At 70.6% G+C, this 56,029-nt stretch carries 55 protein-coding genes (2 of these 55 running past the window's edge); 28 read left to right on the forward strand and 27 right to left on the reverse strand.

Features of this window, described 5'->3' with window-relative positions; genetic code table 11:
• From HGK68_RS06325 to HGK68_RS06345, 5 genes are all read left to right on the forward strand, one after another.
• On the forward strand, nt 1-294 hold the final stretch of the coding sequence (locus tag HGK68_RS06325; RefSeq protein ID WP_169165203.1) for a hypothetical protein. Its footprint begins 903 nt before the window's first position; the window shows 294 of its 1,197 coding nt (coding positions 904-1,197); its start codon lies off the left edge, out of view; the stop codon is at nt 292-294.
• Nucleotides 295-326: 32 nt separating this feature from the next.
• The gene (locus tag HGK68_RS06330) at nt 327-1,007 is read left to right on the forward strand and encodes a TetR/AcrR family transcriptional regulator (RefSeq protein ID WP_169165204.1); all 681 of its coding nucleotides are present in this window, start codon (nt 327-329) and stop codon (nt 1,005-1,007) included.
• Entirely contained in the window at nt 1,004-1,732 is a 729-nt protein-coding gene (locus tag HGK68_RS06335) for an SDR family oxidoreductase (RefSeq protein ID WP_169165205.1), read from the forward strand. Before HGK68_RS06330 ends, HGK68_RS06335 begins: the two co-directional genes overlap by 4 nt.
• Nucleotides 1,733-1,881: 149 nt before the next feature.
• Nucleotides 1,882-2,901, forward strand: coding sequence for a glycoside hydrolase family 43 protein (locus HGK68_RS06340; RefSeq protein WP_169165206.1), 1,020 nt, complete (start codon nt 1,882-1,884; stop codon nt 2,899-2,901).
• Entirely contained in the window at nt 2,898-4,193 is a 1,296-nt protein-coding gene (locus tag HGK68_RS06345; protein WP_169165207.1) for an oligosaccharide MFS transporter, read from the forward strand. The genes HGK68_RS06340 and HGK68_RS06345 overlap by 4 nt, the downstream gene beginning before the upstream one ends.
• 54 nt (nt 4,194-4,247) lie before the next feature.
• On the opposite strand, the gene HGK68_RS06350 is transcribed toward HGK68_RS06345, so the two are convergent.
• A complete protein-coding gene (locus HGK68_RS06350; protein ID WP_169165208.1) occupies nt 4,248-4,667 on the reverse strand; it encodes a pyridoxamine 5'-phosphate oxidase family protein in 420 nt (139 codons plus the stop codon).
• Between the two features lie 514 nt (nt 4,668-5,181).
• Here HGK68_RS06350 and HGK68_RS06355 point away from each other — a divergent pair.
• The 3 genes from HGK68_RS06355 to HGK68_RS06365 all read left to right on the forward strand — a co-directional run bounded on the left by HGK68_RS06355 (nt 5,182) and on the right by HGK68_RS06365 (nt 8,855).
• The gene (locus HGK68_RS06355; RefSeq protein WP_169165209.1) at nt 5,182-7,509 is read left to right on the forward strand and encodes an AAA family ATPase; all 2,328 of its coding nucleotides are present in this window, start codon (nt 5,182-5,184) and stop codon (nt 7,507-7,509) included.
• A 155-nt stretch (nt 7,510-7,664) separates the two neighbouring features.
• On the forward strand, nt 7,665-8,060 hold the full coding sequence (locus HGK68_RS06360; RefSeq protein WP_206155815.1) for a hypothetical protein: 396 nt from the start codon (nt 7,665-7,667) through the stop codon (nt 8,058-8,060).
• Nucleotides 8,061-8,708: 648 nt separating this feature from the next.
• Nucleotides 8,709-8,855 carry a hypothetical protein gene (locus HGK68_RS06365; RefSeq protein WP_425483667.1) on the forward strand — a complete coding sequence of 49 codons (147 nt, stop codon included), beginning with the start codon at nt 8,709-8,711 and terminating at the stop codon, nt 8,853-8,855.
• Between the two features lie 91 nt (nt 8,856-8,946).
• Here HGK68_RS06365 and HGK68_RS06370 read toward each other — a convergent pair whose 3' ends face one another.
• Nucleotides 8,947-9,615, reverse strand: coding sequence for a hypothetical protein (locus HGK68_RS06370; RefSeq protein WP_169165211.1), 669 nt, complete (start codon nt 9,613-9,615; stop codon nt 8,947-8,949).
• Nucleotides 9,616-9,806: 191 nt separating this feature from the next.
• Between HGK68_RS06370 and HGK68_RS06375 the strand changes: the two genes are divergently transcribed.
• Complete coding sequence (locus tag HGK68_RS06375) at nt 9,807-10,823, forward strand: abortive infection family protein (protein WP_169165212.1); 1,017 nt, start codon at nt 9,807-9,809, stop codon at nt 10,821-10,823.
• A gap of 253 nt (nt 10,824-11,076) precedes the next feature.
• Nucleotides 11,077-11,499, forward strand: coding sequence for a hypothetical protein (locus HGK68_RS06380; RefSeq protein WP_169165213.1), 423 nt, complete (start codon nt 11,077-11,079; stop codon nt 11,497-11,499).
• Between the two features lie 820 nt (nt 11,500-12,319).
• On the opposite strand, the gene HGK68_RS06385 is transcribed toward HGK68_RS06380, so the two are convergent.
• Both HGK68_RS06385 and glnA read right to left on the reverse strand, forming a co-directional pair.
• Nucleotides 12,320-12,502: a hypothetical protein gene (locus HGK68_RS06385; RefSeq protein WP_169165214.1), complete on the reverse strand. Its 183-nt coding sequence runs from the start codon at nt 12,500-12,502 to the stop codon at nt 12,320-12,322.
• Nucleotides 12,503-12,839: 337 nt separating this feature from the next.
• The gene (gene glnA, locus HGK68_RS06390) at nt 12,840-14,264 is read right to left on the reverse strand and encodes a type I glutamate--ammonia ligase (RefSeq protein ID WP_169165215.1); all 1,425 of its coding nucleotides are present in this window, start codon (nt 14,262-14,264) and stop codon (nt 12,840-12,842) included.
• 229 nt (nt 14,265-14,493) lie between these two features.
• Between glnA and HGK68_RS06395 the strand changes: the two genes are divergently transcribed.
• Nucleotides 14,494-14,982 carry an RDD family protein gene (locus HGK68_RS06395; RefSeq protein WP_169165216.1) on the forward strand — a complete coding sequence of 163 codons (489 nt, stop codon included), beginning with the start codon at nt 14,494-14,496 and terminating at the stop codon, nt 14,980-14,982.
• A 15-nt stretch (nt 14,983-14,997) separates the two neighbouring features.
• Here the strand turns inward: HGK68_RS06395 and HGK68_RS06400 are convergent, their stop codons facing one another.
• Both HGK68_RS06400 and HGK68_RS06405 read right to left on the reverse strand, forming a co-directional pair.
• On the reverse strand, nt 14,998-15,423 hold the full coding sequence (locus HGK68_RS06400; protein WP_169165217.1) for a GNAT family N-acetyltransferase: 426 nt from the start codon (nt 15,421-15,423) through the stop codon (nt 14,998-15,000).
• A 29-nt stretch (nt 15,424-15,452) separates the two neighbouring features.
• Nucleotides 15,453-16,163 carry a DUF4191 domain-containing protein gene (locus tag HGK68_RS06405; protein WP_169165218.1) on the reverse strand — a complete coding sequence of 237 codons (711 nt, stop codon included), beginning with the start codon at nt 16,161-16,163 and terminating at the stop codon, nt 15,453-15,455.
• Between the two features lie 120 nt (nt 16,164-16,283).
• On the opposite strand from HGK68_RS06405, the gene HGK68_RS06410 reads away from it, so the two are divergent.
• Nucleotides 16,284-16,808: a flavodoxin domain-containing protein gene (locus HGK68_RS06410; protein ID WP_169165219.1), complete on the forward strand. Its 525-nt coding sequence runs from the start codon at nt 16,284-16,286 to the stop codon at nt 16,806-16,808.
• On the opposite strand, the gene HGK68_RS06415 is transcribed toward HGK68_RS06410, so the two are convergent.
• Nucleotides 16,768-17,235: a MarR family winged helix-turn-helix transcriptional regulator gene (locus HGK68_RS06415; protein WP_246260630.1), complete on the reverse strand. Its 468-nt coding sequence runs from the start codon at nt 17,233-17,235 to the stop codon at nt 16,768-16,770. The genes HGK68_RS06410 and HGK68_RS06415 overlap by 41 nt on opposite strands.
• A gap of 106 nt (nt 17,236-17,341) precedes the next feature.
• Between HGK68_RS06415 and HGK68_RS06420 the strand changes: the two genes are divergently transcribed.
• Both HGK68_RS06420 and HGK68_RS06425 read left to right on the forward strand, forming a co-directional pair.
• The gene (locus tag HGK68_RS06420; RefSeq protein ID WP_206155816.1) at nt 17,342-19,519 is read left to right on the forward strand and encodes an MMPL family transporter; all 2,178 of its coding nucleotides are present in this window, start codon (nt 17,342-17,344) and stop codon (nt 19,517-19,519) included.
• Nucleotides 19,520-19,535: 16 nt separating this feature from the next.
• Complete coding sequence (locus HGK68_RS06425; RefSeq protein WP_169165221.1) at nt 19,536-20,540, forward strand: Gfo/Idh/MocA family protein; 1,005 nt, start codon at nt 19,536-19,538, stop codon at nt 20,538-20,540.
• A gap of 36 nt (nt 20,541-20,576) precedes the next feature.
• Here the strand turns inward: HGK68_RS06425 and HGK68_RS06430 are convergent, their stop codons facing one another.
• The 3 genes from HGK68_RS06430 to lpdA form a co-directional block, all read right to left on the reverse strand.
• Complete coding sequence (locus tag HGK68_RS06430) at nt 20,577-21,464, reverse strand: TIGR01777 family oxidoreductase (RefSeq protein ID WP_169165222.1); 888 nt, start codon at nt 21,462-21,464, stop codon at nt 20,577-20,579.
• A gap of 366 nt (nt 21,465-21,830) precedes the next feature.
• Nucleotides 21,831-23,603, reverse strand: coding sequence for a 2-oxoglutarate dehydrogenase, E2 component, dihydrolipoamide succinyltransferase (gene sucB, locus HGK68_RS06435; RefSeq protein WP_169165223.1), 1,773 nt, complete (start codon nt 23,601-23,603; stop codon nt 21,831-21,833).
• A 26-nt stretch (nt 23,604-23,629) separates the two neighbouring features.
• Nucleotides 23,630-25,015, reverse strand: coding sequence for a dihydrolipoyl dehydrogenase (gene lpdA, locus HGK68_RS06440; protein WP_246260632.1), 1,386 nt, complete (start codon nt 25,013-25,015; stop codon nt 23,630-23,632).
• 178 nt (nt 25,016-25,193) lie between these two features.
• On the opposite strand from lpdA, the gene HGK68_RS06445 reads away from it, so the two are divergent.
• The gene (locus HGK68_RS06445; protein WP_169165225.1) at nt 25,194-25,574 is read left to right on the forward strand and encodes an oxidoreductase; all 381 of its coding nucleotides are present in this window, start codon (nt 25,194-25,196) and stop codon (nt 25,572-25,574) included.
• A gap of 63 nt (nt 25,575-25,637) precedes the next feature.
• On the opposite strand, the gene HGK68_RS06450 is transcribed toward HGK68_RS06445, so the two are convergent.
• Nucleotides 25,638-27,137, reverse strand: coding sequence for a leucyl aminopeptidase (locus HGK68_RS06450; protein ID WP_169165226.1), 1,500 nt, complete (start codon nt 27,135-27,137; stop codon nt 25,638-25,640).
• Nucleotides 27,138-27,175: 38 nt separating this feature from the next.
• Here HGK68_RS06450 and HGK68_RS06455 point away from each other — a divergent pair, with 38 nt between their 5' ends.
• Genes HGK68_RS06455 through HGK68_RS06470 form a run of 4 tightly spaced genes read left to right on the forward strand, consistent with a single transcriptional unit; the run spans nt 27,176 to nt 29,221 of the window.
• Nucleotides 27,176-27,532 carry a hypothetical protein gene (locus tag HGK68_RS06455; protein WP_169165227.1) on the forward strand — a complete coding sequence of 119 codons (357 nt, stop codon included), beginning with the start codon at nt 27,176-27,178 and terminating at the stop codon, nt 27,530-27,532.
• Nucleotides 27,533-27,949, forward strand: coding sequence for a hypothetical protein (locus HGK68_RS06460; RefSeq protein WP_169165228.1), 417 nt, complete (start codon nt 27,533-27,535; stop codon nt 27,947-27,949).
• Between the two features lie 10 nt (nt 27,950-27,959).
• On the forward strand, nt 27,960-28,982 hold the full coding sequence (locus tag HGK68_RS06465; RefSeq protein ID WP_169165229.1) for a quinone-dependent dihydroorotate dehydrogenase: 1,023 nt from the start codon (nt 27,960-27,962) through the stop codon (nt 28,980-28,982).
• A complete protein-coding gene (locus tag HGK68_RS06470; RefSeq protein WP_169165230.1) occupies nt 28,979-29,221 on the forward strand; it encodes a hypothetical protein in 243 nt (80 codons plus the stop codon). Before HGK68_RS06465 ends, HGK68_RS06470 begins: the two co-directional genes overlap by 4 nt.
• Before the next feature lie 34 nt (nt 29,222-29,255).
• Here HGK68_RS06470 and yczR read toward each other — a convergent pair whose 3' ends face one another.
• The gene (yczR, locus tag HGK68_RS06475; protein WP_169165231.1) at nt 29,256-30,701 is read right to left on the reverse strand and encodes a MocR-like transcription factor YczR; all 1,446 of its coding nucleotides are present in this window, start codon (nt 30,699-30,701) and stop codon (nt 29,256-29,258) included.
• Nucleotides 30,702-30,763: 62 nt separating this feature from the next.
• Between yczR and yczE the strand changes: the two genes are divergently transcribed.
• Nucleotides 30,764-31,429 carry a membrane protein YczE gene (yczE, locus tag HGK68_RS06480; RefSeq protein ID WP_169165232.1) on the forward strand — a complete coding sequence of 222 codons (666 nt, stop codon included), beginning with the start codon at nt 30,764-30,766 and terminating at the stop codon, nt 31,427-31,429.
• Here the strand turns inward: yczE and HGK68_RS06485 are convergent.
• The 5 genes from HGK68_RS06485 to HGK68_RS06505 all read right to left on the reverse strand — a co-directional run bounded on the left by HGK68_RS06485 (nt 31,348) and on the right by HGK68_RS06505 (nt 37,520).
• Nucleotides 31,348-33,630, reverse strand: coding sequence for a hypothetical protein (locus tag HGK68_RS06485; RefSeq protein ID WP_169165233.1), 2,283 nt, complete (start codon nt 33,628-33,630; stop codon nt 31,348-31,350). The genes yczE and HGK68_RS06485 overlap by 82 nt on opposite strands.
• Nucleotides 33,627-34,304 carry a PulJ/GspJ family protein gene (locus HGK68_RS06490; protein WP_169165234.1) on the reverse strand — a complete coding sequence of 226 codons (678 nt, stop codon included), beginning with the start codon at nt 34,302-34,304 and terminating at the stop codon, nt 33,627-33,629. The genes HGK68_RS06485 and HGK68_RS06490 overlap by 4 nt, the downstream gene beginning before the upstream one ends.
• On the reverse strand, nt 34,301-35,641 hold the full coding sequence (locus tag HGK68_RS06495) for a hypothetical protein (RefSeq protein WP_169165235.1): 1,341 nt from the start codon (nt 35,639-35,641) through the stop codon (nt 34,301-34,303). Before HGK68_RS06495 ends, HGK68_RS06490 begins: the two co-directional genes overlap by 4 nt.
• 241 nt (nt 35,642-35,882) lie before the next feature.
• Nucleotides 35,883-36,890 carry an aldo/keto reductase family protein gene (locus HGK68_RS06500; protein ID WP_169165236.1) on the reverse strand — a complete coding sequence of 336 codons (1,008 nt, stop codon included), beginning with the start codon at nt 36,888-36,890 and terminating at the stop codon, nt 35,883-35,885.
• A 33-nt stretch (nt 36,891-36,923) separates the two neighbouring features.
• Entirely contained in the window at nt 36,924-37,520 is a 597-nt protein-coding gene (locus HGK68_RS06505) for a DUF3043 domain-containing protein (RefSeq protein WP_169165237.1), read from the reverse strand.
• A gap of 32 nt (nt 37,521-37,552) precedes the next feature.
• Here HGK68_RS06505 and HGK68_RS06510 point away from each other — a divergent pair, with 32 nt between their 5' ends.
• On the forward strand, nt 37,553-38,932 hold the full coding sequence (locus tag HGK68_RS06510; protein ID WP_169165238.1) for a dipeptidase: 1,380 nt from the start codon (nt 37,553-37,555) through the stop codon (nt 38,930-38,932).
• A gap of 112 nt (nt 38,933-39,044) precedes the next feature.
• On the opposite strand, the gene HGK68_RS06515 is transcribed toward HGK68_RS06510, so the two are convergent.
• Both HGK68_RS06515 and nadA read right to left on the reverse strand, forming a co-directional pair.
• On the reverse strand, nt 39,045-39,644 hold the full coding sequence (locus HGK68_RS06515) for a DJ-1/PfpI family protein (protein ID WP_169165239.1): 600 nt from the start codon (nt 39,642-39,644) through the stop codon (nt 39,045-39,047).
• Between the two features lie 16 nt (nt 39,645-39,660).
• Nucleotides 39,661-40,863, reverse strand: coding sequence for a quinolinate synthase NadA (gene nadA / locus HGK68_RS06520; RefSeq protein ID WP_169165240.1), 1,203 nt, complete (start codon nt 40,861-40,863; stop codon nt 39,661-39,663).
• 41 nt (nt 40,864-40,904) lie between these two features.
• On the opposite strand from nadA, the gene HGK68_RS06525 reads away from it, so the two are divergent.
• Both HGK68_RS06525 and erpA read left to right on the forward strand, forming a co-directional pair.
• Nucleotides 40,905-42,080: a glycerate kinase gene (locus HGK68_RS06525; RefSeq protein ID WP_169165241.1), complete on the forward strand. Its 1,176-nt coding sequence runs from the start codon at nt 40,905-40,907 to the stop codon at nt 42,078-42,080.
• 104 nt (nt 42,081-42,184) lie between these two features.
• Nucleotides 42,185-42,535 carry an iron-sulfur cluster insertion protein ErpA gene (gene erpA / locus HGK68_RS06530; protein WP_169165242.1) on the forward strand — a complete coding sequence of 117 codons (351 nt, stop codon included), beginning with the start codon at nt 42,185-42,187 and terminating at the stop codon, nt 42,533-42,535.
• Nucleotides 42,536-42,583: 48 nt separating this feature from the next.
• On the opposite strand, the gene HGK68_RS06535 is transcribed toward erpA, so the two are convergent.
• Nucleotides 42,584-43,708, reverse strand: a complete 1,125-nt coding sequence (locus HGK68_RS06535) for a cysteine desulfurase family protein (RefSeq protein ID WP_246260634.1) — start codon at nt 43,706-43,708, stop codon at nt 42,584-42,586.
• A 214-nt stretch (nt 43,709-43,922) separates the two neighbouring features.
• On the opposite strand from HGK68_RS06535, the gene ctaC reads away from it, so the two are divergent.
• From ctaC to HGK68_RS06550, 3 genes are all read left to right on the forward strand, one after another.
• Entirely contained in the window at nt 43,923-44,798 is an 876-nt protein-coding gene (gene ctaC, locus HGK68_RS06540) for an aa3-type cytochrome oxidase subunit II (RefSeq protein ID WP_246260636.1), read from the forward strand.
• On the forward strand, nt 44,798-46,615 hold the full coding sequence (gene ctaD / locus HGK68_RS06545) for an aa3-type cytochrome oxidase subunit I (RefSeq protein ID WP_169165243.1): 1,818 nt from the start codon (nt 44,798-44,800) through the stop codon (nt 46,613-46,615). The genes ctaC and ctaD overlap by 1 nt, the downstream gene beginning before the upstream one ends.
• Before the next feature lie 65 nt (nt 46,616-46,680).
• A complete protein-coding gene (locus tag HGK68_RS06550) occupies nt 46,681-47,079 on the forward strand; it encodes a cytochrome c oxidase subunit 4 (protein WP_169166977.1) in 399 nt (132 codons plus the stop codon).
• 367 nt (nt 47,080-47,446) lie between these two features.
• On the opposite strand, the gene HGK68_RS06555 is transcribed toward HGK68_RS06550, so the two are convergent.
• From HGK68_RS06555 to ctaE, 5 genes are all read right to left on the reverse strand, one after another.
• Entirely contained in the window at nt 47,447-48,076 is a 630-nt protein-coding gene (locus HGK68_RS06555) for a superoxide dismutase (RefSeq protein ID WP_169165244.1), read from the reverse strand.
• Between the two features lie 196 nt (nt 48,077-48,272).
• A complete protein-coding gene (gene qcrB / locus HGK68_RS06560; protein ID WP_169165245.1) occupies nt 48,273-49,988 on the reverse strand; it encodes a cytochrome bc1 complex cytochrome b subunit in 1,716 nt (571 codons plus the stop codon).
• A complete protein-coding gene (qcrA, locus tag HGK68_RS06565; protein ID WP_169165246.1) occupies nt 49,985-51,001 on the reverse strand; it encodes a cytochrome bc1 complex Rieske iron-sulfur subunit in 1,017 nt (338 codons plus the stop codon). The genes qcrB and qcrA overlap by 4 nt, the downstream gene beginning before the upstream one ends.
• A complete protein-coding gene (gene qcrC / locus HGK68_RS06570) occupies nt 50,998-51,783 on the reverse strand; it encodes a cytochrome bc1 complex diheme cytochrome c subunit (protein WP_169165247.1) in 786 nt (261 codons plus the stop codon). Before qcrC ends, qcrA begins: the two co-directional genes overlap by 4 nt.
• A 34-nt stretch (nt 51,784-51,817) precedes the next feature.
• The gene (gene ctaE / locus HGK68_RS06575; protein WP_169165248.1) at nt 51,818-52,456 is read right to left on the reverse strand and encodes an aa3-type cytochrome oxidase subunit III; all 639 of its coding nucleotides are present in this window, start codon (nt 52,454-52,456) and stop codon (nt 51,818-51,820) included.
• A gap of 151 nt (nt 52,457-52,607) precedes the next feature.
• Between ctaE and HGK68_RS06580 the strand changes: the two genes are divergently transcribed.
• Both HGK68_RS06580 and trpD read left to right on the forward strand, forming a co-directional pair.
• A complete protein-coding gene (locus HGK68_RS06580) occupies nt 52,608-53,033 on the forward strand; it encodes a response regulator transcription factor (protein ID WP_169165249.1) in 426 nt (141 codons plus the stop codon).
• Nucleotides 53,030-54,064: an anthranilate phosphoribosyltransferase gene (trpD, locus tag HGK68_RS06585; RefSeq protein ID WP_169165250.1), complete on the forward strand. Its 1,035-nt coding sequence runs from the start codon at nt 53,030-53,032 to the stop codon at nt 54,062-54,064. Before HGK68_RS06580 ends, trpD begins: the two co-directional genes overlap by 4 nt.
• 36 nt (nt 54,065-54,100) lie before the next feature.
• On the opposite strand, the gene HGK68_RS06590 is transcribed toward trpD, so the two are convergent.
• Nucleotides 54,101-54,382 carry an Lrp/AsnC family transcriptional regulator gene (locus HGK68_RS06590; RefSeq protein WP_169165251.1) on the reverse strand — a complete coding sequence of 94 codons (282 nt, stop codon included), beginning with the start codon at nt 54,380-54,382 and terminating at the stop codon, nt 54,101-54,103.
• Between the two features lie 7 nt (nt 54,383-54,389).
• On the reverse strand, nt 54,390-56,029 hold the 3' portion of the coding sequence (locus tag HGK68_RS06595) for a DEDD exonuclease domain-containing protein (protein WP_169165252.1). 148 nt of this gene lie beyond the right edge of the window; the window shows 1,640 of its 1,788 coding nt (coding positions 149-1,788); its start codon lies beyond the right edge, outside the window; it ends in the stop codon at nt 54,390-54,392.

Below are 56,029 nucleotides of genomic sequence, written 5' to 3' on the forward strand. Positions count from 1 at the left end.
GGACAGGGGATGACCGCGGATCAGGTGCGGGACGCGGCGCGGATGTGGTGGAAGCTCAACCAGGCGCGGGCGGCACGGGTGCGCCATCTGGTCGCCGTGGCCGAGGGTGAGGTGGTGGGGGTGTACGACGTGGTGGCGGACCCGCGGTCGGAGTCGGTCAACGGCGTGCACCGGATCGCCTTCGAACTCGTCGACGCAGCATCGGATCGGCGGCGGGAGCTGTCTGCGTTGGTGGCGGCACATCCTGCGAAGTCCGGTGCCCGCAATCCGGTCCGCTACCTGTCGCTGGCATAGCGGCGATACGCTCGGCGCGTTATCGTTGATACGTGCCCACCCGCTCCGCCGTCCTCGACCACGCCGCCGCCCTGCTCGCCGCCTCACCCACCGGTGAGATCGCCACGCGAGCCGTCTGCGACGCGGCGGGCATCACCCAGCCGGTCCTCTACCGCCAGTTCGGCGACAAGGACGGCCTGCTGGCCGCCGTGGTCGATCACGTCTGGGAGCAGTACCTGGCCACCAAGCGGGCTGCCCAGCACTCGGCCGACCCGGTGGACGACCTGCGGGTCGGCTGGGCCAACCATGTCGCGTTCGCGCTCGCGCACCCGCATGCCTACCGCCTGCTGTTCGGCACCGAGCTGAGCACGCGGCCGGAGGCGTTCGCCGAGGCGTTGGGGCTGCTGCGCGGCATCCTGGACCGGGTCGCCGCGCAGGGTCGGCTGCGCGTGGCACCCGAGGTGGCCACGCCCCTGGTGATGGCGGCCAACTCCGGACAGTGCCTGGCGATGATCCTGCGGCCCGAGACCTCGCCCCCTGGCACCGACCTGGCCCTGCGCGACCTGCTGTTCGGCGCCCTGATCGCCGACGACGCGGTGCACGACCCGGCGGCGGTCGCCGCCACCACGCTGCGCGCCACCGTGGCCACCGACAGTCGATTCACCCCCGCTGAGGCCGGTCTGCTCGACGACTGGCTCACCCGATTCCAGCACCCCGTCCAGGAGGAACGATGAGCATCCGCACCGCACTCGTGACCGGCGGCTCCGGCGGCATCGGCCGTGCGGTCGCCCGGCGTCTGGCAGCCGACGGCATGGCGGTCGCCGTGCATTACGCCGGGAACCGGGTGGCCGCCGACTCGGTGGTGGCCGAGATCCGCGCCGCCGGGGGACGGGCGCTCGCGGTCGGCGGCGATGTGGCCGACGAGCAGGTGATGTCCGACGCCTTCGACGCCACCGAGCGCGAGTTCGGCGGGATCGACGTCGTGGTGCACACCGCGGGCATCATGCGCCTGGCGCCGATCGCCGAACTCGACCTGGACGAGTTCGACCGGATCAGCCGCACCAACATCCGCGGCACCGTGGTCGTCGCCCAGCAGGCCGCCCGGCGGGTGCGGACCGGGGGAGCGATCATCACCTTCTCCACCAGCGTCACCCGGACCAGCTTCCCGACCTACGGCGCCTACGTCGCCAGCAAGGCGGCGGTCGAGGCGCTCAGCCTGGTGCTCGCCCGCGAACTGCGCGGCCGGGGCATCACCGTGAACACCGTCGCCCCCGGTCCGACCGCCACGCCGTTGTTCCTGGACGGGAAGGATGAGCAGACGGTCGAGAACCTGGCCCGGGCGGTCCCGCTGGAACGGCTGGGCCAGCCGGAGGACATCGCCGAGACGGTCGCGTTCCTGGCCGGCCCGGCGCGCTGGGTGAACGGTCAGACGATCTTCACCAACGGCGGACTGGCCTAGCCCGGGCGCGCCGAGGGGAGCGTGGTGGCCGGGTCGACTACCCGGGTGCCCGCGCTCCCACAGTCGCGTGGGGCCCGATTGGACAACCACCCCCTCGTCATGTGAGCGTTCACATTACAACGATGTAGAACTCTCGACGAGGAGACGAAGTGACGACCAACGTCGGCGTCAATCCGATCGTGCTGCAACGGGCCGACCCCTGTGTGCTGCGCCATGACGGCCAGTACTACTTCACCGGGTCCCACCCCCAGTACGACCGGATCGTGCTGCGCCGTGCCGAGCGCCTGGAGGACCTGCAGGCCGCCGACGAGGTGACCATCTGGACCCGACACGCCGACGGCCCGCAGTCGCACCTGATCTGGGCGCCGGAGATCCATCGCGTGAACGGTGCCTGGTACGTCTACTACGCCGCCGCGCCGAACGACCACGGCACCGCCGACGTCCCCGGCACCCCGGAGACGTTCAACCACCGGATCTTCGTGCTGGAGAACACCGCCGACGACCCGTTCACCGGGGACTGGGTCGAACGCGGCCAGGTCGACACCGGCTGGGAGTCCTTCGCCCTCGACGCCACCAGCACGGTGATCGACGGCCGGCAATACCTGATCTGGGCACAGCAGGCGTTCGACGTGCGCGGCCACTCGAACCTCTACATCGCCCCGATGGCGAACCCGTGGACCCTGGCCGGACCGGCGGTCGAGCTGACCCGCCCGGAGTACGACTGGGAGACCCGCGGCTTCTGGGTCAACGAGGGGCCGTCGGTGCTGGTCCGCGGCGGCACCGTGTACCTGACCTACTCGGGCGCGGCGACCGGGATCGACTATGCCATGGGCCTGCTCACCGCGCAGCTCGGCACCGACCTGCTCGACCCGGCCTCCTGGACCAAGAGCACCGAGCCGGTGTTCGTCTCCGACCCGAGCGCCGGGCAGTACGGCCCGGGCCACAACTCGTTCACCGAACTGCCGGACGGCACGCCGGTGCTGGTCTACCACGCACGCACCTACACCGAGATCGTCGGCGACCCGCTCTGGGACCCGAACCGGCACGCCCGCGCCCAGATCCTGCCCTTCGACGACGAGGGCCACCCGGTCTGGGGCACCCCGGTGCCCGACACCCGGCCCGTCCCCACCTCCACCGACATCCTGAGCCCGAGCGGAGACCCGCAGTGAACGCCACCCCTGTCCGTCCCTGGGAGTCCCTCAAGCGGGGCGTCTTCTGGAACTACGGCGGCCTGTTCTTCTTCTACTTCGCGATCTGGCAGCTCGCCTTCACCTTCCTGCCGCTCTGGCTCGCCCGCGAGGGGATGAACCCCGGCGCGATCGGTGTGGTCAGCACGGTCTCCGCGATCACCGCCCTGGTGCTGCAGCCGATCTACGGCTACCTGCAGGACCGGCTCGGCTTCAAGAAGTACCTGTTCGCCTTCGTGGTGCTGTGCGCGGCATTCATGGGGCCGTTCTTCGTCTTCGTCTTCCAGCCGCTGATCGGCGTCAACGAGTACCTGGCCGCGGTCGTCGGCGGCATCTTCCTCAGCCTGTGCCTGAACTCCGGCGTCGGCGTGGTCGAGGCGTTCTCCGAGCGGGCCAGCCGCGCCAACGGGTACGAATACGGTCACGCCCGGTTGTTCGGCTCCCTGGCCGGTGGCACCGCGGCCCTGGTCGGTGGCTTCATCTGGGCGGCCAACCCGAACAGCATCTGGTGGGCGGGCTCGGTCTCCGCCATCGTGCTCGGCACCCTGCTGTTCATCGCCCGGGTGCCCGCCACCCCGGTCGCCGAGTCGTCGACCGAACCGGCCAGCACCACCAAGGTCACCAAGGCGACCGTCGTCGGACTGCTGAAGGACCGGAACTTCCTCGGCTTCGTCATCCTGATGTTCGGCACCGCCGCGCTCTACGACGTCTTCGACCAGCAGTTCCCGAACTACTTCGCCACCTTCGTCACCACCGGCGACGCCGAGGTGCTGTTCTCCCGGGTCGTCGCCGTGCAGATCTTCGCCGAGGCGGCGTTCATGGTCGCCGCGCCGTTCATCGTCAACAAGATCGGCGCCCGCAAGGGCCTGATGGTCTTCGCCGCGATCCTGCTGGTCCGAGTGCTCGGCTCCGCGTTCTTCACCCACGAGTGGCTGCTGATCGCCTGGCGCCTGCTCGCCGCCATCGAGATGCCGTTCCTGCTGGTCTCGGTGATGAAGTACCTCACCCGGATGTTCGACGTCCGGATCTCCGCGACGGCGTACATGCTCGGCTTCAACTTCGCCAAGCAGATCGGCATCGCCATCTTCGCCGCCGTCTTCGGTGCTTCCTACGAGGCGATCGGCTTCGCCCACTCGTACCTGATCATGGCCGGGGTGATCCTGGCGGTGACCGTGGTGGCGCGTCTGTTCATGGCCGACGACCGGGACCGGCTCGCACCGGGGGAGGGCGACACCGACGCGGTGCCCGAGCCCCCGGCGGTCGCCCGGGCCTGACCGAGCAGCACGAGGGGCCTTCTCCCGGCAGTCGGGAGGATGCCCTTCGTCATGTCAGACCGCGAACCGGCGCACTTGTTCCGGGCGCAGGATCAGCCGCACCTGGTCGTCCGCCTGCATCTGCTCCGCCGCGGCCGCGAGGGCCGGATCGGACAGATCCCAGTACCGCGCCGCCAACCGGGCAGCCAGTTCCTTGGCGCCCTCGGTGGTGATCGTCACCGGTCCGGACACCGCCACCCAGTGCTCGGACTCGCCCGCCGGGGCCGCCACCACCAGCGACGCCCGCGGATCGCGGCGCAGCCGCCGCACCTTCAGCGTCTCCGGCCCGGTGAACAGCTGGATCGTGCCGTCCTCGGCCACCTCGAACCACACCGGGCGCGGCTGCGGTGGGAGAGGCCCGGCGGCGACGGTGAAGAAGCCGTGCAGCGGTCGGCGCAGCAGGTCCAGGTCCGCGGGGGTGAGCGTGTCGTCCATGGCGGTATCAGAGCAGCAACCGACGCCTCCGGCAGCCCGAGCCCCCGTGGACGCGTCGGTCGATGGTCGACGGCCACACACGCCGCGAGGGGCGCCTCCCATCGGGAGACGCCCCTCGCCTGCGCACTGATCGGGAGCAGCCGATCAGACGTCGTAGTAGAGCCTGATGAATGGGCGGCGCCACGGCGTCATCGCTGGTCAGAAGGGCTCTGGCCCGGGTGTTCATCTGGGCGTGTGCGTCTGATGTGCACCATGGATGCGTCATCGCGGCTCCCCCTGTGGCACGTGGAGTGGCAATCGTGCTCGTGTGGGCGCTGCGTTGCAAGGTCCCCGCGCGTGGCCGGATGAGGTGGCGCGCACTGCGAGCGATGAGGCAATCGAGTGCATCTGAGCGAAAGTGCCCCCGGCTCGACTGCGTCCTTCGTTAGCGTTCCTGATCAGACGCTGTCCGAGCGGTTCGTCGGCGACGACGCCCCGGCCGACGGACCACGAGTGCGGCCGAGGAGTCGGAGCGATGATGATCACGCGTATCGAGTGGATCAAGGACACGGGCGTGCTCCGGGACTTCCGGTGGACGAGCGGCACGAAGGACTTCGGCCAGGTCAACGTGGTCTACGGAGGCAACGGTTCCGGAAAGACCTCGGTCGCCGGCTTGTTCCGGCGAGCGGTTGACGACCCGGCCGCACGGGCGCTGGTGTCGCTCCGCGTTAAGTCCAGCGGCAGCGAGCGATCGACCGACGGCGAAAGCGATCCCGTCTTCACCGATGTCTGTGTGTTCGGTCGCGATTTCGTCGAGCAGAACCACGACTTCCGCAGCGCGACGCCGAGCATGCCCGCCGTGCTGACCGTCGGAAGGCGTGCGGTCGAAGCAGAGCGCGAGCTCGAGGACCTGAAGTCGGCGCTGCCTGGCCTCGAGGGGGCCCATAGAGGCGCGAAGGACGTGCTGAAGCGGGCTGAGGAAAGCCGGGAGCGCGCGTTCCGATCTCTGTCGCAGGCCGTGGTGGCTGATCTCGCGAAGGCTGGTGGGATGTGGCAGTCGGCCTCGCGGTATACCCGTCGTGTCGCCGAAGACCGCTTCGAGAGGCATCAGGGGACGTCTGTCGAGCTGAGCACGGCGGAATTGCAGGAGGCAAAGGCGCAGGTAGTGGGGTCCGCGCGTGACCGTGTGAAGTGTCCGTCTTCTGTGCCGGGCCTGCGTGCGGGACTGGGCGCCGAGCTCGAGGTCGCACTCAGTGCGACGCCGGTCACTCTCGTGCTGGACTCTCTGCAGCGCAACCCGGCGGCGACGCAATGGGTCGACACCGGTCGCGCCTTGCACGCGGAGACCGACTCATGCATCTACTGCGGGTCGGCGCTGACGCCCGACCGGCGAGCTGACATCGAGGCGCACTTCTCCGACGAAGTCGCGGCCCTCGATCGCAGGCTCGCTCGACTCGACGTTGAGTTGGCGCGGGTACAGCTCGAAGCCTCGAACCTGGTCCTTCCGCACCGTGCAGAGTTCTACTCCGACCTCCAGGACAAGTACGACATGGTCGCCGGGGAGCTCGTTAAAGAGGGTGAGGCGTTGTCGTCTTACGTGACTGCCCTGCGCGCCGGCGTCGCCGCGAAGCGGGCGAACGTCTTGGCTCCGGTCGTCGTGCGAACCGTGGCCCCGCTGAGCCCTGACGCAGCCGGTGTCCTCGCCCTGATCGAGGAGCACAACGTCAGGGTGGACGATCACGTCGCCGCCGTGGACCGGGCCGCGCTACGGGTGGAGCAGCACCACTTCGCGCGCACCCGCGGTGACATCCTCGATCGCCGCGCCGAGCTCGAGGCTGCGGTGGCCGCTGAGGACCAGTCGAGGACGAAGTTCGATTCTGCTGCCGCTCGGATCGCTGTCCTGTCCGAGGTCGAGGGCGACCCAGCGCCGTCTGCGTCTGTACTGACCGACGAAGTCGCCCGCCTGCTCGGCCGTCGGGAGCTGGCGTTCGGTGCAAGTGGGGACGGTCGGTACTGGGTGACGCGCGTGGACGGTAGTCCAGCGTGCGGTCTGAGCGAAGGAGAGCGCACGGCGATCACGCTCGTGCACTTCTTGGAGATGCTCGCCCGCCGCGAGAAGGCAGCACAGGCGCCGATCGTGTTCATCGACGACCCGGTCTCGAGTCTGGATAGCAACGTCTTCGTCGGCGCATCGACCGCGATCTGGGCGCAGTGCGTCGTCAACGGTCTCGCCTCGCAGGTCTTCCTCCTCACGCACGATTTTGAGCTGTTCCGGCAGTGGCAGATCCAGATGGACGGCGCGAAGCACGGGCTCGAGGGCATCGGCATCTATGAACTGCGCGCCCGCTACGTCGCCGCGGGGTCTGCAACGGCGCGGCGCTGCACGGAACTGGTGACCTGGGACGCCCCGACGAAGCGTGGTCGGCCCGTATTCCTCACCGCCTACCATCAGGCCTTCAGCGTTCTCGTGGATGCGCACCGAGGTCTGGTCGAAAACGACACGCTCGAGAACCGCATCAACGCTCAGCTCTTGCTACCGAACGTGTTGCGCCGGCTCCTGGAGACCTTCCTCGCCTTCAAGGTCCCGCACCTCATCGGGGACTTCAGCAACGCGATGCGGATCTGCATGGACGGGCTCGAGACTGAGGGCCGCGAGAAGGTCCAGCCCATCCGGGTTCACCTGACCCGCTTTGCGCACCAGTACTCGCACTCGGAGTCGCCCGACATTTCCCGCGTCATCTCGCCCGACGAGGTCGGTGCCACGATCTCGCAAGCTCTTGCGTTCATGCAGCTGCTCGACCCGCCGCACTTCGAAGGGCTGTGCACGATGACAGGGCGTTCCCCGGTGCTCGATCAGGCGTAGCCCGTGACCCCGTACGGAGCGTCTTCCGGGCGAGGGCGTGAATCCGAACAGTCGGCTGCCGCTTGATGCGCCGCGATCGGAGGCGTGTTCGCGCGCAAAAAGAAGCCAGTGGCGGTCGTCACCGACGAGGATAAGGCGACGGCCGCGATCCGGTCGTGGGCGACTGGCATGTCCGCTCGGACATTGTGGCCGGACCAAGCCGAGCCGTGGGTGCTCAAGACCAGGCGGGCACGTCGCTCCTTGTGCCGCACCACAGTCGTGTTCCCGCACCCGATGTCCCTGACCGACGCGCAGGCCGCGACGCGCTGGGAGGTGCGGGGGCGCGGGTCGCGGCGGCGGAGCAGGCGTCGTCGGGCAACTTCAGCAACTGGTTCGCGACCTTGATGGCCGGTGTTGTCTGCGGTGGTGCCTGGTCGAGTGTCATCGCGACTGTCGATCGGTCGGGAGGCTGGCTCAAGTTCGTCGGGGCGATGATCGCGTGCGGCATCGTCATCGGGCTGCTGACCATCCTTTTGCTGGCTGCGCCTGGGCGCACCCTCATCCGGCTCTGAGCGGGCTCCGATGTGGCAGGCCCGGGCGGACGCGTACGCGCGACGACGAACGGACCTCGAGTGCGTCCGCAGGTCCAGACGCGACGTGCTCCCGGTGGGAGGGAGCCCGTCTACGCGGCGGCTTTCAGTCGTGCGCGACGCCGTTACTGCGTCCGGCTCATCGTCGTGGACACACCGGCGGTGATGACGTCATCTCGGGCCTCGTCCCAACAAGCGCACGTCGCAATGTCAGACCATTGCGGCACGATCGTTCCGTCCCCGACTCGGGAGGAGGTGATCGTGATGAAGAAGCCGTCGAAGGCCGCGCTGTCGAAGGCCGGCCGGACGCTCGCGTCGGACAGCTCGAGCAAGTCGTCGAAGTCGAAGGCAGGGTCGACGCTCGGCAAGGGCTGACGCAGGCGCGTCCGCAGCCGCCGAAACCGAGCGCATCCGACGGTGGCTGCGGACGTGCTCCTCGCGAACGCGCGGCGGCGCTGGTGACGATCGCGCCCCGGACACGCACGAGCGGCGCCGTATCCGCTGACTGACGATCGCATCCGCGATCGGACGGTCGCCGTCGTCGACGAGTCGCCGACGCACTCGCAGTCCAGGTAACAGCAGCACCCCGTTCGTGGCGTGCTCGCCCGGGCGCGGGTGTCCGATGGGACCATGCGAGGAGCGATCATCCACGGAACCAACGACGTGCGCTTCGAGGAGCGCCCCGACCCGGTCGTCGTCGAGCCGACCGACGCCGTCATCCGCGCGGTCGCCGCGTGCTTGTGCGGCTCCGACCTGCGAGCTCCGTTCGCTCGCTGACATGTGGTGGTGTCCCGACGTCGCCAGTCTGCTCGTGCTCGACGGGCCCCGGCAAGCCACGGCGTTCACTCGACGACTGGCGTTGCGTGCGCTAGCTGCGGTTGCGGGGACGGCGCCACCCGGCGGCGGCGGTGTCCGCGACGATCTTCGGCGCGGGGAGCTGCTGTTCCTCGAGAGTCACGTCGCGAGTGGACCAGCCGGCCAAACGGTTGTACCTCGCCACTCGCACAGTCATCGGGTCGAGCTTGGTGAAGCCGCGTGCCGCGCGCCCTTCGAACCACACGTCGCTGATCCCTTCGGGCAGGGCGAGCGCGTTGATTCGCTCGACGGGACCGTTCTCGTACGTGTCCGAAAGCCTGGCGTAGTACTCGTGGTCGTAGACCGTGCGGGCAACCAAGAAGAGGTGTCGCTCGTCGGCGTCGACTGCGTTGAGCTTCGCCACGTTGGCAGCGGCCCACGGTTCGGCCAGCTGTAGCGACAGGTACTCCGCCAGCCGGTTGTGGTGACGCTCGACCGACCCTGTCTCGAGCGACTGCTCGCCTTTCCTCTCAGCGGTTGCGAAAGCGCGCATCTGCTCCTCGGCGGGAGGTCCGGTGATCTCAACCACTCCGGACCGCCCATCGTGCGTCCAACGCCCGTCCACGTTGCCGTCCACCTGGTTGGAGTCGGCCAGGAAGATCCGGATCCCGAGTACGTCCTCCAAGATCAAGAAGGCGATCTCCTCTGAGCGGTCCGCCTGCTTGCCCATCGGGTTGTTCAAGCTTGCCTCCAATCGGACCGTGCCAGGACTGCCACACTCCAGCCGCTCAACCGCTTGCCTGAGCGCGGCTCGCGCGTTCCCCCGGACGAAGTCGTCCAGCGCGGTATCAGTTCTGGTTCTGACCGCCAGGCAACACCTAGCCTCAGACGTGCCAGGCCATCTACCACAAGCCTACTCATGCGAGGATTGCGATGGACTTGTTCGATCTCCGCAGACCGGACCATCTCGACGACGCGGGCTGGGAAGCGGTGCAGATCGCGCAGCGGCGACTCAAGAACGCCTGGGAGCTGGACGACCTGCCGGAGGTGATCGGGAAGGCGAAGGAACTCGTGGAGACGGTCGCGAAGGTGGTCGTCGCAGCGACGCAGGAGCCCCTCGCTGACGGGGCTGATTTCGTGACCACGGTGAAGCGAGCGCAACGAGCGATCGACCGTGTGCCGGCACCCGACGTCAGCGGAAGCGAGGATGTCCGTGCGATCGCCCAAGGGGCACAGACGATCGTGACCCGGATCGCGCCAATACGGAACTCGCATGGCACCGGGCACGGACACGCGCGCGTTCCGGATGTCGTGGACGAGATGGCAACGATCACCCTCGAGGCGGCTCTTCTGTGGACCCGGTGGGCTCTGCGCCGACTCGGACATGTACTCGCGGACTACCCGAACGACCTCATCGAAGCGGTCAACTCCGCGAGCTCCCTCAAGACGCTCCAGTCGAAATTCGATGCAGCAGTGCTTTCACAGCAACCGAGCGATGTGCAGCAGCGAGTTGGGGTGGCGTTCGGCCAGCAAGTCAGCGGTGGGTACGGCAACGCGCGCAAGGTGGGCATCGACCCGGTCATCGACTCAGGGGACGAGTCGTTCCCCGTCGAGTACCGGGTGGGCTTGCTCAAGGGGATGCTGATGACCGGCGGAGGGCACATCGGCTTGACGGTCTGGCGGGTCCCACAGTTCGCTGGCCTGCTCGTGTCTCTGCCACATGCTCGCGCGAACGACGTGCTGGGTCAGTTGAGCGCCGAAGCGAGTGAAGCGACTTGGATCCAGACGTGGCGCGGATCGACTCCGGTAAACCGCCATGAGGTCGTGGATGCACTCCGCGCCGAGGCGGAAGGTGTCCCCGCGGAGATCTCGCAGGGGTTTGGCGTGTTCTGCGACGCGCTATCGGCAGTCATCGACGAGGCAGAGTCGACTGCGGACGCCTCAAGCTAACGTGTCACCCCAGACCGACGAAGTGGAACTTCAAAGATGGGTGAGTGAGGTCAGAGAAGATCTCACAAGGGGCTCGCGAGAGTCGCGCGAGGCGGAGGGAGGACCGGGTGCCGGTGGATTGGGGCGACCTACTGGGGGCCATGGCGGGTGGTCTGGTCGCCGCAGGAGCTGGTTGGGTGCAGTCTCGATTTGCGCGCGCCGACCGTCGGCAAGAATTCGCCGTCGAGGTGAAGGAACGTCGAGCCGACGACGCATGGGGCTGATCGCACGATCGTGCACGAGAGATCGCCGCCGACCTAGAGACGATCCGTCGTCTTACCGTGCGATCCAGTCGCATCAGCATGATGTTCTCACCGACAAAGCAAGCCGATCGAAAGGCGTAGACGACGCCCTCGATCACATCCGAGAAGCGAGCATCTACCTTCCGAATCCGACCCGCGGCAGGATCGAGCGGGCACTCCTGCTCATGTCACGTCTCGACGAGCTGGGCGGCACCGGACACATCACCGAATGGCCGCGATCCGCAGGGCGGGTCGTGCTCGACGGTGCACGGCGGGACCTCGGCCACTACCTACGACAAGAACCTGCCGGCCGCGTCAGCGACAAGATCGCCGGCTACCTGAACGCTCTGGAGATGCGCGAGGCGGGGATCGTGAGGAGATCCAGCGGCAATTAGCGGAAGAGCCGGACGACCCCGGCTCTCGGGTGACTAGCACTCCGATGGGAGTCGAGCCGGCTGGCGCTCGTGCCGCATCGCCACCGAATCCCGACGCCTGATGTCAGGCTGTACGCCGTGGAAGCCTCAGAGATCATCGCCTTAGTCGTCCCCTCGGTGTCGGATCGCTCGGCACTGCTGCGTTCTCGCAGGCGAAGGACCGACGGTCCGCGCACGGAGCGGTTGTCGGCGCCCTGCATGAGACTGAGCGATGCAGGTGGGCTGGCTCGAAAGAAGGGGTTCGACGATGCCGCCCGTGAGCTCGCCACGGCGGCTCTGATTGCCAGGGTCCCGCGTCGCGGGATCAGCGACTACCTCGCCCTTGCCCGTACTGCGGCTTGGGAAAGTCGCGCAGACTGGGATGAGAGTGGCGGACACGACGAGTTCGCGGGCGGGATCACAGCGGCGCACAACGAGGCCGTGATGTCGGCGTTCTCCATTGCGATCGAGCTTGTGTGGCGACGATGGCTATACCAAGCTGTCGCCGCTCGCAAGCGGCGCTACCTGGCCGCGGAGAAGCCGCTCACTCTGCAGAGAGCATCGAACGGGTGTTCGAACAGGGATGTCGGTGGTCCTACGCCGACGAAACCGGGGGCCGAAGGCGTGAAGTCGACAGCGTGTGGACCGATCGTCGGACGAGCGCGAGGAAGCCGTCCAGTTCGCCGCGGTCTCGGCGGACACCCTGCTCGTCGACGACGATGATCCGGAAGGTCGGTCGCGACGCGGTGGGCTCGTACAGGGTGACCCGACCGCTGGTGCCCGGCAGGCCGGCGCCCCGGGGTCACGACGCCACCGCCTGCGCGGCACGCAGCATGGCGATCGCGGCCCGGGCGTTGTCGTCGTTCCCGGCGTACCGCGGGAGGTGGGGCTCGGCGGCCGCGGTGGCCGCCCGTCGGCGCGCCACGGGCGCCGGGGTCGCCTGCGACGGGGTGGCGGTGGCGGCAGCGTCGACGAAGTCGAGCACCCGCTCCCGGTGCCAGTACAGCCGCGCCGCGCGGCCCTCCGAGAGCCGGACCGCGGCCGGGAAATCCGGGGTGGGCGATCAGCGAGCGGGCCGGCTCGGATCGCGACCCGGAACGCCAGGGCGACGTGCTCGACCGTCCAGATCGGGCCGGCCAGGTCGACCGGGGGCAGGGGCGTTGTGCCCGTGTGCATGCCGGGCACGGTTGGGAGCCGGGGCATCGCGGCAATCCCTGCACGCGGTTGTGGCAGAAAAAGTGGCAGCCCCGCCACCACAAGGGTGACGGGGCTGCCGTTCGTGCAGGTCAGGCGCTCAAGGGAGCAGCCTCGAACCCTGACTTTTACACGTCGTAGTACAGCTCGAACTCGTGCGGGTGCGGACGCAGCCGGATCGGGTCGATCTCGGCGGAGCGCTTGTAGTCGATCCAGGTGCGGATCAGGTCCGGGGTGAACACGTTGCCCGCGGTGAGGTAGTCGTGGTCCGCCTCCAGGGCGTCCAGCACCTCGGACAGCGAGCCCGGCACCTGCTGGATCTGTGCGTGCTCCTCGGGGGGCAGCTCGTACAGATCCTTGTCGACCGGCTCCGGCGGCTCGATCCGGTTCTGGATGCCGTCCAGGCCGGCCATCAGCATGGCGGCGAAGCCCAGGTACGGGTTCCCCGACGGGTCCGGCACGCGGAACTCGATGCGCTTGGCCTTGGGGTTGGAGCCGGTGACCGGGATCCGGATGCACGCGGAACGGTTCCGGGCCGAGTAGACCAGGTTGACCGGGGCCTCGAAGCCGGGGACCAGGCGGTGGTAGGAGTTCACCGTCGGGTTGGTGAATGCCAGCAGCGACGGGGCGTGCTTGAGCAGGCCACCGATGTACCAGCGGGCGATGTCGGACAGGCCGCCGTAGCCCTTCTCGTCGAAGAACAGCGGCTCGCCGTCCTTCCACAGCGACTGGTGCACGTGCATGCCCGAGCCGTTGTCACCGAAGATCGGCTTCGGCATGAAGGTCGCGGTGTGACCGGCCTCGTGCGCGACGTTCTTGACGATGTACTTGAACAGCTGCACCTTGTCGGCGGACTTGGCCAGCGTGTCGAAGCGGTAGTTGATCTCCGCCTGGCCGGCGGTGCCGACCTCGTGGTGGGCGCGCTCGACCTCGAAGCCGAGCTCGTCCAGCTGCAGGGAGATGGCGTCGCGCAGGTCGGCGAAGTGGTCGACCGGTGCCACGGGGAAGTAGCCGCCCTTGTAGGGGGTCTTGTGCCCGAGGTTGCCGCCCGGCTCCTCGCGCCCGGTGTTCCAGGCGGCCTCGATCGAGTCGATCGAGTAGTAGGAGGTGTTCTGCTTGGTCTCGAACCGCACGTCGTCGAAGACGTAGAACTCGGCCTCGGGGGCGAAGAACGCGGTGTCCGCGATGCCGGTGCTGCGCAGGTAGGCCTCGGCCTTGGCAGCGACCTGGCGCGGGTCGCGGGAGTACGGCTCGTCGGTGTACGGGTCGACGACGTGGAAGTTCAGCGCCAGGGTCTTCTCGATCCGGAACGGGTCGATGAAGGCGGTGGTGACGTCCGGCACCAGCTTCATGTCCGACTCGTTGATCGCCTGGAAGCCGCGGATCGAGGATCCGTCGAACATCTGGCCGGTGGAGAAGAAGTCCTCGTCGACCGTGGCCGCCGGGATGTTGAAGTGCTGCATCACGCCGGGCAGGTCGCAGAACCTGATGTCGACGAACTTCACGTCCTCGGACTTGATATAGGCCAGGAGTTCCTCTGGCTTGCTGAACATCCGCTGCTCCTCGGGTTGGGTGGCTCGCGTGAGCGAGCGGTTCGAGGCTAGGCCCGGGCAGTTTCCCTGCGGTGTACCGATTGTTTCGGGCGTGTTACGGATCGCGGGCGCATGTGTCGAGCAGGTGACATGACCAGGGCTTTCGCGCTCTGTGTCCAGATCCGAGCGTTTCGTGACCGGTGGGCGGGCCGGGCGGAAGGTCCGGTGTCGACCACTTACCCTGGTGCGCATGGTCGAACGCGAGGACGTCGGGTCGTGGCTGTCCGGGCCGCCGGTGGGCGGTGGGGCGGGTACGCCGCGGGGGAGTCGTCTGGGGCTGCCGCCGACCGGTCGCGGCTCGCTGGCCGGGATGGGGCGGCGGATCGGTGCGCTGATCGTGGACTGGCTGGCCTGCCAGGCGATCGCGATGGCGTTCTTCGACGACAACCCGCTGGTTCCGCTGGCGATCTTCGCGGTGGAGAACATCCTTCTGGTCGGCACCATCGGTGCCACCCTCGGCCACGCGATCTTCGGCATCCGGGTGCGCCGACTGCGTCCGCCGGCCACGCTGATCGACACCGGTGAGGCCCACGACCCCGGGCCGGACCTGCCCGCCGGTCCGCTGCGCGCCGTGGTCCGCACCGTGCTGCTGTGCCTGGTGATCCCGGCGGCGGTGTGGGACGGCGACGGCCGCGGGCTGCACGACCGTCTGGCCGGCACCGCGATCGTCCGCCGCTGACGGCTCAGCTCACGGTCAGTCCCGGCGCAGGTGCAGCAGGGGGAACGGCCGACCCTCACCGTCCAGTGGCGACCGGCCGACCTCGACGAATCCGCGCGCCACGTAGAACCGCCGCCCCGACGGATTGTCCTCGTTCACGTCGACGGTGAGCGGTCCCGGTCCCAGTGCGGCGATCAACGCGGTCCCCACGCCGCGACCGTGCACGGCCGGGTCGACGAACAGCATCTCGATCGACCGACCGTCCGCGCCGATGAACCCCTGGATCCCCGACCCCGATTCCGCCACCAGCAGCTCGGGCACTTCCGCGAGGTACGCGGCGACCTGGGGGTCGAGCGCGTCGACGTCGGCCGGGGTGAGGAAGTCGTGGGTGGCCTCGACCGCCGCGCGCCAGAGGCGGAGCAGACGCGGGTGGTCGGCGGTGGTCGCGGTCCTGATCGGCACGGTAGTCGAGGCTGGGGGAGTAGCAGGGCTCAGCGGCCGCGCATGCCCTTGCGGTCCGGGCGTGCGCGCATCGGGTCGACGCCCTTGGGCACCGGCACCTTCATCGCGCCGAGGGCGGTCAGGCGCTTGAGCACCTCGCCGGTCTCCACCTTGGTCAGGGTCGGCTTGAGGCGCTGCACCTTGCGGGCGAGGGCGGGGAGCGGGACCTGACCCTCCTCGCGGCCGACCTGGATCAGCGTGATCGGGACGTTCGGCAGGACGCGCGCGGTGCGCTTGCGCTCGGCCTCCAGCAGCTTGTCGATCCGGTGCGCCGGGCCCTCGCCGACCAGCACCACACCGGCCCGGCCGACACCGCGGAAGACCAGGTCCTGGGTGCGAGGCGCCATCGCGACCGGCTCCTGGGTGAAGGTCCAGCCGCGCCGGATGGTGCCCAGCGCGGAGATGGCGCCGCCGGGCTGGCCCTCGATCCGCGCGTAGGCGGCGCGCTCGGCGCGTCGGGTCAGGGTGAACATCGCGCCCAGCAGGGCGAACGGGATGGACATCAGCAGCAGGTACACCGGGTGGCCGATCAGCACACCGATGACGACGCCGAGCGCGATCACACCGAAGAAGATCGCCAGGATGATCCAGGTGACGGCAGGGTCCTGCTGCCGGGTCATCTGGTAGGCCTGCCAGATCTGGTGGTACCACCGGGTCTTCTTGACCTTCGGTGCCTTCGGGGCCTTGGGTTCGCGCGCCATGTCCGGGAGTCTACCGACCGACGGCGACCCGGCCCGCATCGGTGATCGGGACCTGGGTCCCTGGTCCGCGGGGGTGTCGCGGCGTCAGCCTGGAGGATCGGCCGCGAAGGGGAGGACGACATGCGCATCCTGGTGACGACGGCGTCCCGGCACGGGGGCACCGCGGAGATCGGCACGGCGGTGGCGGAGACGCTGGCCGCCGCGGGGCACGTGGTGGAGCAGCTGCCGCCGGAGGACGTCGAGGCGGTGGACGGCTACGACGCCGTCGTCCTGGGCTCGGCGGTGTACGTGGGTCGGTTGGCCGCGAGCCTGCGCGACCTGGTCGAACGGCAGAGCGGTCAGCTGTCCGCCCGGCCGGTGTGGCTGTTCTGGTCCGGGCCGGTCGATCACCGGGGCCGGGTCACCGGTGAGGCGGCCACCCCGCCGGACGACGTCGACACCGTTGCCCGCCGGGTGAACGCCCGCGAGGTGGTCTGCTTCGGTGGGCGACTGCATCGCGGCGATCTCGGGCTGGCCGAGCGCGCGCTGGTCGCGTTGATCGACGCCCAGGACGGCGATCAACGCGACTTCGACGCGGTGACCGAGTGGGCGGAGTCGGTGGCGGTCAGTCTGCGGGATGAGCGACGGCGGCCAGCAACGTCTTGAGGGTGCGCACCTGCTCGTCGGTCAGCCCGCGGGCGGCGATCCGGTCGGCGTTCTGCTGATCGGCTGCCAGGTGCGCGGCGGCCCGACCGGAATCGGTGATCTCCACCTGGTGCTTGCGCCGGTCGAGTCGGTGGGGCGTGCGCCGGATGTGCCCGGTGCGCTCCAGCCGGGCGAGGATCCGGCTCATGGTCTGTTCGGTGACGTCGCAGGCCACCGCCAGCTCGGCCTGGGTGTGCGGTCCGCCGAGCAGCATGATCAGCACCGGGAAGCTCGCGTGGTTGAGCTCCCACGCCCCGAGGTGACCGTTCCACTCGCGCTCCACCCGGCGCGCGGCGGCGGACAGCAGGCGGCCCAGCGGCCAGTCGGCGGGGTCGGCGGACGCCATCTCCGACCAGCTCCGCGTCTCGTCGGCGCTGTGCTGCGTCACTGGTGTGCCTCCCGTGCCCGGTGTTCCGAGAGCTGATCTGCCCCGGTTCACGAGGTGCTCCGGGTAAATGTTGCCGGATCGAGCGGGTTCCCGCATAGTGCTCAGCATGCTGAGGAATGGTGTGGTGCGGGGTCTGGCGATCCTGGTGCTGGTGGCCGGGTGGCTCGCGGTCGGTGCGTTCGGTGGGATGTCGCAGGGACAGCTGTCCCAGGTGCAGACCAACGACTCGGCGGCGTTCCTGCCGTCGTCCGCCGAATCGACCCGCGCGGCGACGGAGGCCGAGGCCTTCACCGAAGGCCAAGCGCTGCCGGTACTGGTGGTGATCACCGCCGATCGGGCCGATGCCGCGCTGCCCGCCGACGCGATCGGGACGGTGACAGCCGCCGTCGAGCAGTGGCCGGATCTGCCGCTGCCGGGTGCCGGAGCGGGTAACCCGGCCACGGTGGGTGACGTGCTGACCGCCGACCCGGTGGTGGTGCCGAGCGAGGACGGCGAGGCGCTGCTGGTGCCGCTGTCCCTGGACGCCGACCAGTCCGACACCCTCCTGGCGAATGACGAGCGGGTGACCGGCGCGGTCGTGGAAGTGCTGCGCGACGCGCTCGCCGACGACCTCGAGGGAACCTCGCTGCAGTCCTGGGTGACCGGCCCGGCCGGGTTCGTCGCCGACCTCGTGACCGCCTTCGGTGGCATCGACGGGGTGCTGCTGTTGGTCGCCCTCGGCGCGGTGCTGGTGATCCTGGTGCTGGTCTACCGCTCGCCCTTCCTGCCCTTCCTGGTGATCATCAACGCCGTCTTCGCGCTGTGCGCCGCCGCGCTGGTGGTCTACCACCTGGCCGACGCCGGGGTGCTGACTCTGAACGGTCAGGCCCAGGGCATCCTGTCGATCCTGGTGGTCGGGGCGTCGGTCGACTACGCGCTGCTGATCGTGGCCCGCTACCGGGAGGAGCTGCGGCTGGTCGAGTCGCCCGCCGCGGCGATGCGCCAGGCGCTGCGGGCATCCCTCGAGCCGATCAGCGCCTCCGCGGGCACCGTGATCGCGGGGCTGCTCTGCCTGCTGCTCAGCGACCTGGCGTCCAACCGCAGCCTGGGCCCGGTCGGCGCCATCGGCATCGTGGCCGCCTACGCCGCCTCCTTCAGTCTGCTGCCGCTGATGCTGCTCATGCTGGGCAAGCGCTCGCGGGGGCTGTTCTGGCCCCGGCGCCCGGTGGTGGACAGCGACCCGACGCACAGCAGCCACGGCCTGTGGGAGAAGCTGGCCGGGTGGGTCGGGCGGCAGGACCGCAAGGTCTGGATCGGCACCACGGTGGTGCTGCTGATCGCCGCGGCCTTCCTGCCCACCTTCCAGGCGCAGGGCACCAGCCAGTCCGACGTCTTCCGCACCCAGGTCGACTCGGTGGACGGGGAGAAGGTGCTGGCCGAGCACTTCCCCGCCGGGGCGGTCCAGCCCGCCACCGTGTTCGTGGACGCCGACGAGGCGCAGGACGTGATCGAGGCAGCACAGGGCGTCGACGGGGTGCTGTCGGCGACCCCGTACACCGGGGCGTCCTCCTTCGGCGGCCCGCCGAGCCAGGAGGCGCAGCAGCCGCCGGTCGAGGTCGACGGCCGGGTGCGGATCGACGTCACCACCGAGGCCGGGGCCGACACCAGTGCCGGCGTGGACGCGATCGAGCGGGTGCGGACCGCTGTGCACGAGGTCGCGCCGGACGCCTTGGTCGGCGGCGCCGCCGCGGAGACCCTGGACGCGCAGGACGCCGGGACCCGCGATCTGCGGGTGATCGTGCCGGTGGTGCTGATCGTCATCCTGCTGATCCTGATGCTGCTGCTGCGCTCGGTGCTGGCCGCCGTGCTGCTGATGCTGGCCAACGTGCTGTCCTTCGCGGCGGCCCTCGGTGTCGCGGCGGTGGTGTTCAACCACGTCCTGGACTACCCGGGCGCCGATCCGGCGGTGCCGCTCTACGCGTTCACCTTCCTGATCGCCCTGGGCGTGGACTACTCGATCTTCCTGATGACCCGGGTGCGGGAGGAGAGCCTCAAGGTCGGCACGCGGGACGGTGTGCGGCACGGCCTGGCCGTCACCGGCGGTGTGATCACCTCGGCCGGGGTGGTGCTGGCGATGACCTTCGCCGCCCTCGGGGTGATCCCGCTGCTGTTCCTGGCGCAGCTGGCGTTCATCGTGGCCTTCGGGGTGCTGGTGGACACCCTGGTGGTGCGCAGCCTGCTCGTCCCGGCCCTGGTGCACGACATCGGCGACCGGGTGTGGTGGCCGTCGAAGATCGCGCGCTGACCGTAGGGTGACCCGCATGACCGGACTGCGCGCGGGAATCATCGGGTACGGGTCGGCTGGACGTGGCATCCACGGCCGGTTGCTGCGGGAGATCGGGGCGACCGTGACCCGGGTGGTCACCCGGAACCCGGCCCGGGCGACCGCCGCGCAGAAGGACTGGCCCGGGGTCGCCGTCGACACCACCGCCGAGGAGCTGCTGGCGCACGCCGACCAGCTCGACGTGGTGGTGATCGCGAGCCCGACCGGCGACCACGTCGCGCATGTCACGGCGGCGCTCGCGGCCGGCGTACGGGTGGTGGTCGACAAGCCGTTGGCCACCACCGCCGCCGACGCGGCGCGGCTCGCCGAACTGGGCGGTGACCGGCTGACCGTGTTCCAGAACCGGCGCTGGGACCCCGAACAGCTCACTGTGCTCGCCCTGATCGCGGACGGGAAGCTCGGCGACGTGCACCGGTTCGAGCGGCGCTGGGAGCGGTGGCGGCCGGTGCCGCAGGACCGCTGGAAGGAGAACGACCCGGAGGCGGGCGGTCTGCTGCTGGACCTCGGGGCGCACCTGGTGGACTCGGCGATCCAGCTGTTCGGCCCGGTGGCGACGGTCAGCGCCGAGCTGCGGAACCTCACCACGCCCGCGGTCGACGACGTGTTCCTCGCCCTGCGTCACACCGGCGGCACGATCAGTCACCTGCAGGCCGGGTCGCTGGTCGGCGCTCCGGGTCCGCGCACCCGGGTGCTGGGTTCCAAGGGGGCCTACCTGGTCACCAGCTTCGAGGGGGAGGCCAGCCCGTTCAGCGTGCTGGACGACGACGGCTCACCCTTCGAGGGGCGGCTGGTGCGCGGCGAGGAGGTCACGCCGGTGCGCCGGGCGGCCGGTGGGCACCCGGACTTCTACCGCGCGGTGACCGCCTGGGCGCTGGACGGGGCTCCGGTGCCGGTCGACCCGGCGGACGCGGTGCTCACCGCCCGGGTGCTGGACGCGGCGAAGGTCTCGGCGGCGGAGGAACGGGCTGTGCGGCTCGACTGAGCGGGGTCGGGCCGCAGTGTGCCGGCCGGCCCGTCCTCAGGCCAGCACGGACCGCGCGGCCCCGGTGATCTCGCGGTGGCGGTGCACGAATCCGCTGGCATCCAGCTTCCGCGGCACGATCCGCTGGGACGCCAGGATCTCGTCGGCGAACTCTCCGAGCATCAGCCGCAACGCGAAGCCCGGCACGGGCAGCACGGCAGGTCGGTGCGCCACCGTCGCCAGCGCGCGGACGACCTCGATGCTGCGCGCCGGGTCCGCGACCAGGTTCACCGGGCCGTCGACCGGCGCGTCCATCAGGTGCCGGATCGCCCGCACCTCGTCCTCCAGGGTGATCCACGCCCAGTAGTTCCGCCCCGAACCGAGCGGGCCACCCAGACCGAGGCGGATCAGCGGCAACAACGGCTTGAGCGCGCCACCGCCGGGGCTGAGCACGATGCCGGTCCGCAGGAAGGCCACCCGCACCCGCGGGTCGTCCACCGCCGGTCGGGCAGCGTCCTCCCACGCCCGGACCACCCCGGCCAGGAAGGTGTCGCCGCGCGGGCTGTCCTCGGTCAGCAGCTCCTCACCACGGTCGCCGTAGGCGCCGCTGGCCGACCCCTGGAGCAGCACGGGCGGGGGAGTGTCCATCCCCGCGATCGTCCGGGCCAGCAGGGCGGTCCCAGTGGTGCGGGATGACAGCACGACCTGCTTGCGGGCGGCGGTCAGCCGCTTGTCACCGACCCCGGCGCCCGCGAGGTTCACGACCACGTCGGCACCGTCGAGGATCGTCGGGTCCAGCACACCGGAATCCGGGTCCCAGCGACGCTCTTCCGGGTGGGACGGGGCGCGTCGCACCAGGCGCACCACCTCGGCGTCCTCCCCGCGCAGCAGCGCGACCAGCGCCGACCCGATCAACCCGCTCGAACCTGCGATCACGACGCGCATGCCCCGACCCTAGACGCGCTCCCGTTGCCCCGCCCGCCGCGGCGCTGCTCGGCGGGTGGTGGTCCGCCCCGCCACCCTCGCCCGGCGGCGGCCCAGCGGGCGCCCGGCGGCGGCTCGGCATGCGCCCGGTGGGCGCGGCGGTGGCGCGGCGGAGCGCTGGCGGTGCGACGTCGGCAGTTCGCGCCAGAACTGCCCCGGGGACGTGCCGAACTCGGGCGCGGAGTGCCGACCTGGGGGCGGGTTAGGCGCGAAGTGCCGACCTGGGGGCGGGGGCGAGGGTGGGGGCCGGGGTGCCCTGGACACACGACGGCCCCCGGGCGACCGGGTGGTCGCGCGGGGGCCGTCGTGGGATGCGTCAGGCGACGATCAGAGACCGACCTCGGCCTCGAACGCGCCCTCCTCGATCCGCTGCTTCACGGTCATCAGGTACCGGGAGGCGTCCGCACCGTCCACCAGGCGGTGGTCGTAGGACAGCGCCAGATAGCACATCGACCGGATGGCGATCACCTCGCCGCCGTCGGCGTCCTTGACCACGACCGGACGCTTGACGATGGTCCCGGTGCCCAGGATGGCGGAGGTGCCGCCCGGGACGATCGGGGTGTCGAAGAGCGCACCGCCGGAGCCGGTGTTCGTCACGGTGAAGGTCGCGCCGGACAGCTCGTCCGGGGTGACCTTGTTGGCACGGGTGCGACCGGCCAGGTCGTTGATCTTGCGGGCGATCCCGGCGAGGTTCAGGTCACCGGCGTCGCGGATCACCGGCACGACCAGGCCGCGCTCGGTGTCCACCGCGATGCCGACGTTCTCGGAACCGTGGTAGGTGATCTCCTTGCCCTCGAGCACACCGTTGATCTTGGGGTGCACCTTGAGCGCCTCGATCGCCGCCTCGACGAAGAACGGCAGGAAGGTGAGGTTGACACCCTCACGCGCCTTGAACGACTCCTTGGCGGCCGCACGCAGGCGGGCGACCTTGGTGACGTCGACCTCGACCACGGTGGTCAGCTGCGCCTGGGTGTGCAGGGCCTCGACCATGCGCTCGGCGATCACCTGACGCAGGCGGCTGGCCTTCTCGGTGGTGCCACGCAGCGGCGACGGCTCGACCGGGGTCGACGCCTTCGGAGCGGCAGCCGGGGCAGCGGCCGGAGCCGGAGCGGCGGACTGCGCCTTCGCGGCCTCGGCCTTGGCGGCCGCCTCCAGGACGTCCTCCTTGCGGATCCGACCACCGACACCGGTGCCGACCAGGGTCGCGGTGTCCACGCCCTTCTCGGCCGCCAGCTTGCGGACCAGCGGGGTCAGGTACGACCCACCGGCCTGCGCCTTGGGGGCCTCCGCCGGCGCAGCCGGGGCCTGGGGAGCCTCGGCCTTGGGGGCCTCCGCCTTCGGGGCCGGGACCGGCGCCGGGGTGGAGTGCGACTGCGGGGCCTGCTCCGGGGCGGCGACCTGCGGGGCGGCCTCGGAGACCGCCGGCTGCGCGTTGTCGTTCGCGGCAGGGGCGGCGGAACCGGAGCCGATCACGGCCAGCGGGGAACCGACCTCAGCGGTCTCGTCCTCACCGACCAGGATCTGCAGCAGGGTGCCGGCGAAGGGCGACGGGACCTCGGTGTCGACCTTGTCGGTGGAGATCTCCAGCAGCGGCTCGTCCACCTCGACGGTGTCGCCGACGTTCTTCAGCCAGCGGGTGACGGTGCCCTCGGTGACGGACTCGCCCAGCGCGGGCAGCATGACCTGCTCGCCCTCGGAGGAGCCCTGGTCGCCGGAGTTCGAGGACTGCTCGGCCGGAGCCGACTGCTGCGGCGCTGCCTCGGCCTCGGGGGCCGGGTCGCCGTAGCCCTCGCCCTGGGTGGTCTGCTCGGCCGGAGCGGACTCCTGGGCCGGGGCGTCGGAACCGGCGGAACCGGCACCGCTGCCGTCGCCGATCACGGCCAGGACGGAGCCGACCTCGGCGGTCTCGTCCTCCTGCACCAGGATCTGCTCCAGCACGCCGGCGAACGGCGACGGGACCTCGGTGTCCACCTTGTCGGTGGAGATCTCCAGCAGCGGCTCGTCGACGGCGACGGTGTCGCCGACGTTCTTCAGCCAGCGGGTGACGGTGCCCTCGGTGACGGACTCACCGAGTGCGGGAAGCTGCACGTTGTCGGACATGACCTTCGTGTCTCCTTCGGATCTGGTCAGTTGTGGGCGTGCAGCGGCTTGCCGGCCAGCGCCAGGTGCGCCTCGCCGAGAGCCTCGTTCTGCGTGGGGTGGGCGTGGATCAGGGCGGCGACGTCCTCCGGGTACGCCTCCCAGTTCACGATCAGCTGGCCCTCACCGATCAGCTCGCCCACCCGGGCGCCGATCATGTGGACGCCGATGACCGGGCCGTCCTTCTCCCGCACCAGCTTGACGAAGCCGGTGGTGGCCAGGATCTGGCTCTTGCCGTTGCCGCCGAGGTTGTACTCCAGCGTCTCGACGTTGTCGGCGCCGTGCAGTTCCTTGGCCTTCGCCTCGGTCAGACCGACTGACGCGACCTCCGGCTCGGAGTAGGTGACCCGCGGGATGCCGGACTCGACGATCGGAGCCGGGTTGAGGCCCGCGATCTCCTCGGCGACGAAGATGCCCTGGGCGAAGCCGCGGTGCGCGAGCTGCAGACCCGGGACGATGTCGCCGACGGCGTAGATGTTGCCGACACCGGTGTGCAGCCGCTCGTTGGTGATGACGAAGCCGCGGTCCAGGGTCAGGCCCTGCTCCTCGTAGCCCAGACCCGAGGTCGACGGGCCACGGCCGACGGCGACCAGCAGCAGGTCGGCGTCGAAGCTCTTGCCGTCCTCCAGGGTCACGTGCACGCCGTCGTCGTTCTGGGTCACGCCGGAGAACCGGACACCCAGGTTGAAGTTGATGCCGCGCTTGCGGAAGGCGCGCTCGAAGGCCTTGGACAGCGCCTCGTCCTCGTTCGGGACCAGGTGCGGCAGTGCCTCGATGATCGTGACGTCGGCGCCGAAGCTCTTCCAAACCGAGGCGAACTCGGAGCCGATCACGCCACCGCCGAGGATGATCGCGGACTTCGGCACCCAGTCCAGCTTCAGGGCCTGGTCGGAGGTGATGACGCGGCCACCGATCTCCAGACCGGGCAGCGAGCGGGCGTAGGAGCCGGTGCCGAGCACGATGTGCTTGCCGGTGACCCGCTGGCCGTTGACCTCGATGGTGTCGGGGCCGACGAGCTTGCCGTAGCCCTCGATCACGGTGATCTTGCGGGACTTGATCAGCCCCTGCAGACCCTTGTAGAGGCGGCCGATCACCGAGTCCTTGTACTCGTTGACGCCGTTCATGTCGATGCCGGTGAGCTGGGTGTGCACGCCGAAGTGCGCACCCTCACGGGCGTTGTCGGCCAGTTCGGCCGCGTGCAGGAGGGCCTTGGTGGGGATGCAGCCCTTGTGGAGGCAGGTCCCGCCGACCTTGTCGGCCTCGATGAGGGCGACGCTCAGGCCGAGCTGGGCACCGCGGAGCGCGGCCGCGTAGCCGCCACTCCCTCCGCCCAGGACGACGATGTCGAAAGCGGACCCGGTCGTGTCGGACACGTGGTGGCTCCTTGAAGTGACGTCGGTGTGGTGAGTCGCAGCCCATCTTGGCATCTCCACCTAGGCCCGACGACCCAAGTCACGGGATTGGCGGTGTGATTCTCGGTACAGTCATCCCATGAATTGTCCCGGCTGAAGTCCAGGCAACTCCCAGGCGTGCGCCGTTACCCTGACCCGCATGGGCCTGTTCTCCCGTCGCAAGCGCCGCGCCGACCCCGCGGATCCCGGCGCGCCCGCGCCGTCCGGTCGGGCCGCGCAGCAGGCCACCGTGGAGCACCTGACCGAGTTCGTCCGCACCCGGGTCGGCGTCGAGGCCTACGTCGAACCGCCGACCAACGTCACGCAGACCACCCTGATGCTGATCGCCACCGATGGGGAATGGACCCGGCGTCGGGTGCCGGACGGCAAAGCGGCGGGGGAGATCGCCCGCAAGCTCGGCATCCCGGTCTACGACGTCCAGCGCACCGGCTATCCGCAGCGGATGCGGGACTGGAACACCCGGCAGCGGATCACCCGCGAGCGGGCCGCCAAGGAGCGAGCGGCCCGCCGCGACGCCTGAGCCGCCAGCACGACGAAGGGCCGCCCTCCCGGTCGGAGAGCGGCCCTTCGTCGTGCGAGACGGTCAGCGACCGGCGCGGCCCTCGATCAGCGACAGCAGGGTGCGCACGCCCACGCCGGTGCCACCGGCCGGGGTGTAGCCGAACGGTGCCTTCTCGTTGAAGGCGGGTCCGGCGATGTCCAGGTGCGCCCACGGGGTCGATCCGACGAACTCCTGCAGGAAGATCCCGGCGGTCAGCATCCCGCCGAACCGGTCGGAGATGTTCGCGATGTCGGCGACCTTCGAGTTCAGGCCCGGACGCAGGTCCTTCGGCAGCGGCATCGGCCAGAACTGCTCACCGGAGGCACCGGCGGCGTCCACCACCTCGGCGCGCACCGGGTCGGTGCCCATCACCGCGGACACCCGGGGGCCGAGCGCGATCAGCTGCGCGCCGGTCAGGGTGGCGATGTCGAGCACCACGTCCGGCTTCTCCTCCACCGCGGCGACCAGGCCGTCGGCCATCACCAGGCGGCCCTCAGCGTCGGTGTTCAGCACCTCGACCGTCTTGCCACCCCGGATCGTCAGCACGTCGGAGGGGCGCTGGGCGGTGCCCGACGGCATGTTCTCGGCCAGGCACAGCCACCCGGTGACGGCGACCGGCAGCTCCAGACGGGCGGCGGCGATCACGGTGTGCAGCACGGCGGCGGCGCCGGCCATGTCGGACTTCATCGCGTCCATCCCGGCGGCGGGCTTGATCGAGATGCCGCCGGAGTCGAAGGTGATGCCCTTGCCGACCAGTGCCACCTTGGCCTTCGGTCGGGACGGGGTGTACGACACCTTGACCAGCCGGGGCGGGCGCACCGAGCCCTGGCCGACGCCGACCAGACCGCCGTACCCACCGGCGGCGAGCTGCTTCTCGTCCAGGACGCTGACCTTGATGCCCTTGGCGCCGGAGTCCTTCACCGCGGTCTTGGCGGCGTCGGCGAAGGCGGCGGGGAACAGGTCGTTCGGTGCCGCGTTCACCAGGTCGCGCACGCCGTGCACCGCGGCCGCCAGCACCTCGGCCCGGGACAGTGCGGCGACGGCCGCCTTGTCCTTGGCGCGCGGGGTGACGATCTCGATGCCGGCGAGCGCGGGCGCACCGGCGGGGGTGGTCACGTACCGGGTGTAGCTGTAGGCGCCGAACAGCGCGCCCTCGGCCACCGCGGCGACCTGCTGGGCATCGGCGGCGGGCAGCGCCACGGCCACCGACTGCACACCGGACAGCTCGCGCAGTGCGGCACCGGCTGCCCGGCGCAGCGTCTCCGGCTCCGGGGTGGCACCGTCCGCCAGCGCACCGACACCGGTCAGCACGACCAGCTTCGCCTTCAGGCCGGACGCCGGGATGGTGCGGACCTGGTCGACGGCACCGGTCGCGCCGAGCGGAACCGCCAGATCGGTCAGGTTCGACGCCAGGTCGGCGGGCAGCCAGTCGGCTGCCAGCAACCGCGGGGGTCGGCCCTCTCCGGTCTGGGCGACCGCGACGACCAGGGCGTCGACGGACAGGCGGGCGGGGGTCGTGGAGGTCAACGTCACTCGAGGCACGGGACCGACTCTAGTCCTCGCGCCGATACCGTGGACCCGTGACGCCGCCCCTGACCCTGTTGGTCGCCCTCGCCGCCGCCGCCCTCGGACTGTGGGCGCTGTGGTTCGCGATCCGGGACCGCGCGGTGATCCTGCGTCAGCTGTGGGGCGGGGCGGTGGTGGAAGGACTGATGCTGGTCCAGGCCGTGGTCGCGGGCGTGCGCCACGCGTCCGGGACGGTTCCGGCCGAACCGGCGGTGTTCTGGAGCTACGTCGTCACCCAGCTCGTCCTGCTGCCCGCCGCCGCCCTGTGGGCCTTCGCCGAGCGCAGCCGCTGGTCCTCGGTGGTGCTGCTGATCGCGTCGGTCGCCGTGGCCTTCCTGCAACTCCGCATCGCCCAGACCTGGGGGAACTGAATGTCAGCGTCCACGACGTCCACCTCGACCGGACCGGGCCGGGTGCTGGTCGCGGTCTACGGGCTGTTCGCCCTCGCGGCGACCGCCCGCGGGGTCAGCCAGCTGATCCGCGAGTTCGACGCCGCGCCACTGGCCTACACCCTGTCGGCGGTGGCCGGGGTGATCTACCTCGTGGCGACCCTGGCGCTGGCCAAGGACTGGCGGCCGGTGGCGTGGGCGGCGGTCGGCATCGAGCTGGTCGGTGTGCTCACGGTCGGGGTGCTCACCCTGGTGGACGCCGCCGACTTCCCGGACCGGACGGTGTGGTCGTGGTTCGGTCGGGACTACGGGTTCATCCCGTTGATCCTGCCGTTCGCCGGGTTGGCCTGGCTGTGGCACACCGGCCGGTCCCAGCGTCGGGCACTGCCGACCGACTAGGTTGGGGGCCGTGTACGACCTCCTGTTCCGCCTGGTCTTCGTCCGCCTCGACCCCGAGGACGCCCACCACCGGGCGTTCGCGCTGATCCGCCTCGCCGCCCGCGTCCCGGTGCTGCGCGGGGTGATCCGGCGAGTGCTCGCGATCCCCGCGGCGGGCCGGGTGCACGCACTCGGGCGGACCTTCCCCTCCGCCTTCGGGGTCGCCGCCGGCTTCGACAAGGACGCGGTCGGCGTGCCCGGACTGACCATGCTCGGCTTCGGCTTCGTGGAGGTCGGCACGGTCACCGCCCACCCGCAGCCGGGCAACGAGCAGCCTCGGCTGTGGCGGATGGTCGAGGACCGCGCGCTGCGGAACCGGATGGGCTTCAACAACCGCGGGTCGGTGGAGGTCGCCCGGACGCTGGCGCGGCTGCGCAGCACACCGGCCGGTCGCTCCGCGGTGGTCGGGGTGAACATCGGCAAGACCAAGGTGACCCCGGTCGAGCAGGCTGCCGACGACTACGCCACCTCCGCCGAGCGTCTCGCGCCGTTCGCCGACTACCTGGTGGTGAACGTGTCCTCGCCGAACACCCCGGGGCTGCGCGACCTGCAGTCGGTCGAGTCGCTGCGTCCGGTGCTGCAGGCCACCCGAGCCGCCGCCGACCGGGCCACCGTCGCTGCCGGGCGCGCCCGGGTGCCGCTGCTGGTCAAGATCGCGCCCGACCTGGCGGACGCCGACGTGGACGCCGTCGCCGATCTGGCGCTCGAACTCGGACTGGACGGGGTCGTCGCCGTCAACACGACCATCGCGCACGACCTGGGCCCCGGCGGGGTCTCCGGACCGCCGCTGCTGGAGCGGGGGCTCGCCGTCGTGCGGCGCCTGCGCGACCGGCTCGGCCCGGACCCGGTGATCATCGGGGTCGGCGGGATCACCACCGGCGCCGACGCGCGCGCCTACCTGGACGCCGGGGCGACCCTGGTGCAGGGCTACACCGGCTTCATCTACCAGGGTCCGTTCTGGGCCTCCCGGATCGCGAAGGAGCTGGCGGCATGACCGACCTGACCCCGCAGTGGTCCTGGCAGTACGCCGGTGTCGACGGCCAGGTGCTGGACCGCCCGGTGTCGCCGCAGTTCGTCGGCCGGTTCGACGCCGAGGAGTGGTTCGGGCTGCACTGGCGTGCCCTCCGCGACCAGGGTGCCGCGTCGGCCGTGCTGACCAGTGCGGGGACCGTGGTGCCGCCGCGCTACGACCTGCGTGCGGTGCCGGAGACCATGACCTTCCCGGCGGGCTGAACCGCCCGGATCACGCCGCACCGCACGGTACGGCTCAGACGGCGACCGCCGTTCGCTGGGGTGTGGGGGGAGCGCTCGGTGCTCCGCACAGCGCCGCCCAGGCGAGGGCGAGACCGTCCACCGCGCGTTCCAGGTCCGACGGCGCGGCGGTGAACGGCAGCCGCAGCCTGTCCTCCAGCCCGCCGTCCACCCCGAACGCGGGACCGGGCAGCAGGCGCACCCCGTGCGCCAGGGCGAGCGCGCTCAGCGCCGACGACACCGGTGATCCCAGGTCCACCCACAGGCTCTGCCCGCCGCGCGGCACCGTCAGCTCCCACTGCGGCAGACGATCGCGCAGCAGGTCCACCAGGACGTCCCGCCCGGTGCGCAGTGCCTGGACCCGTCCGGGCACGGCACCCGGCCCGGCCGACAGCAGCTCGGTGGCGATCAGCTGGTCCAGCACGGCGGTGCCCAGGTCCGCGCTGCGTCGGGAGAGGGCCAACCGGGTCGTCAGCTCCGCCGGCCCGCGCAGCCAGCCGACCCGCAGGCCGCCCCAGTGCGACTTGGACACCGATCCGATCGCCACCACGCGGGGATTGCGGCCGTCACCCGCCCAGCTGTCCGGTGCCGGTCCGTCCAGCACCAGATCGGTCAGCACCTCGTCGCCGACGATCGTCGTCCCGGTGCGGCGGGCCAGCTCCCGGATCTCGGCCCGGGCGTCGGCGTCCAGACACGATCCGGTCGGGTTCTGAAAGTCCGGGACCAGGTACACCAGGCGCGGTGCCACCTGGCGCAGGGTCGAGGCCAGCAGCGCCAGGTCCACCCCGTCGGGCCCGGTCGGGACCGGCACCGGTCGCGCCCCGGACGCCCGCACCGCGTCGATGGCGTGCACGTAGGTCGGCTGCTCCACCACCACCCGATCACCCGGGCCGGCGTGGCTCTGGGTCACCAGGGCGATCGCGTGTTGTGCGCCGGTGGTGATCAGGATCTGCTCCGGTGTGGTCGGCGTCCCGCGCTCGGTGTACCGCTGGGCGATCACCGCGCGCAGCTCCGGCAGACCGTGCGGCAGATAGCCGTGGTCGGCGTGCGCGGGCAACCGGTCGAGCGCCGCGAGCGTGGCGGCACGCAGTTCGGGTGGCGCGGCGGAGGCGGCGATCGACAGATCGACGATCCCCTCGCCGCCGTAGCCGGCCGGAGCCGGTCGCGCCCGGTCGCCGCGGGGGAGGGCGGTGATCGTCCCCGCGCCCTGGCGGCTGAGCAGGAACCCCTCGCTGCGCAGGGTGTCATAGGCGGTGGTGATGGTGGTCCGGGAGACCCCCAGCGCCGTGGCCAGCTCGCGCTCGGCCGGCATCCGGGTGGACAGTGGCAGGGACCCGGCCAGCACCGCACGGCGCAGGGCGTCCGACAGGGCGGCGTGCGCCGGTCCGGGGCGCCGCCAGGTGCCCAGTGCGGTGGCGGTGCGGGGACCGGAGATCCGGCGGTCGGCGGGAAGCGCAGGCATGCAGGCCACTTTGCCGGAATTGGCTATCGAGGGGAAGGCCAATCGTGGGACAGGATCAGGCCATGCCTCGCCGTCTGCTCCAGCTCTTCCTCGGGCTCAGCCTCTACGCCCTCTCCATCGCCATGGTGGTGCACCCCGCCCTCGGCTCCATGCCGTGGGACGTGCTCAGCCAGGGTCTGTCGGTCCAGTTCGGGTGGTCGCTCGGCAGGTCCGTGCTGGTCAGCAGCGTGCTGGTCCTGCTGTGCTGGATCCCGCTCCGGCAGCGCCCGGGTGTCGGCACCGTGGCCAACGTGCTGGTGATCGGGGTGCTGGTCGACCCGTTCGTCGCCCTGCTGAACCTCCTGCCGGAACAGCTGCCGCTGATCGCCCGGGTGGCCCTGATGCTGGCCGGGATCGCCCTGAACGGCCTGGCCGGAGCGCTGTACATCGGTGCCCGGCTCGGCCCCGGGCCCCGCGACGGGTTGATGACCGGCCTGGTGGCCCGCACCGGCGGCAAGGTGGCGCCGATCAGGATCGGGATCGAGCTGACCGTGGTGCTGATCGGCTGGGCGCTCGGCGGCACGGTCGGCGTGGGCACCGTGCTGTACGCGCTGTCGGTCGGGCCGATCCTGGGCTGGCTGATGCCGAAGTTCGCGGTGCCGGTGACTCAGGACCGCACCGAGGCGGGGGTGGTCACCTCGGTGGACGCGCCGCGCTGCCAGCCGACGTCGGTGAAGCGGAGCAGGTAGGGCGGGGTGGTCGACCGCAACCGGTCGTCGTAGTCGACGGTGAGGTCCATCCCGCAGCTGCCGGGGTTCCAGGTGACGACGTCCCAGGAATCGGATGCGCCGCTGTAGCCCGAGGTGTGGGCGAACTCCGTGCGGACGCCGGTGGTGCCGAGGTAGTTCTGCGCCACTGACCCGGTCACCGTGACATCGATCGTGGCCGAACCATCGGCCGGTTCGGTGACGGTCGCCTGGAAGGAAGGCCGCGAGCCGGCGAGGGAGTTGTCCCGGTCGCCGTGTTCCACACCCGGGAACGCGAAGTAGAACGGCACCATATCGACACCCAGTCCCGTGTCGGGCAGTCCAGTCCATCCGTCGTATCGGTCGTAGCTGTTCCACGGACTCGACTGGGCACAGATGCCACCGTCCTGGTAACCGAAGCCACTGGTCAGCACCTGGATCGCCGCGTCGATCTGGACCTGATCGCGGTTGCGGTTGTAGTCGTGCGGCCAGTCTCCGAGCGTGCCCGACGCGGCATCCACGCCCTCGATGTACAGGAAGTACCCGCCGGCCATGTCTTGGACGATGATCTCGCTCCCGCGCCGCGCGACCCGGTCGAGTCGGATCAGGCGGTGATCCACCAGCGTCACATCGTTCGCGACGATGCCGAGCTGGTCGGTCCCCTCGGCTGTCCCGTCGGCGGCCACCAGGTCGCCGGTGATCAGGACAGCACCGGAGGACCCGACCGTGAACTTCCCCTGGTACCGGCCCTCGATCCACAGGTTGCCCTTGGTCCGGTAGCGGGAGGACGAATACGTACTGGTGTCCAGCCGGATGGCGGTGGTCTGGGTCGGGGTGCCGTCCAGCACCGACGCCAGCGTCTCGCCGATCGGCAGGTAGCCGTAGGTCGCGTTGCCGCCGATCTCACCGGCCTCCAGCCGGTCGTTGACCACACCGTGGTTGCTGACCACGTCTGCGGGCAGGTCGGCGACGTAGACGACCATGTCGGCCGGGACGTCGATGTGCGCACCCTCGTCGGACCCCAGCTCGATGCTGGTCCCGCAGGTCGGGGTGGTGCCGTCGGACGAGGCGACGGCGATGGTCAGCTCGGGGTACACCGATTGCTTGGACCAGACCCGCAGGGTCCCGTCGCTCTCGGCGACGATCCTGGTCGGACCGTAGTAGCGGCACCCGGGAGCCGTCGCCAGCGAGGTGGTGTCGTACGGCAGCGTCTGGGTCGCCGACAGCTGCGGTGCCTCGGTCGTCGTCACCCGCGACTCGGCGACTCCGCTGCTGGTGTTCGTCGGCAGCACGGCACAGTCGGTGGAGAGGACGGTGTCGGCCTTCCAGTTCTTGGCGAACGTCGTGTCGGTGCAGAACGGGTTCGCCACCGACAGCACCCCGTTGACCTGATACGAACCGCGCTTCGACTGCTCATCGGGGTTCTGGCTCGCCGGTCCCGGGTTGATGAAGCCGATGTCGTTGGTGAAGAAGTCCCCGTTGACCGGGTTCGCCCAGGCGTGCAGCGGCCAGTCGTACGCACCGGAACTCGCCGTGATGCTGCCCGTCCCGTTGTACCACCCGAACTGGGTCCCCATCGCATTCAACGTGCGCAGGCACCGGGGGGTGTTCGACCCTTGATGGACGGTGGGCGTGCGCTGGTAGATCCGGGCGCCGTTCGAGTCGACGCAGGTGGTCAGCGGCAGGGCCCAGTGATTCTGGTACCCCGCGTACTGCTCGGTGGACGTGCGAGTGGCCTGCACTTCCACCGTGCGGTACTCCGCACCCGAACGGCCGGTCACCCGCAGACTCAGCTGCGACGCCTCGGTCCCGTTCTGTTCGTCCCAGCCCAGCACCTCGTAGTGGTAGGCGGGGGAGGCGTCGGCATCCTTGTTCCGATCGACCGGTGCCCAGCCGATCGCGGTGTCCTCGTCCCAGCCGCAGGCCGCGTCGGTGGTCGGCGCTTGGAGTGCCGCGTTCTCGCAGTCGGTCCTCTGCAGGTAGGTCGGGTCGGCGCCGGCGCGGGTCAGGTAGTCGGTGATCCCCGACTCCGCCGCGGACAGCGCCTTCTCGCTGTCGGTGTACGCAGCGGTCGGTCGCAGCGAGCGGAGCACGTACAGGCTGGTGGTGAGCACGATGGCGAACAACACGGTGAACGAGATCACCACCATCACCACGCTCATCCCCTCGTCCGAGGAGCTGCCGCTGTGGAGCTGGCGGATCATGCGCTGGCCTTTCCGACGTTCTTCAAGTGGATGCGATCGCGGTGGGTGCTGGGGGTCTCCTGCTGTCGCGGGTTGGTGCGCACGACCAGGGTGAATTCGATGGCGGCGACGGCACCGGACGCCTCGACCGTGGCCGATTCGCGGTCCAGGTAGTCCAGGCCGGAACCGTCGAGCAGGCCGTCCACCAGCGTGCGGGTCTCACACGTGCGGGCCTCGCACCCGGCACTCAGCGGCAGGAGCGCGCGCAGTTCGTCGGCATCGGCGATGTCGGCCAGGCTGGTGCGGCGTTCCACCAACTGCTGGTCGGCGATCTCGAACTCCACCAGCACGTAGTTCTCGACGCTGTCCGGGTCGCGGATGATCACGTCGAGCCGGTTGCCGTCGCCCGCCAGCACCGGGGTCGTCATGGCCTCCGCGTACGCCTGCGGTCGGAGCGCGTAGGGGACCGCCTTCTCGATCACCCGGAAGGCGTACTGGGCGGCGGTGGTGTCGTCGGTCCGGCCCCAGGCGCGACCGTTGGTGCGTTGGATCCCGATCGTCAGGGTGACCACGGCGACCGCGACCATCGCCATGATCGTCATGGCGACCAGCAGCTCAGCCAGCGACATCCCGCGCTCGGCGTCGGTGCCGTGCAGCGCGGTGCTGCGGCGCAGTCGAGCCACCGCCCGGTTCACGGTGTCGTCTCCGTCCCCGACGGGGCCTGTGTCGCGGGGGTGGACGGTTCCGGGACTTCCGGTGGTGGCGGAGTCGTCGGCGTCGCGGAGGTCGACGGGCTCGCGGCGGAGCCGTCGTCGGGCTCCTCGGTGGCGGTCGGCTCCGGCTCCGGGGTGGGCGTGGCGGTCGGAGCTCCCGGGGAACCCGGGGCCGGAACGATGCCGTACCCCGGCCGCACCCAGATGTCCGTGGTGGTGCCGCTGACCGCCTCGACCTCTTCCATCGTGGACGGCAGCACCGTGCCGACGTACGCGCTGTACTCACAGGGCCAGACAGCGGCCACCTCCAGGACTGCGCCGGTCAGTTCCGTCGTCCAGCCGGGGGCCGACGCCGCCGTGCCCGAGGACGCACAGATCAGGGTGAGCTGCTGACCCGCGGCCTCGGCATCGGTCGCGGCCGCGGTGCCGTCCTCGGTGGTGAGATGAACCCGCAACGCGGCCGAGGGGGCGTAGGACAGGGTCACGCGGTTGATCAGCGCGCTCGCATAACTTGGCCGTCCGATCGCGAAGGCCGCGGTGCTGGTCCATGCCTGCCCGACATACCCGGGCTTGGTCGCCACCACGGTGTAGGTGTTGGTCGTCACCTGCACGGTCTTCTTCGGCACCCGCCCGACCACGCATCCGTCCTGGTCGGTGGTCCCCGCCTCGACCGAGTAGTACCAGGATGACGATTGCAGGGTCACGGCGGCCCCGGACACCCCTGCGCCACCCTGGGTCGGATCGATCACCCGGACCACGACGATCGCGTCCATCCCGGTCTTCAGGCCGTTCGGGAGCCCGACGTACTCGACGAGGTCCACCGGAGCCAGCGTGGTGCGGGTCGACCAGGTGACCGACACCTCGATCCTGACCATCAGCGCGTCCTGACCGGTGACCGAGGTGGTGCCGCTCACGCACAGTGACTGGCCCTCGGTGCCGGCCGACAGGCCGATCCGGCGGGACACCGTGAACGAGGTGCCGCCCACCACGAGGTCGTCGCCGACCACGCCACCGTCGAGCGGGGTCGGATTCTCGACCGCGGTGTCGTTGAGCACGTCGTCGGTCGAGATGTCGCCGCCGTCGATCAGGGTCCGGGCGGCCGCCACCTCGCGGGTCGCCAGCTCGGTGGCGACCGTCCGGGACCGTGCCTGGTCGGCGAGCTTGGTGGTCGCCAGCACCGCGCTCAGCACCGTGACCGCCATGACGATCAGCAGCACCACCGCCACCACGGCCTCGATCAGGGTGAAGCCACGGTCGGGGTGCCCGCCGTGGCCCCCCGGCGATGAACTGCTCGGGGAACGCAGGAGGGGAGAGGGCATCGGGAGTCCGTGTTCTCAGGGGAGGGCGAGGTCGGTCACGGAGGCTATGCAGCCGGGCGGCGGGCCTGAGTGGTGCCACTCAGCGCGGCAGCCGGTCGACTGCGTGATCGGGCCCGGGGAGCGCCCGAACGGCCCGGAGTTGTGGGTGGAGCGGTCCGGAACATGCGTGGCGCGCACCTAGCCGATCCGGGCACGACGAAGGCCCCCGACCGCAGCACCGGTCGGGGGCCTTCGTGCGCGATCAGCGCGAGGCGGGCGAGCTCTTGGCCGTCTCCGCCGGGTCGGTGATCACCGCGTCGCCGAGGATGTCGTCGATCCGGGTCATCAGCTCGGCCGGGATGGTGACCCCGGCGGCCTTGACGTTCTCGGTGACCTGCTCCGGGCGGGAGGCGCCGATGATCGCCGCGGCGACGTTGGTGTTCTGCAGCACCCACGCGACGGCGAGCTGCGCCAGCGACAGGTCCAGCTCCTGCGCCACCGGCTTGAGCTCCTGCACCCGCTCCAGGATGTTCGGCCGGTCGAGGAAGGTCTTGATCGTGCGCGAGCCGCCCTTCTCGTCGGTGGCACGCGAGCCCTCGGGCAGCGGCTGGCCGGGCAGGTACTTGCCGGTCAGCACACCCTGCGCCACCGGGGACCAGACGATCTGCGACAGGCCGAGCTCCTCGGAGGCGGGGACGACCTCGCCCTCGATGACCCGCCACAGCGCCGAGTACTGCGGCTGGTTGGACACCAGCTGGAAGCCCAGCTCCTTCGCCAGCGCGGCACCGGCCCGGATCTGGTCGGCAGTCCACTCCGAGACACCGATGTAGAGCGCCTTGCCCTGACGGACCACGTCCGCGAAGGCCTGCATGGTCTCTTCCAGGGGCGTCTCGTGGTCGTAGCGGTGCGCCTGGTACAGGTCGACGTAGTCGGTCTGCAGCCGGGTCAGCGACCCGTCGATCGACTCCATGATGTGCTTGCGGGACAGGCCGGTGTCGTTCGGGCCCTTGGGGCCGGTCGGCCAGTACACCTTGGTGAAGATCTCGAGCGACTGCCGACGCTCGCCCTTGAGCGCCTCGCCGAGCACCGACTCCGCGACGGTGTTCGCGTAGGCGTCGGCGGTGTCGAAGGAGGTGATCCCGGCGTCCAGGGCGGCGCGCACGCAGGCGGTCGCCGCGTCGTTCTCGACCTGGGAGCCGTGGGTCAGCCAGTTGCCGTAGGTGATCTCGGAGATCTTGAGGCCGGAGCGGCCGAGGTGACGGAATTCCATGTCGTCACCCTAAAACGCTCCGCCGACAGCTGCTCAGCTGGGCCACTCACCGTGCTTGTTCTGCGGCTTCGGCAGCCGGGCGCGACGGATCTGGAACACCCGGGTGATCGCGTACATCATCGTGCCGCGGACGATCGCATCGGCGCCGAACTTCTCGGTCAGCTTCTTCTTCAACCGCCGCCACATGATGATCGAGTCGACCACCATCAGCAGGATGAAGACGTACAGCGCGATCAGGGCGACGAAGGCGGCCGAGGTGCTGATCGCACTCAGGCCGATGTTCGCCAGCAGCACCACGATCGCGATCGGCAGGAAGAGCTCGCCGAGGTTCCAGCGGGCGTCCACGAACAGTCGGGTGTAGCGGCGCACCGGGCCCTTGTCCTTCGCGGGCAGGTAGCGCTCGTCGCCCGACTGCATCGCCTGGTACTGCTTCTCGCGCTCGACCCGCTGGGCGGCGCGGGCGTCCTTGGCGGCGGCCTTGCGGTCGGCGGGCACCAGCGGGCGCCGGTTGGCGGCCTCGGCCTGCTTCCGGGTCGGGGTGGGCCGACCCTTGCCGGTCGGCACCTCGATCACCGCCGGGGTCTCGACCTGCGGCTGAGCGGCGTCCTTGTCCTTGCTGCGTCCGAACACCCCGCCAGCGTAGTCGAGTAGCGTGGCGACCCGTGACAGCCTCCGACTCCACTCCCGTCCCCGACGTCGCCGAGCTGCGGAACCGCGTGCAGGCCATCTGGCCCGGCGTCCGCTCCGACCTGGAGGACCTGGTCCGCATCCCCAGCGTCTCCAACAGCGACTTCGACCAGGCCCATGTCGCCGCCAGCGCCGATGCGGTCGCCGCCCTGCTGCGCGGCGCCGGGATGCCCGAGGTGCAGATCCTGTCGGTCGCGCGCCCCGACGGCACCCCCGGTGCCCCCGCGGTGGTCGCCCGGCGTCCTGCCCCGGCCGGCGCCCCCACGGTGCTGCTGTACGCGCACCACGACGTGCAGCCCCCGGGAGCCGACGCCGACTGGGACACCCCGCCGTTCGAGCCGACGGAGAAGGAGGGGCGGCTGTTCGGCCGCGGCGCCGCCGACGACAAGGCGGGTGTGGTCGCGCACCTGGGCGCGCTGCGCACCCTGGCGGACGACCTGAACGTGGGCGTCACCGTCTTCGTCGAGGGGGAGGAGGAGGTCGGGTCGCCGTCCTTCACCACCTTCCTGCACACCTACCGGGACCTGCTGGCGGCCGACGTGATCGTGGTCGCCGACTCCTCCAATTGGCGGGTGGGCGTGCCGGGTCTGACCACCTCGCTGCGTGGGCTGGTCGACCTGGACGTCGAGGTCGCGGTGCTGGATCACGCCATCCACTCCGGCATGTTCGGCGGACCGGTGATCGACGCGGTGACCCTGCTGTCCCGGTTGATCGCCACCCTGCACGACGACCAGGGCGACGTCGCGGTCGCCGGACTGCACCACGCCGACGACCCCGCGGTCGACTACGACGAGGCCGCGTTCCGCGCGGACGCCGGGGTGCTGGAGGGCGTGCAGCTCGCCGGATCCGGCCCGATCAGCTCCCGGCTGTGGACCAAGCCGACCATCGCGGTGATCGGCCTGGACGCCCCCCGGGTCGCCACCGCCTCGAACACCATCACCCCGAAGGCCACCGCGAAGCTCTCGATGCGGATCGCCCCGGGACAGGACCCGGCCGCCGCGCTGGAGGCGCTGCGCGCGCACCTGCTGTCGCACGCACCCTTCGGCGCGCGGGTGACCGTCACCGACGGCGAGCTCGGCAAGGCGTTCCAGGCCCCCGCCGACTCCGAGGCGATGCGCGCCGCCCGGCAGGCGTTCGCCGACGCGTGGGGCACCGACCCGGTCGACATCGGCATCGGCGGGTCCATCCCGTTCATCGCCGACCTGCTCGAGGTCTACCCGGACGCGGCCATCCTGGTCACCGGCGTCGAGGACCCGGACTCCCGCGCGCACGGCGCCAACGAGTCGGTGCACCTGGCGGAGCTGGAGCGGGTGGTCCTGGCCGAGGCGCTGCTGCTGGCACGACTCGGGCGCTGACCCGGGCCACCGTCGCAGCACCCGTCACCCGCTGCGCATGACGAGGCGTTGAGGTGACAGATTCCGACGCGATCCGGGCGGTGCGGGCGTCGGAATCTGTCACCTCGGCGGGTCAGACCGGTGGTGCCGGGTCGTACTGGATGCCCCGGCGCACGTCGCGGGCGGCGGTCGTCGACTCGAGTCGGGCGACCAGGTGCAGGGCCATGTCGATGCCCGCGGACACTCCGGCCGAGGTCAGCACGTCGCCGTCGTCCACGAACCGGGCCTCGGTGTCGATCATGACGCTGGGGTCGATGGCGGCCAGCTCGTCCACCGCGCGCCAGTGCGTGGTCGCCGGTCGACCGGCCAGCAGTCCGGCGGCGGCGTAGACCAACGCACCGGTGCACACCGACGCGAGCAGCGGCGTGGTGGGCCGCAGCTCGCGCAACCAGGCCAGGTGGTCGTGGTCCTGGGCGAGTCGCCGGGTGCCCTGTCCGCCGGGGTGGATCAGCACGTGCAGGTCACCGACCTCGGCGGCGGAGGTGTCGGGCAGCAGGCGCAGGCCCTTGGCGGCACGCACACCGGCGCCGTCGGGGGAGAACAGACAGACCTCGGGGCGCAGGGGTGAGTGGTCCGCCCAGGCGGTGAGCACCTCGTAGGGGCCCACCAGGTCGAGTTCCTCCACGTCGTCGAACGCGAGGATCCCGATCCGCAACGGGTGTCCGGTGCCCATGTTCTCCCCCAGGTGGTCAGAGTCCGGGTAGTGCCAGCATCTGGTCCAGGGCGACCCGCGCCCAGTGTGCGTCGTCGGCGTCGACCACGATCCGGTTGACCATGCGGCCCTCGGCGAGCGACTCCATCGCCCAGACCAGGTGCGGCAGGTCGATCCGGTTCATGGTGGAGCAGAAGCAGACCGTGTCGTCGAGGTAGCTGATCCGCTTGTCCGGGTGGGCGGCGGCCAGTCGCCGGACCAGGTTCAGCTCGGTGCCGATCGCCCAGGCGCTGCCCGGCTCAGCGGCTTCCAGGGCCTTGATGATGTACTCGGTGGACCCGACCATGTCCGCCCCGGTGACGACCTCGTGCTTGCACTCCGGGTGCACCAGCACGGTCACGTCCGGGATGGTGGCGCGCACGTCGACCAGGTTCCGCTCCGAGAACCGGCCGTGCACGGAGCAGTGCCCGCGCCACAGGATCATCCGGGCGTCGCGCAGCTGCTGGACGGTCAGGCCGCCGTTCGGCTTGCGCGGGTCGAAGACGACGCACGCCTCCAGCGGGATGCCGAGCTGCAGCACCGCGGTGTTGCGGCCCAGGTGCTGGTCCGGCATGAACAGCACCTTCCCGGTGCCGTCGACGCCGCCGACCCGGTCGAAGGCCCAGCGCAGCGCGACCTGCGCGTTGGACGAGGTGCAGACGGTGCCGCCGTGGCGGCCGGTGAACGCCTTGATCGCGGCGGTGGAGTTCATGTAGGTCACCGGGACGGTGTCCTCGGCGATCCCGGCCTCGACCAGCACGTCCCAGGCGTCCTCGACCTGGTCGATGGCGGCCATGTCGGCCATTGAGCACCCGGCGGCCAGGTCCGGCAGCACGACCTGCTGCGCGTCCGAGGTCAGGATGTCCGCGGACTCGGCCATGAAGTGCACGCCGCAGAACAGGATGAACTCGGCGTCGGGCCGGGCGGCGGCCTCCCGGGCGAGTTTGAAGGAGTCGCCGGTGACGTCGGCGAAGTCGATGACCTCGTCGCGCTGGTAGTGGTGGCCGAGCACGAAGGCGCGCTCGCCCAGGGCGGCCCGGGCGGCGCGGGCGCGCTCGACCAGATCGGGGTCGCTGGCGGCGGGCAGCGCACCGGAACACTCCACCCCTCGCTCGGAGGCCAGGTCGGTTCCCTGGCCGAGCAGGAGCAGCGCGGACGAGCGCGGCTCGGTGAACGTCGACGGCTGGGTGAGCAGGGTCACCGGCCGATCATCCCACAGCCAGGACGTGCCACGATCAGGTCATGCATGTCCTGGTGAGCACCGGCCGATTCGACCCCGCAGCGCCCGACCGGCCGGGGCTCGGGGCGGTGGAGGCCGCCGCGGCGATCGGCGCCGGCTGGCAGGACGCGCGCCCCGAGGACCGGGTGACGGCGGTGCCGCTGAACGACGGTGGACCGGGTCTGATCGACGTGCTGCAGGCGGCCCGTGGCGGCGAGCTGATCGCGGTGACGGTGCCGGACGCCGGTGGCGAGCCGGTGCCGAGCGCGGTGCTGGTGCTCACCGAGGACTCCGGCGCCCCCACCGCCTACGTCGACGGCTCGGTGGCACTCGGCGGATCGGCGCCCGTGGCGGAGGCGACGACGGCGGGTCTGGGGCACCTGATCCGGGCGGCGTTGGACACCGGGGCACCCCGGATCGTGATCGGGACCGGACCGCGCCGGGTCACCGCGCACGATGCCGGGTGGGGGCTGCTGCGGGTGCTGCTGGACGAGGACGACGCCCGACCGTCCACCGCCGATCTGGTGGCGCTGCGGGAGGCGCTGCACGACCGGGACCTGGTGCTGCTCGGCCACCACGACCAGGCGCTGCTCGGGCTGAACGGGGCGAGTGCCGCGCTGGTCGACGCCGGTCGGGCCACGGCGGAGGAGTCGCAGGCGATCGAACGGCGGACGGCCGACCTGGTCGCGGCCCTGACCACGGCGGCCGGACCGGGACGCACGAACCTGCTCACCACGCCGCACGGCCACGACCACGGCCACCCGCCCACGGCCACGGCGGTGACCGGGACCCGTCCGGCGGTGGCCCCCGGGTCCGGCGCCGGGGGAGGGGCCGCCTTCGCGCTCGGCCTGCTCGGCGCCCGTCGCGTGGACGGGGCGACCTGGATCGCGGATGCGGTGCGGCTGGCCGACCGGGTGGAAGCGGCGGATCTGGTGGTCACCGGTGTCGGCGTCCTGGACGGCACCGCGCTGGAGGAGGGGGTCGTCCCGGCGGTGAGTGCCGTGGCGCTGCCGCTGGGCATCCCGGTGATCGCGCTGGCGGCGCAGCTCCGCACCGGCCGTCGGGACTGGGGGGCCGCCGGGATCGCCGGTGCCTTCGAGGTGGTCGAGTCCCCGGAGCGGGCCGCCGACTGGCGGGCGGGTCCGGCGGCGGCCCTGCGGGCGCGGCTGCCCCGGATCGCACGCACCTGGTCCCGGTGAGCTGCCGTCAGCCACGCAGGGACGGAGTCGTACAGTGGGAACAGATCGTGCGGGGCGGCTGTTGCTGCCTGAGGACGACTGACCGGACAGACACGGGAGAGACGATGAGCGAGACCACCGAGACCGCGACGCACGGCGTCGAGCTGACCGATGTCGCCGCCGGGAAGGTGCGCAGCCTGCTCGAGCAGGAGGGTCGCGACGACCTGCGGCTGCGGATCGCCGTGCAGCCCGGTGGCTGCTCCGGCCTGATCTACCAGCTCTACTTCGACGAGCGGGTGCTGGACGGGGACGCCCTGCGCGACTTCGACGGCGTCGAGGTCGTCGTGGACCGGATGAGCGTGCCGTACCTGGAGGGCGCGACCATCGACTTCGCCGACACCATCGAGAAGCAGGGCTTCACCATCGACAACCCGAACGCCGGGTCGTCCTGCGCCTGCGGCGGTTCGTTCAGCTGAATCGACCCGGAGCCCCGGACCGTGCGAACGGTCCGGGGCTTCGTCGTGTCACAGCCCGTTCCGGGTGCGGATCTCGGCGACGATGCCGGGCAACTGGTCGCAGAACCGTTCGATCTGCGCCGCAGCGGTCTCCGGCGGCAGGGTGAGGCGCACATTCCCCTGGGTGAGGGCGCCCATCGCCGCCAGGACGTGGCTGGGCTGTTCGGTGGCGGAGGTGCAGGCCGACCCGGAGGCGACCGCGAACCCGGCGCGGTCGAGGGCGGTGACCACGGCCTCCCCGTCCACATAGAGACAGGAGAACGTCAGCACGTGCGGCAGGCGCCTCGCGGGTTCGGCAGGACCGGCCACCATCGTCATCGGCACCTCGGCAGCCACCCGCTCGCGCACCCGGGCGACCAGCGACGGGTCGCCCGCACGCGGTGCCGCCAGCTGCAGGGCCACCGCGGCGGCCAGGGCGGCGGGCACCGACACACCCCCGGGGAACCAACGTTCGGTGTCCTCCGGCGGTCCGACCGGTGAGCGACGCACCCCGGCGCGGGTGACCAGCACCGCCACACCGGGGACGGCGCCGACGTCGGCCGGGTCCAGGGTGAGCAGATCCCACTCGGCGCCGACCGGGACATGACCGAAGGAGCTCCCGGCGTCCACCAGCAGTGGCACCCCCGCCCCGCGGGCCGCCTGCCAGGCAGCGCCGACGGGCTGTCGGGTACCGACCTCGCCGTTCGCGTGCTGCACGGCGGCCAGAGCCACGTCCCCGGCGGAGACCGCGTCGGCGAACGCGTCGACGTCGAGGGCCCCGTCACCGTCGACCGGCACCGTGCGACGCTCTCCCGCGTGGTCGGCCGCGTCCAGCACCGCCATCCGCTCGACAGCGGAGGCGACGATGCCGGGGCCGGTCCGGCGGCGACCGCGGGCGACGGTGAGCACCGCCGACTGCAGGGCAGCGGTGTGCGAGGGCGCGAGGTCGACCTCTTCGGTGCGGGCGCCGACCAGGCCGGCGATCGCCTCCCGCGCGCCGTCCACCAGGGCCCGGGCACGACGTCCCTCGCTGTGCAGGCGACGCGGATCCGACCAGCCCTCGTCCAGTGCGGCGAGGAAGGCGTCGCGGACCTGAGCGGGGACGGGCGCGTGCCCGGCGACGTCGAACACGGCACGGGGCTGACTCGTGGACACACCGGAACGCTAACCGGTGGGCGAGCCCGCACGTGATCCAGCTGACACTTCGTCAGTTCGTTGGCTCGAAACGCGTCCATCGGGTCACGACGAGGCGATTCCCGCGCTACGCTGCACAGGATCGAGAGGACAAAGGTCCTAAGAAGATCCCTGACCGGTGTCGGGCGCGGCGATGCGCCTGGCCGGGTGGGGATCCGAGAGTGGAAGGCCCCCGGTGCGCTCGCAGACCCCCCGCCGCCGCAGCAGGTGGAACCGACTGGCCGTCGCGGGAGCCGCGTCGGCCGTCGTGCTCGCCCTTGCCGGCTGCTCGCCCGAGGTCAGCCGTGGCTGGCTGCCCGGTGACTCCGACAACGAGATCACCAACCAGACCGGTCGGATCACGAACCTGTGGGTCGGCTCCTGGGTGGCGGCGCTGATCGTCGGCGTCATCGTCTGGGGCCTGATCATCTGGTGCGTCGCCGTCTACCGGAAGCGCAAGGAGGACGACCAGCTCCCCGTGCAGCTCCGGTACCACGTGCCGCTGGAGATCATGTACGTGATCCTGCCGATCATCATGGTCGGCGTGCTGTTCTACTACACCGCGCGCGACATGACCGAGATCCAGGACACCACCGCCGAGCCGGACCTCACCGTCCAGGTGATCGGCAAGCAGTGGAGCTGGGACTTCAACTACGTCGACGACGACGTGTACGACACCGGTGAGCACGCGCAGAACGTGGGCGAGAACGGGACCCTGGCCGAGCAGCCGACCCTGTACCTCCCGGTGGGCCAGCGGGTCGAGTTCGTCCTCGACTCCCGCGATGTCATCCACTCGTTCTGGGTGCCGGCGTTCCTCTACAAGCAGGACATGATCCCGGGCCGCACCAACACCTTCCAGGTGGTGCCACAGGTCGAGGGTGAGTACGTCGGCAAGTGCGCCGAGCTGTGCGGCGAGGAGCACTCGTCGATGCTGTTCAACGTGAAGGTCGTCTCCGAGCAGGAGTACGAGCAGCACATCGAGGACCTGCGCGACGCCGGTCAGGACGGGCAGATCGGGCTGGAGTACAACCGGCTCCAGGACGCCCGCGTCGCCGGTGAGGGAGAGAACTGATGGCGACCGCCGAGCACATCGAGACCATTCCGGGTCTCGCGCCGCGTAAGCAGACCTTCGGCCGCACGGTGGTCAAGTGGATCACCTCCACCGACCACAAGACGATCGGGTACATGTACCTGATCACCGCGTTCATCTGGTTCTGCCTCGGCGGACTGATGGCGCTGCTGATCCGCGCCGAGCTGTTCGAGCCCGGCATCCAGATCGTGCAGAGCAAGGAGCAGTACAACCAGCTCTTCACGATGCACGGCACGATCATGCTGCTGCTGTTCGCGACCCCCCTGTTCGCGGCCTTCGCGAACATCATCATGCCGCTGCAGATCGGCGCGCCGGACGTCGCCTTCCCGCGGCTGAACGCCTTCAGCTACTGGCTGTACCTGTTCGGTGGTCTGATCGCCGCCGCCGGGTTCCTCACCCCGCAGGGTGCCGCCTCCTTCGGCTGGTTCGCCTATGCGCCGCTGTCCAACAGCGTGTACTCGCCGGGCGCCGGCGGTGACCTCTGGGTCTTCGGTCTGGCGCTGACCGGTTTCGGCACCATCCTCGGTGCGGTCAACTTCATCACCACCATCGTGACGATGCGCGCGCCGGGCATGACCATGTTCCGGATGCCGATCTTCACCTGGAACACCCTGATCACCAGCCTGCTGGTGCTGATGGCCTTCCCGCCGCTGGCCGCCGCGCTGTTCGCGCTGGGTGCCGACCGGCGACTGGGTGCGCAGGTGTTCAACCCGGAGAACGGCGGTGCCATCCTCTGGCAGCACCTGTTCTGGTTCTTCGGTCACCCCGAGGTGTACATCATTGCGCTGCCGTTCTTCGGTATCGCGACCGAGATCCTGCCGGTGTTCAGCCGCAAGCCGGTCTTCGGGTACAAGGGTCTGGTCTACGCGACCATCGCCATCGCCGCGCTGTCCGTGACGGTGTGGGCGCACCACATGTACGTGACCGGTGCGGTGCTGCTGCCGTTCTTCGCGCTGATGACGATGCTGATCGCGGTCCCGACCGGCGTGAAGTTCTTCAACTGGATCGGCACGATGTGGCGAGGGAAACTCACCTTCGAGACACCGATGCTGTGGACGATCGGCTTCCTCACCACCTTCCTGTTCGGTGGTCTGACCGGCGTCATCCTGTCCAGCCCGGCCCTCGACTTCCAGGTCTCCGACACCTACTTCGTGGTCGCGCACTTCCACTACGTGGTCTTCGGCACCGTGGTGTTCATGATGTTCGGCGGCATGTACTACTGGTGGCCGAAGTTCACCGGCCGGATGCTCAACGAGCGCCTGGGCAAGCTGCACTTCTGGCTGCTGTTCATCGGCTTCCACATGACGTTCCTGATCCAGCACTGGCTGGGCGTGATCGGCATGCCGCGCCGGTACGCCGACTACTCGCCGGAGGACGGCTTCACCTGGATGAACCAGGTGTCGACGGTCGGCTCGATGATCCTGGCGATCTCGACGCTGCCCTTCCTGTGGAACGTCTACACGACCTGGCGCAACGCGCCGAAGGTCACCGTCGACGACCCGTGGGGTTACGGCGCCTCGCTGGAGTGGGCGACCTCCTGCCCGCCGCCGCGGCACAACTTCACCACCCTGCCCCGGATCCGTTCCGAGCGTCCGGCCTTCGACCTGCACCACCCGGAGGTCGCCGCGATGGACCACGTCGAGCCGTCGCCCGGCATCCTGGACTGGGAGGCCGAGCGCACCGGTGAGCAGGGCGTGGCCCGCGACCGGGTCGAGACCGGTGGTGGCGAGCCGGAGCAGTCCAGCGCCACCATCATCGACGACCGTCCGCGCAACGACGACGAGGAGGGCCAGCGATGAGCTCGCTGCGTGAACCGGGCGGTCGGCCGTCCGAGCACGGTGCGTCCACCACGAAGCCGCACTCGATGAAGGTCGAGCCGTGGCTGTTCCTGGGCGGCATCCTGTTCTTCATCCCGATCGGCCTGATCTACGCCTGGTGGTCCGGCGGCGAGCCGGTCGGCACCGTCGGGATCCCGCTGGTCGGCGGTCTGGTCGGCATGATCGGCGGTTACCTGCTGCTGGTCGCCCGCCGGATCGACCCGCGGCCCGAGGACGACCCGGAGGCGATGATCGCCGAGGGTGCCGGCGACCAGGGTGTGTTCAGCCCGTGGTCCTGGTGGCCGATCACGATCTCCGCCGCCGGTGCCCTGGTCTTCACCGGCATGGCCATCGGCTGGTGGATCGCGTACATCGGTGTCGCGCTGGGCGTCATCGGCCTGGTCGGCTGGGTGTTCGAGTTCTCCCGCGGCCAGCACGCGCACTGACCTGACACGGCTCCCCGAGGGGCGTCTCCGCTGCGGCGGGGGCGCCCCTCGGTCGTGCGTCGCCCGGGCCGACCCCCCGCCCAACGCCACCCCGCAGCCACCCGCCCCCCCCGTCGCAACCCCGCCCCCGCCCCTCACCGTCGAAGTCGGCAGTCCACGCCACGATCCCCCCGGCGACGTGCCGACTTCGGGCGCGAAGTGCCGACCTCGGGGCGCCCGAGGGGCGAACTGCCGCCCGCACGCGGCGCCAGTGCACTAGCGCACTGGGCGGTGCCGAAGGGCGGCGGGCGACGAGGCCTACCCGGGCACGACGAAGGGCCGGGCCCTCCCGAGGGGGAGTGCCCGGCCCTCGGCCGTGCTCAGCGGGTCAGAGCGACGGAACGATCAGCCCCGAGGTCTGGCTGCGGGCGCGCTCGAAGCGGGCGCCGGCGTCGGCCCAGTTCACGATGTTCCACCACGCCTTGACGTAGTCGGCCTTGACGTTGACGTAGTCCAGGTAGAAGGCGTGCTCCCACATGTCCAGCGTCACCAGCGGCACGAGGCCCAACGGGATGTTGCCCTGCTGGTCGTACAGCTGGACGATGATGAGCTTCTGGCCGATGGAGTCCCAGGCCAGGATCGACCAGCCGGAGCCCTGGATCGCGGTGGCGTTGGCGGTGAAGTGCGCCTGGAACTTGTCGAACGAGCCGAAGAACTCGTCGATGGCCGCGGCCAGCTCGCCGACCGGCTTGTCGCCGCCGTCGGGGGAGAGGTTCTCCCAGAACACCGAGTGGTTCACGTGACCACCCAGGTTGAAGGCCAGGTTCTTCTCCAGCCCGGCCACGGCGCCGAAGTCACCGGACTCGCGGGCGGCGGCCAGCTTCTCCAGGGCGGTGTTGGCACCGGCGACGTAGGTCGCGTGGTGCTTGTCGTGGTGCAGCTCCATGATGCGGCCGGAGATGTGCGGCTCCAGCGCCGCGTAGTCGTAGGGCAGGTCCGGCAGGGTGTACTCGGCCATCAGTACCTCTCGGTGCATCGGGGTGGGCCCCGGAACGGGGTCCATCTGTCGTATCACGGTCGGCGGTCGCCCGCACGAGCGGCGACAACGACCGACGCCCGCGTCGATCCCGGCGGCTGACCGGGACCGACGCGGGCGTCGGGTCGTACGTCATCCACTGGATCCAACGTCCCACAGGGATGAATGATTCCGCACGTCAGGGGCGTGTGGTGTCCTCGTCCTCGACCAGGTGCGTGCCACCGCCGGCGGCCGAACCGGTCAGCTGAGCGGGCTCCTCGGCCGCAGGGAGCGCGTCGTGCGCACCGTGCGACTGGGCGGCGCGCAGCTCGGCCGGGGTGACGGGCTCGACCCGGTCTTCGTAGAACATCCGCGACACCTTCTGGCGCAGGGTGTCCTTGCGGTACCCGGGGCGACGCACACCACGGGAGTCCTCGGCCGGCTCGATCTCGATCGGACGCCGCGGCTCGTGCTGCACCCGCAGCCACCGCTCGTGCTCGTCCAGCGGCTTGTGCACCTCGATGTACTCACCGGAGGCGAAGCGGACGATCCGACCGGTCTCGTTGCCGTGCAGGACCAGCTCGCGGTCCTTGCGCTGCAGGGCGAAGCAGATCCGCTTGGTGATCCAGAACGCGAACCACGGGCCGAGGAAGATCAGCACCCGGAAGGTCCAGGTGATGTCGTTGATCGACAGGTGGAAGTGGGTCGCGATCAGGTCGTTGGACCCGGCCAGGATCAGGATGAAGAACGCGGTCAGCAGCGCCACACCGAAGGCGGTGCGGAACGGGGCGTTGCGCGGGCGGTCCAGCACGTGGTGCTCACGGGTGTCACCGGTGGCGAAGGCCTCGATGAACGGCCACAGCGCCAGCGCGGTGAACAGCAGACCGGGCACGACCACCGCGGGCACCAGGACGTTCAGCGACAGCGTGTACTGGCCGAGCACGACCTCGGTCTGACCCGGCATGAGCCGGAGCCCACCTTCCAGGAACAGCATGTACCAGTCGGGCTGGGCGCCTGCGGACACGATCGACGGGTCGAAGGGCCCGTAGTTCCAGACCGGGTTGATCGTCATGGTGCCGGCCAGCAGGGCGATCACCGCGAAGACGACGAAGAAGAAGCCACCGGCCTTGGCGACGTACACCGGGAACAGCGGGTAGCCGACCACGTTCTTGTCCGAGCGGCCCGACCCCGGGTACTGGGTGTGCTTGTGCAGCACGACGAACAGCAGGTGCAGACCGATCATCGCCAGGATCAGACCCGGGATCAGCAGGATGTGCACCGTGAACAGGCGGGGGATCAGGGCGGTGCCCGGGAACTCCCCGCCGAAGAGGAAGAACGAGATGTACGAGCCGAGGATCGGGATCGACCGGGCCACGCCGTCGGCGATGCGCAGGCCGTTGCCGGAGAGCACGTCGTCGGGCAGCGAGTAGCCGGAGAAGCCGGCCAGCAGGCCCAGGATCATCAGGGTGAAGCCGACGACCCAGTTGATCTCACGCGGCTTGCGGAAGGCGCCGGTGAAGAACACCCGCATCATGTGGGTGACGATCGAGGCCATGAAGATCAGGGCCGCCCAGTGGTGGATCTGCCGCATGAGCAGACCGCCACGGACCTCGAAGGAGAGGTTCAGCGTCGAGGCGAAGGCCTCGGACATCTGGACGCCCTGCATCGCCTCCCACGGTCCCTCGTAGTGGACCTCGGTCATGCTCGGGACGAAGAACATCGTCAGGAACGTGCCCGAGATCAGGAGGACCACGAAGGAGTAGAGCGCGATCTCGCCGAGCAGGAAGGACCAGTGGTCCGGGAAGATCTTGCGGGCGAACTCCTTGACCGCGCCGCCGATGCCGGTGCGCTGGTCGAGGTAGTCGGCGGCCTTGCCAGCCTTGGTGCTGGGGGCCGTGGTGGTGGAGGCACTCATGTCAGCCGCTCCCAGAAGCTCGGACCGATCGGTTCGTTGAAGCCGTCCTGAGCGATGAGGTAGCCCTCGTCGTCGACGGTGATCGGCAACTGGGGCAGCGGACGCTTGGCCGGGCCGAAGACCACCTTGGCGCCGTCGGCGGCGTCGAAGGTCGACTGGTGGCACGGGCACAGGATGTGGTGCGTCTGCTGCTCGTAGAGGGCCACCGGGCAGCCCACGTGGGTGCAGATCTTGGAGAACGCGACGATGCCGTCGTAGCTCCAGCCGTCACCCTGCTCCGAGCGGATGTCCCGAGGGTCCATCCGGATCATCAGCACGACGGCCTTGGCCTTCTCGTTCAGCGGGTGCTCGGTCTCCTCGATGCCCTCGGGCATGACGTGGAACACCGAACCGATGGTGACGTCGGCGGCCTTGATCGGACGACCGGTCGGGTCCAGGGCCAGCCGGGTGCCGCGCTTCCAGATGGTGTGCTTGGAGCGCGAGACGTTCCAGTCGCCGCCGATGTTGCCGACCAGCGGCACGGCGATGGCGAGCGGGAACAGGGCGAGCGAGGAGACCATGGCGCCCTTGAGCACGCCGCGGCGCCCGATCGCCGAGTCCTTGATGCCGTCGTTCAGCTTGGCGACGGCGACCTCACGGGTGGCGGCGTCCGAGGCGATCGGGTGCCGGTCCTCCGCGACCTCGCGGTCGTTCATCAGCGACTTCGCCCAGTGCACGGCGGCCAGGCCGATGCCGGCCAGCGCGACGAACAGCGCCAGGCCGAGCAGCAGGTTCGACATCCGGATGCCGGCGACGGTGCCGTCCGGCGGGACGATCGCGTAGGCCACCAGGAACCCGATGGTCCCGAGCACGGAGAGCGCGAACAGGACGACGACCTGACGCTCGGCGCGCTTGTTGGCCTTCGGGTCGGTGTCGCCGAGTCGCTCGTGGTGCTCGTGCAGACCCGGGTCCTCGAACCGGTCGGGGACCGCTCCGCCGTCGACCGGCGTCAGATCAGTGGGGTGGTTGCTCACGAGGACTTCGCTCCGATCCAGACCGACGCGGCGATCAGCAGGCCGAGACCGGCGACCCAGGCCCACAGGCCCTCGGACACCGGGCCGAGCGAGCCGAGGCTCAGGCCACCGGCCGAACCCTCACGCTGCTGCTCGAGGTAGGCGATGATGTCGCGCTTCTCGTCCGGGGTGATGTTGGCGTCGTTGAACACCGGCATCGACTGCGGGCCGGTGAGCATCGCCTCGTAGATGTGCTCCGGAGTGGTCTCCATCAGCGAGGGGGCGTACTTGCCCTGGGACAGCGCGCCACCGGCGCCGACCGCGTTGTGGCACATCGCGCAGTTGGTGCGGAAGATCGCACCACCGTTCGCGGCGTCACCCTTGCTGGCGTCGACCTGATCCGGGGTGGGGATCGCCGGGCCGGCGCCGAGGGAGGCGACGTAGGCCGCCAGCTGCGAGATCTGCTCCTGGTCGAACTGCGGGGGCGCGGCCATGATCTGCGCGCCGTTCATCTTGGCGGGCATCCGACCGGTGCCGACCTGGAAGTCGACGGCGGCGGCGCCGACCCCGATCAGCGACGGACCACTGGTGGTGCCGTCGGCGGAGGCGCCGTGGCAGGTGGCGCAGTTGGCCTGGAACAGCTTCCCACCGGCGTCGATGTCGCTCTGGCTGGTCGTCGCGGACGCCGCATCGGCGCTGGACGGGGCAGCGATCGCGTACACCGCTCCGGTGAGCAGCAGCGCCAGCAGGAGCAGCACGACCGGCGCTGACCGGTGGTGCCTGCGGGCGGCGAGTGCCTTCACGGGTATTCCTTGGTGTTCGTTACGGCTGGGGGGACTACTTGATCAGGTAGATCGTGGCGAACAGCGCCACCCACACGATGTCGACGAAGTGCCAGTAGTAGGACACGACGATCGCGGTGGTGGCCTCGTGGTGGCCGAAGCGCTTGGCCGAGAACGAGCGGCCGAGCAGGAAGAGGAAGGCGATCAGGCCACCGATCACGTGCAGACCGTGGAAGCCGGTGGTCAGGAAGAACACCGAGCCGTACGGGCTGGAGGAGATGGTCAGGCCCTCGTGCACCAGCTCGGCGTACTCGAAGATCTGACCGCCGATGAACACCGCGCCCATGATGTAGGTCAGCGTCATCCACTCGTTCATGCCCCAACCCTTGAGGTTCAGCAGGCTGCCGGACCGTCGGGGCTGGAACCGCTCGGCCGCCCAGACACCCATCTGGCAGGTCACCGAGCTGAGGATCAGCACCGTGGTGTTCGCCACGGCGAACGGGATGTTGAGCAGCGGCGTCTCTGCCGCCCACTCGTCGGGCACGGTGGAGCGGAGCGTGAAGTACATCGCGAACAGGCCGGCGAAGAACATCAGCTCGGACGCCAGCCACACGATGGTCCCCACCGACACGGGGTTGGGTCGGTTGACGCTCACGTGGGGAGCGGACTGAGGCGCGGCCGTTGCGGTTGTCACGTGGGCCAGTATGCCGAAGATCCGCCGTTCATGGGTCACAAGTCCCAGGCTGAGCCGGAGTTTTCTGTCACATCGTCAGTTCATCCGGCGTGTCGACCGGGTGCCTGCGTGGCCTGAGGACCGGCACGGTGGGACGTGCCAAGATGCTGCCATGGCTGCTGAGCACACCACCGACGCCGTGACCACCGCCGGTCCGCGGATCCTGTTGTACAGCGACGACCTGGACACCCGCGCCCAGGTGCGCCTCGGTGTCGGCAAGCGACTGGGTCGCGGTGCGCCGGACATCGACTGGACCGAGACGGCCACCCCGGCGGCCGCACTGGCAGCCGCCGAGGCCGGTGGCTACGACCTGTTCGTCTTCGACGGCGAGGCAGCGAAGGTCGGCGGGATGGCGCTGGCGCGTCAGGTCAAGGACGAGCTCTACAACTGCCCGCCGGTGCTGGTGCTCACCGGCCGCCCGCAGGACGCCTGGCTCGCCGCGTGGTCGGACGCCGACGCCGTCGTCTCCCAGCCGCTCGACCCGATCGAGCTGCAGAGCACCGTCGCGGGTCTGCTGTCGCCCGCCCGCGCCCGATGAGCTGGGGCGATCTGCTCACCGCCCTGATCGGCGGCCAGGACCTCACGGCGGAGCAGACCGCCTGGGCGATGGACCAGATCATGTCCGGCGAGGCGTCGCCGGTCCGGGTGGCCGGGTTCCTGGTCGCGCTGCGCGCCAAGGGTGAAACGGTCGAGGAACTGACGGCGCTGGCCGACACGATGCTGGCGCACGCGGTGCGGTTCACCGTGCCGGGTCGCAGCGTGGACATCGTCGGCACCGGCGGCGACCGCGCGCACACGGTGAACGTGTCCACGATGGCCTCGCTGGTGATCGCCGGCACCGGGGTCCGGGTGGTCAAGCACGGAAACCGCGCCGCCTCGTCCTCCTCCGGTTCCGCCGACGTGCTGGAGGCACTCGGGCTGCGGCTGGACCACACCCCGGAGCGGGTCGCCGCGATCGTCGAGGAAGCCGGGATCACGTTCTGCTTCGCCGGGACCTTCCACTCCTCGATGCGGCACGCGGCGGTGGCGCGGCGCGACCTCGGTGTGGCCACCGCCTTCAACTTCCTCGGTCCCCTCACCAACCCCGCGCAGCCAGCGGCGGCCGCCATCGGGTGTGCCGACCCCAGGATGGCCGGTCTGATGGCCGGGGTGCTCGCGGGCCGGGGGACCGACGCGCTGGTGTTCCGCAACGACGACGGCCTGGACGAGCTCTCACCGACCTCCACCGCCCGGATCTGGCAGGTGGACGACGGGATCGTCACCGAGCACACCCTGGACCCCGTGGCCGAGCTGGGGCTGACCCCGGTGACCATCGCCGACCTGCGGGGTGCCGACGCGCAGTACAACGCTGGCGTGGCCCGGGACATCATCGGCGGGGCGCACCACCCGGCGCGGGAGACCGTGCTGCTGAACGCCGCGGCCGCCCTGGTCGCCGAGGGGTCGCTGCCCGGCACCGGTGACGGCGCTCTGGTCGACCGGCTGCGGGCCGGACTGGTGCACGCAGCACGGTCCGTGGACTCCGGTGCGGCGACCGCGGTGCTGGACCGCTGGCGCGCAGCGTCGAACTGATCCCACCGGCGGGTTCGTGTCGGTGGGTGATCGAGGTCAGTCCTCGATGCCGAGGGCGAAGGCCGACTCCAGGTCGTGCTGGGAGTAGGTGCGGAACGCGATGTAGGTCTGGGTGCGGCGCACGCCCTCGACCTTGCTCAGCCGGTCGGCGATCACGTCGGCCAGCTCCTCGTGCTCACGGACCCGGACCATGGCGACCAGGTCGACCTCGCCGGTGACCGAGTAGACCTCGCTCACCCCCGGCTGGTCGGCGATGGCCTGCGCCACCTCGGGGATCCGGTTCGGGTCGGTGTCGATCAGCACGATGGCGGTGAGCATGTGCCCATCATGCCGCGCCCGGCACTGCCATGTCGGGCACCGGACCGCCGGGTGTGGCGGTCCTCTGCTCGGGTGTCGGTTCGTGCAGCTCCGGCAACGGCGCGATCCCGGCGATGGCGGCGGCGGGATCGGCCCAGGCGGCGGCCGACCTGACCGGCAGCGACCACGGTTCGCTGAGCGACACCAACCGCACCCCGGGCGAGCCGAGCCAGCCGAGGATCAGGTCCGCCTCCTCCGGGTGTCCGGCCGGGGCGGGGGCGATCGGCGCCGGGACGTGCTCGGCGGTGGCCCGCAGGGACTCGATCGCGGGGGAGGGATCGGTGCGGGGCGGCACCGTCGCGGTGGCGGCCAGCCGTCCGTGGCGGACCAGCACCAGTTCCCAGCCGCCGTCGTCAGTGCGGCGGGCGGCGCACAACTCGGCGATCCGGGCCAGCGGTGCCAGGCGTTGGGCGCGGGCGGCGCCGCGCAGGTAGGCGGCCAGTCGGTCCCGGACGGTGGCGGCGTCCTCGTACAGTTCCCGGGCGATCAGCGTGCTGATCCGCTGGGCGTGCTCGACCACCACGGCCCGGGGGTCGCCGGTCATCGCGGCCCGGGCGGCGCTGACGACCTCGGCGTAACCCGGTGCCGCCTCGGTCCGGACGCAGGGCGCCGAGCAGCGACCGATCTCGGCCAGGTGACAGGCGGACGCACCAGGGCGCGGCACCCCGGGCAGCTTCCCGGCGCAGCGCCGCAGCGCGAAGGTGTCCTGCAGGGCCTCGACCGCCGCCTGAGCGGCGCCCCGGGAGGCGAAGGGGCCGAGGTGCGTCGCACCCTCGACCACCTCCCGGACCACGGACAGCCGGGGGAAGGGCTCGACGGTGAGCCGCACCCAGGGCATCCGCTCCGGCATCCGGGAACGGCGGTTGTACCGCGGGTTGTGCTGGGCGATCAGCCGCAGCTCGCGGACCTGCGCCTCCAGTCGGGTCGCGCACACCACCGGCGTGACCCCGAGGGCGATCCGGACCATCTCGCGCATCCGGCCGCGCTTCTCGGCGGCGGTGAAGTAGCTGCGGACCCGCTTGCGCAGGTTGGTCGAGGTGCCGACGTAGAGCACCTCGTCCTTGGGGCCGCGGAACAGGTACACCCCCGGGGCGTCGGGCAGGCCGTCGGCCAGGGTGCGCTTGCGGCGGACGTCGGCGGGCACCGGGTCGGCGGCGGTGGCCAGGTCCTCCAGGTGGGTGATGCCCAGCGGTGCCATCCGGCCGAGTAGCGCGTGCAGCACGTCCACCGTCGCCCGGGCGTCGGCCAGCGCGCGGTGTTCGGGGGTGGTGGTCGCGTGGAACAGCCCGGCGAGGGTGGCGAGCTTGTGGTTCGGCGCCTCGTCCCGGGTCACCACCCGCCGCGCGAGCTTCACCGTGTCGACCACCGGGAAGCCGGGCCAGGCGTGACCGGTCTGCGCGGCCGCCGCCTTCAGGAAGCCGATGTCGAAGGGGGCGTTGTGTGCGACCAGCACCGATCCGCGGGCGAACTCCAGGAACGAGGGGAGCACTTCCTCGATCTTCGGTGCGCCGATCACCATCGCGGTGGTGATGCCGGTGAGCACCTGGATCTGCGCGGGCACCGGGCCGCCGGGGTCGACCAGGGTCTGGAACTCGCCCAGCACCTCGC

The organism is Cellulomonas taurus (assembly GCF_012931845.1).
Lineage (GTDB): Bacteria > Actinomycetota > Actinomycetes > Actinomycetales > Cellulomonadaceae > Cellulomonas > Cellulomonas taurus.

Bases quoted from the DNA above. Each gene is read 5' to 3' on its own strand.
- HGK68_RS06350 (WP_169165208.1), bottom strand. From the start codon at position 4,667: ATGGACGACACGCTCACCCCCGCGGACCTGGACCTGCTGCGCCGACCG.
- HGK68_RS06470 (WP_169165230.1), top strand. From the start codon at position 28,979: ATGACCGACCTGACCCCGCAGTGGTCCTGGCAGTACGCCGGTGTCGAC.
- qcrB (WP_169165245.1), bottom strand. From the start codon at position 49,988: ATGAGTGCCTCCACCACCACGGCCCCCAGCACCAAGGCTGGCAAGGCC.
- ctaD (WP_169165243.1), top strand. From the start codon at position 44,798: ATGGCGACCGCCGAGCACATCGAGACCATTCCGGGTCTCGCGCCGCGT.
- HGK68_RS06460 (WP_169165228.1), top strand. From the start codon at position 27,533: ATGTCAGCGTCCACGACGTCCACCTCGACCGGACCGGGCCGGGTGCTG.
- HGK68_RS06380 (WP_169165213.1), top strand. From the start codon at position 11,077: ATGGGGCTGATCGCACGATCGTGCACGAGAGATCGCCGCCGACCTAGA.
- yczE (WP_169165232.1), top strand. From the start codon at position 30,764: ATGCCTCGCCGTCTGCTCCAGCTCTTCCTCGGGCTCAGCCTCTACGCC.
- yczR (WP_169165231.1), bottom strand. From the start codon at position 30,701: ATGCCTGCGCTTCCCGCCGACCGCCGGATCTCCGGTCCCCGCACCGCC.
- HGK68_RS06525 (WP_169165241.1), top strand. From the start codon at position 40,905: ATGCATGTCCTGGTGAGCACCGGCCGATTCGACCCCGCAGCGCCCGAC.
- HGK68_RS06430 (WP_169165222.1), bottom strand. From the start codon at position 21,464: ATGCGCGTCGTGATCGCAGGTTCGAGCGGGTTGATCGGGTCGGCGCTG.
- erpA (WP_169165242.1), top strand. From the start codon at position 42,185: ATGAGCGAGACCACCGAGACCGCGACGCACGGCGTCGAGCTGACCGAT.
- HGK68_RS06395 (WP_169165216.1), top strand. From the start codon at position 14,494: ATGGTCGAACGCGAGGACGTCGGGTCGTGGCTGTCCGGGCCGCCGGTG.
- HGK68_RS06580 (WP_169165249.1), top strand. From the start codon at position 52,608: ATGGCTGCTGAGCACACCACCGACGCCGTGACCACCGCCGGTCCGCGG.
- HGK68_RS06420 (WP_206155816.1), top strand. From the start codon at position 17,342: ATGCTGAGGAATGGTGTGGTGCGGGGTCTGGCGATCCTGGTGCTGGTG.
- HGK68_RS06485 (WP_169165233.1), bottom strand. From the start codon at position 33,630: ATGATCCGCCAGCTCCACAGCGGCAGCTCCTCGGACGAGGGGATGAGC.
- sucB (WP_169165223.1), bottom strand. From the start codon at position 23,603: ATGTCCGACAACGTGCAGCTTCCCGCACTCGGTGAGTCCGTCACCGAG.
- HGK68_RS06355 (WP_169165209.1), top strand. From the start codon at position 5,182: ATGATGATCACGCGTATCGAGTGGATCAAGGACACGGGCGTGCTCCGG.
- HGK68_RS06365 (WP_425483667.1), top strand. From the start codon at position 8,709: ATGCGAGGAGCGATCATCCACGGAACCAACGACGTGCGCTTCGAGGAG.
- HGK68_RS06405 (WP_169165218.1), bottom strand. From the start codon at position 16,163: ATGGCGCGCGAACCCAAGGCCCCGAAGGCACCGAAGGTCAAGAAGACC.
- HGK68_RS06500 (WP_169165236.1), bottom strand. From the start codon at position 36,890: ATGGAATTCCGTCACCTCGGCCGCTCCGGCCTCAAGATCTCCGAGATC.
- HGK68_RS06550 (WP_169166977.1), top strand. From the start codon at position 46,681: ATGAAGGTCGAGCCGTGGCTGTTCCTGGGCGGCATCCTGTTCTTCATC.
- HGK68_RS06495 (WP_169165235.1), bottom strand. From the start codon at position 35,641: ATGCCCTCTCCCCTCCTGCGTTCCCCGAGCAGTTCATCGCCGGGGGGC.
- HGK68_RS06445 (WP_169165225.1), top strand. From the start codon at position 25,194: ATGGGCCTGTTCTCCCGTCGCAAGCGCCGCGCCGACCCCGCGGATCCC.
- HGK68_RS06410 (WP_169165219.1), top strand. From the start codon at position 16,284: ATGCGCATCCTGGTGACGACGGCGTCCCGGCACGGGGGCACCGCGGAG.
- HGK68_RS06515 (WP_169165239.1), bottom strand. From the start codon at position 39,644: ATGGGCACCGGACACCCGTTGCGGATCGGGATCCTCGCGTTCGACGAC.
- HGK68_RS06425 (WP_169165221.1), top strand. From the start codon at position 19,536: ATGACCGGACTGCGCGCGGGAATCATCGGGTACGGGTCGGCTGGACGT.
- glnA (WP_169165215.1), bottom strand. From the start codon at position 14,264: ATGTTCAGCAAGCCAGAGGAACTCCTGGCCTATATCAAGTCCGAGGAC.
- HGK68_RS06555 (WP_169165244.1), bottom strand. From the start codon at position 48,076: ATGGCCGAGTACACCCTGCCGGACCTGCCCTACGACTACGCGGCGCTG.
- trpD (WP_169165250.1), top strand. From the start codon at position 53,030: ATGAGCTGGGGCGATCTGCTCACCGCCCTGATCGGCGGCCAGGACCTC.
- HGK68_RS06375 (WP_169165212.1), top strand. From the start codon at position 9,807: ATGGACTTGTTCGATCTCCGCAGACCGGACCATCTCGACGACGCGGGC.
- HGK68_RS06335 (WP_169165205.1), top strand. From the start codon at position 1,004: ATGAGCATCCGCACCGCACTCGTGACCGGCGGCTCCGGCGGCATCGGC.
- HGK68_RS06590 (WP_169165251.1), bottom strand. From the start codon at position 54,382: ATGCTCACCGCCATCGTGCTGATCGACACCGACCCGAACCGGATCCCC.